The following is a 49,413-nucleotide window of genomic DNA, read 5'->3' as shown; positions in this document are numbered from 1 at the left end:
CGTCGACGGGGATTCCCTTTTGTTGATCGCTTTTTCTTCGCCTTTGGGGGGGGGGGGCTTCCTCGGGGGACAGAGGGGGGGGGGGGGGGGGGCCCCCCCCCCCCCCCCCCCCTCCCCCCCCCCCCCCCACCGCCCCGCTCGCGCGGCCCCTGACTACGCTCGCGAGCCCGGCAAGATCCGAAAGACAGGCCCCAGACGGGAGAACAGTGACGGCTGTGCCGACGACCACGGCGCCGGACCTGCTGCCGGGCGCCGGAGCGCGCGGCGGTCCCGAGGACGACACCGGTTCCCCGATCGCCGATTCCCGGTGCGCCGGTACCCCGCACACGGTGTGCCCGAACGCCGCGTCCCCGAACGCCGCGTCCCCGAACGCCGGTTCCGGGGGCGCCGATACCCCGGACGCCGGGTCCCCGCGCGCCGCCCTCCCGCCCGGCGGCTCCCCGCGCCGCCCCGGCCCCCGGCCCGGCCGTCCCGGCCCCCGCACCGGCCCGCGCACCGGCCCGCGGGGCCGTTTCCGGTACAGGCCGCGACGCCGTACCCGCCTCCTCCTCGCGGCCCTCTCCGCCGTACTCGCCGTCCCGTTGGTGACCGCAGCCCGCCAGTCCCGGGACTTCCCCTTCGACGACCGCCTCACCGTGCACACCACCGCGGCGCCAGGACCCACCGCACAGGAGCCGGACCTGCGCACGGCGGGCCCCCGCGTCGAGGCGCGCGACCCGGGCTCGGGCACGCTCCGCTGGGTCCATGAGCGCACCGGCAGCCGCCCGCTCGCCCTCGCCGCGGGGCCCGGCCACGCCTTCGCCCTCTGGAGCGACGGCCTGGTCACCGACACCGAGCGCGTCACCGGCTCCGCCGTCCGCTGGCATCGCGCCCTGCCCGGTCTCGCCGACTGGCTGGCCGCGGGGCCCGGCCGCGCGGCGGGGGTCCTCCAGCCCCTCGCACCCGGCTCGCGCATGCTCGCCGTCGTCACCCCGCAGCGCATCGTCGCCTTCCGCGCCGGCGACGGCGATCTGCGCTGGGTGCTGCCCGCCGCCCGCGGCTGCGCCTTCGATCCGGGGCGGTACGTCCGTACGGCCGGGATCCTGCTGGTCGCCCAGCCCTGTCCCGGGCACACCGACTGGACCGCCGAGCTGATGGCGGTCGACGACCTCGGCCGGATCGTGCCGGGCCGCACCCCGCTCCGCAACGACCTCCGCGACGACCCCCGGCACGATCTCCGGGGCGCTCCCCGGAACGAGCCCCCGAGCGGTGTCCCGGAAGAGTTCCCGGACCATCGTCCGGGAGACCGGCCAGAGAAAGCAGTTGCGCGACCCCGTTAGACTGACCCGTATGGCATTTCTCCTTGTGCATTAGCCGGCGTCGAAGAATCTCCTCCGCCTGCCCTCTTCCGCCGTCCATACCGCCCTGGAGTCTTTCCGTGATCACCGCAACCGGCGTAGAGCTGCGCGCCGGCGCCCGTGTCCTCATCGAGTCCGCCTCATTCCGTATCGCCAAGGGCGACCGCATCGGTCTGGTCGGCCGCAACGGAGCCGGCAAGACGACGCTCACCAAGTGCCTCGCGGGCGAGGGCGTCCCCGCCGCCGGCACCATCACCCGCTCGGGCGAGGTGGGCTATCTGCCGCAGGACCCGCGCACCGGCGACCTCGGCGTTCTCGCCCGGGACCGCATCCTCTCCGCGCGCGACCTGGACTCCGTGCTGAAGAAGATGCGGGAGAACGAGGACCGGATGGCGAACGGTCAGGGCGCCACCCGCGAGAAGGCGATGAAGAAGTACGAGCGCCTGGAGACGGAGTTCCTCACCAAGGGCGGGTACGCCGCCGAGGCCGAGGCCGCCACCATCGCCGCCGCGCTCGGGCTGCCCGACCGGGTGCTCGGCCAGCCCCTCCATACGCTCTCCGGTGGTCAGCGCCGCCGCGTCGAGCTGGCGCGCATCCTCTTCTCGGACGCCGACACCCTGCTGCTCGACGAGCCCACGAACCACCTCGACGCGGACTCGATCGTCTGGCTGCGCGAGTACCTCAAGACGTACCGCGGCGGCTTCATCGTCATCTCCCACGATGTCGAACTGGTCGAGACCGTCGTCAACAAGGTCTTCTACCTGGACGCCAACCGCTCGCAGATCGACGTCTACAACATGGGCTGGAAGCTCTACCAGCAGCAGCGCGAGGCCGACGAGAAGCGCCGCAAGCGCGAGCGCGCCAACGCGGAGAAGAAGGCCTCGGCCCTGAACTCGCAGGCCGACAAGATGCGCGCCAAGGCCACCAAGACCGTCGCCGCGCAGAACATGGCCCGTCGCGCCGAGCGGCTGCTGTCCGGTCTTGAGGAGGTGCGCCAGTCCGACAAGGTCGCCAAGCTGCGCTTCCCCGAGCCCGCGCCCTGTGGCAAGACCCCGCTGACGGCCGAGGGGCTGTCGAAGTCGTACGGCTCCCTGGAGATCTTCACCGATGTCGATCTCGCCATCGACAAGGGCTCCCGGGTCGTCATCCTCGGCCTCAACGGCGCGGGCAAGACCACGCTCCTGCGGCTGCTGGCCGGGGTCGAGAAACCGGACACCGGGCAGGTGACCCCCGGGCACGGTCTCAAGCTCGGCTACTACGCGCAGGAGCACGAGACCCTCGACCCGGACCGCTCCGTCCTGGAGAACATGCGGTCCTCCGCCCCCGACCTCGATCTGGTCCAGGTCCGCAAGACCCTCGGCTCCTTCCTCTTCTCCGGGGACGATGTCGACAAGCCGGCCGGGGTGCTCTCCGGTGGTGAGAAGACCCGGCTGGCGCTGGCCACCCTGGTCGTCTCCTCCGCGAACGTGCTGCTGCTCGACGAGCCGACGAACAACCTGGACCCGGCCAGCCGCGAGGAGATCCTCGGCGCGCTCCGCACGTACAAGGGAGCGGTCATCCTCGTCACCCACGACGAGGGCGCGGTCCACGCGCTGGAACCGGAGCGGATCATTCTGCTGCCCGACGGGGTCGAGGACCTCTGGGGAGCGGACTACGCGGATCTGGTCGCGCTCGCCTGAGCACCCCCGCCCCGAGTCTCCGAGCACCCCGTCGCCGGCCCGAGCACATGATCCACGCGCGTGATCGACTCCATATGGATCATTTCGGCTCAACAGTGATCCCTCATCTGTGTGAGTGCGTCTCGTATCACGGCGTGGTGCGTGACGGATCGGGACGGCCGCACCATGATCCGCGCCGGCTCCGGCGCGCAGGCCCTGACCTGGCACTTCGCCCGGAGCTTTGGGCAAAGGTGCCGGTGATCATGTAGGGAATACGCGATTCCGGTCGTGCTCGAAGCCTGGAGCCGGGCAAAGCTTGTCGTGCGGACCTTGCCGAATGGGTGGCCAGGAAGCCCGCGAGGGGTGATCATGAGAAGTCCAGAGCGCACTTCCCATGAGGAGGCACGGGTGGCCGAGACTCTGAAGAAGGGCAGCCGGGTAACCGGCGCCGCGCGCGACAAGCTCGCGGCAGACCTGAAGAAGAAATACGACAGCGGTGCGAGCATCCGGGCGCTGGCCGAGGAAACCGGCCGCTCCTACGGATTCGTCCACCGCATGCTCAGCGAGTCCGGAGTCACGCTGCGGGGACGCGGCGGAGCGACGCGAGGCAAGAAGGCCGCATCGGCCTGACGACCGAGCGCGACTCCTCCTGGCCACCGGTTCGGATGGTGGCCACCCGAGGCGATCGGACGATCGCCCAGGTGGTTACTGTGCAGTCACTTAGCTTGGTTTCCCTGACTGCCCGAACCGGAGGCGCCCCATGACTTCGCTCGAATCAGTACTCGACAAGGACGGCGTACGGCTCACCATCGAGGACGCGGTTGCCACGGTCACACTGACCAACCCGGCGAAGCGCAACGCCCAGTCTCCCGCTCTGTGGCGGGCGTTGACGGAAGCCGGAAGGTCACTGCCGGGCAGCGTGCGGGTCGTCGTACTGCGGGGCGAGGGCAAGTCCTTCTCCGCGGGACTCGACCGGCAGGCGTTCACCCCCGAGGGGTTCGACGGCGAGCCGTCCTTCCTGGATCTCGCGCGGGAATCCGACGAGGACCTCGACGCGGCCATCGCCGGGTATCAGGACGGGTTCGTCTGGCTGCGCCGTCCCGACATCGTGTCGATCGCGGCCGTTCAGGGGCATGCGATCGGGGCCGGCTTCCAATTGGCCCTCGCCTGTGACCTGCGAGTCGTCGCGTCCGACGTACAGTTCGCCATGCGCGAGACGAGCCTCGGCCTGGTCCCCGACCTCACCGGCACCCACCCCCTGGCCGGACTGGTCGGCTACGCCCGCGCGTTGGAGATCTGCGCCACGGGCCGCTTCGTACAGGCCGAGGAGGCGGAGCGCACGGGGCTCGCCAACCTGGTGGTGCCCGCCGACGAACTCGACGCGGCGGCAAGCGATCTGGCGGGCGCGCTGCTGGCCGCGCCACGGGACGCGCTGATCGAGACGAAGGCGCTCCTCCAGGGCGCGTCCGGCCGTACCTTCGAGGCCCAGCGTGCCGCCGAGCGCGCCGCACAGAGCCGCCGGCTGCGGGACCTGGCGGGCCTCGCCGACTGACGGGCCCGGCATACGGGCCCTGTCCGTGCGGAGACTCATGGGTCCGTCCGCGCGGACCGCCGGCCCTGCCCGCGCGCCCTCGCGGGGTCTCGCCGCGCCGCTGTCTCATCCTTCCGGCCCACCGCCGTGATCAGTACGGCCACCGAGGGCGCGCCAGGCAGCGCCGCCGCGAGCCGCGCCCGAACCGCCCGCGCCACCTCCAGCGGGCGGTGCCCGGCAGCCGTCGCCATCTCCACCCGTACATGCCCCCCGGTGGCGGCCGCCGCGCCGCCCAGCGTCCTGGTCGGATACGCGACGCCCGGGACCGCCGACGCCAGCGACTCCGGCTCACCCTCCGGGGCGGCGGCCCGTACCGCGGCCGGCCGTCCCCCGTCCGGCCCAGCGCCCGCCGCGATCCCGGCCGGTGGTCCCTCCGCGGCCTCCCCGGAGGGACCGAGCAGGGCCGTCACGCGCAGATCGACTTCCGCGACCCGTAGCCCCAGCCGCTCCGTCGCACAGGCGAACAGCACCTCGCGCAGCCGCTCCGCCACGGCGGGCAGCGGCTCGGCGGGACCCGCGGCGAACTCCCCGTCGATACGCAGCGGACCGGGCGGCAGCGCGCTGGGCGGGGGCGGCACGGCGGGCCGGCCGGCTCCTTCCGGATCGGCCAGGGAGAGCCGCAGCCGCCCCAGCACGGCACCCGTCACCTCCGCGGCGGCCAGCCGCAGTTCGTCCGCCGCCGCGCGCTCCGACAGCCACGCGCCGTCCCGCGGCCCGCCCAGCGGCAGCAGCCTGCCCAGGCCGAGTTGTTGTCGTACCGCGGCCGTCCATCCGTCGGTGCCGAGCCCATCGGAGCTGTGCGCAGTCGTCATTCCTCCAGCCTGCCGTATCCACGCGGCGGGATGCGGCAAGCGCACCTAATGTGGGCAGCGGAGTCCACCACCGCCCGGGAAGGAACGAATGGCGATGTCAGACACCGCACCCCGTAACCAGTCCGCGCCGTCAGGCAGGAAGCCGTCGGCCGACGAGGGGGGAAGCAGCCCCGTCACCAAGCGCGGCGGCGGGCCCCCCGCCTCCCGTGGCCGTACCACCATCGCCGACGGCGTGGTGGAGAAGATCGCCGGGCTCGCGGCGCGCGACGTCCTCGGCGTGCACGCCCTGGGCAGCGGGATGTCCCGCACGTTCGGCGCCGTGCGCGACCGGGTCCCCGGCAGCACCAAGTCCGTCAGCCGCGGCGTCAAGGCCGAGGTCGGAGAGGTACAGACGGCGCTCGACCTGGAGATCGTCGTCGACTACGGAGTCTCGATCACCGAAGTCGCCGCCGTCGTAAGGGAGAACGTCATCGCGGCGGTCGAGCGGATGACGGGACTTGAGGTCGTCGAGGTCAACATCGCGGTCAGTGACGTGAAGCTGCCCGACGAGGAAGATGACGAAGAGTCGGACACCCGGCTCCAGTAACGTCCGTATGTGGCGTGAGGCACCGTACGCGACCGGCAGCGCAGTGGAAGAGGAGCGGCACATGAGCATGGCGGTGGTCGGCCTGTTGGCCGGTATGGCGCTCGGATTCGCCGGATACTTCGGCGGCTTCGGAGCCTTTGTGCTGGTGGCCGCGCTGGGTGTGATCGGGTTCGTGGCCGGGCGCTTCCTGGACGGCGATCTCGAACCCGGCGACCTCTTCCGCAGCCGCGACCGCGACGACCGGCGGCGGTGACGCGCGTGGCCGTTGAACGGGTGGCGGCCGGCGAGCGCGGAGCGACCACGATCGCCGACCGGGTCATCGCGAAGATCGCCGCACAGGCGGCCCGGGAAGCGCTGGACCGCGTACCGGAAGGCGGCGCCGCGCCGCACGCCACCGTCACGGTCCGCCACGACAGCGCGCGGGTGCGGATCGGTGTGGAGCTGGAGTATCCGACCGACATCGGCCGGCAGTGCGGCGCCGTACGTCTCAGCGTCGTCCAGCGGATCAGGGCGTTGGCGGACATGGACGTGCCGGAGGTGGTGGTGCGGGTGGAGCGGCTGTACTCCGACCGGTCGGGACTCGCGGCGCGGGGGAGGCTCCGATGAGCGTGCCCGCGCCCGAGGGGGCCGGCGGCGTACGGGAAAGGGACCCGTCGGACCCCGGCGCGCCGCACGAGCCCAGGCCCACGCTGTCGGACGACGACGGCCGACGGGCCGGACGCTTCTGGTCGACGCGCCGGATCCCCGCGGCGCTGGCCGCGCTGGTCGTTCTCGGCGCGGCGGGGCTGCCGCTCTACGACATCGCGGCGGTACGGGCCGGTCAGCGCGCGATGTACTGGCGCCGCGCACTCGCCGACCAGCTGGCCAGGCAGCCGCTCGACGAGCCCTGGGTGCTGGTCGCCGCCTGCGTCGCGATGGCGCTCGGACTGTGGCTGCTCGTGCTCGCCCTCACCCCCGGCCTGCGCGGACTGCTGCCCATGCGCCGCCACTCCCCGCTGGTACGGGCCGGCATCGACCGCGTCGCCGCCGCGCTGACGCTGCGCGACCGGGCCATGGAGGTCTCGGGCGTGCAGTCCGCGCGGGTACGGGTGAGCCGCTCCAAGGTGAAGGTGCGGGCCCTCTCGCACTTCCGTGAACTCGACGACGTACGGGACGACCTGGACAGGGCGCTCCGCGCCGGCATCCGCGAACTGGGCCTCGACCGGGCGCCCGCGCTGACGATGCGTGTCCGCAGGCCCGTCAAGAAGAGGTGAGGTGACGGCGATGATCCGGGTCGTCAACCGCGTACTGCTGGCCCTGCTCGGTCTGGCGCTGCTCTGCGCCGGGGGCGGCGTGCTGGCGCGCGGGCTGGACTGGGCGGTGCCGTCCTGGTGGCCGTGGAGCGGCCGGCACGATGTGCTGCTGAGCCGTGCCGACCGCGAGCGCTGGCGCGATCAGGGCTGGTGGTGGCCGGTCGTCATCGCGGCCCTGGCGGTGCTGGTCGTGCTGGCCCTGTGGTGGTTCCTCGCCCAGCTGCGCCGGGCCAGGATGGCGGAGGTGCTGGTCGACAGCGGCGACGGCGAGGGCGCGTTGCTGCGCGGGCGGGCGCTGGAGAGCGCTGTCGAGGACGACGCGGAGTTCCTGGACGGTGTGGCCCGCGCCCGCGTACGCCTCACGGGCCGCCGCACCGCCCCGTCCGCCCGCGTACGTCTCCTCATGGAGCCCCACGCGGCACCGGGCGGCACACTGAACCTGCTGACGGCGGAGGCGCTGGAGCGCGCGCGGCGGTCGGCCGGGCTGCGGGAGCTGCCGGCGGAGGTGCGGTTGCGTGCGGTGAGGCATGGGGCGGAGAGGGTGAGCTGACGGCCCGTGCGCCGCGGCGCACGGGCCCGGGACAGGACCGGGACGGGTCCGCCCGAGCCCGTACGTACGCGTCAGAAGCCGTGCCGCGCGCCGCCGTCCACCGGCAGCATCACCCCGGTCAGATACGACGCCGCCGGCGACAGCAGGAACGCCGCCGTCTTCCCGAACTCCTCCGGCCTCCCGTACCGCCGCAGCGGAATCCGGGACGCGTTCGCCGCCCGCGCCGTCTCCGCGTCGCCCGACAGCGCGTCGAGTTCCCGGACCCGGTCCGTGTCGATACGCGCCGGCAGCAGGCCCAGCACCCGGATCCCGCGCGGGCCGACCTCGTTCGCCAGGGACTTCGCGAAGCCGGCCAGGCCCGGCCGCAGGCCGTTGGAGATGGTGAGGCCGGGGACCGGCTCGTAGACGGACGAGGACAGCACGAGTCCGATGACCCCGCCCTCGTCCAGCTCGGCCGCCGCCTCGCGGGCGACGCGTACCGCGCCCAGGAAGACGGACTCGAACGCCGTCCGCCACTGCTCGTCCGTGTTGTCCGCGGCGGACCCCGGCGCCGGGCCGCCGACACTGATCAGGACGCCGTCGAAGCGGCCGAACCGCTCCCTGGCCGTGGCGATCAGCTGTCCCGCGACCGCCGGATCGGCGTTGTCGGCGGCCACCCCGTACGCGCCGGGGCCGATCTCCGCGGCGGCCTCGGCGACACGCTTCTCGTCGCGGCCCGAGATGACGACCTTCGCCCCGTCCGCGGCGAGCGCCTCCGCCGCCGCGCGGCCCAGCCCTCGCGATCCGCCGGTGACAACGTATACGCGGTCTTTCAGTCCAAGATCCATGGTCCTATCCTGCCGTGCCGGCCCCGGCGAGGGTCAACGCGGTCACCACCAGCCCGATATGGCTGAACGCCTGCGGGTAGTTGCCGAGTTGCCGCCGCGCCACCGGGTCGTACTCCTCCGCCAGCAGCCCGACGTCGTTGCGCAGCGCGAGAAGCCGCTCGAACAGCTCCGTCGCCTCCTCCGTACGCCCCGTCATATGGAGCGCGTCGACCAGCCAGAACGAGCAGACCAGAAACGTTCCCTCACCGCCCGGCAGCCCGTCCACCGAGGGCCCCGTCGAGCTGTAGCGGCGCAGCAGGCCGCCGTGCCCCAGCTCGGCCCGTACCGCGTCGACCGTGCCGACGACCCGCGGATCGTCCGGCGGCAGGAAGCCGACCCGGGGGATCAGCAGCGTCGCCGCGTCCAGGTCGGCGGAGCCGTAGGACTGCGTGAAGGTGTTCCGCTCCGCGTCGAAGCCCCGTTCGCACACTTCCCGGTGCACTTCGTCCCGCATCGCGCGCCAGCGCCCGACGTCCCCGCTGAGCGACGGATTGTCCTCCAGCGTCCGTACGGCCCGGTCGGCGGCGACCCACGCCATCACCTTGGAGTGCACGAAGTGCTGGCGCGGCCCGCGCACCTCCCACAGGCCTTCGTCCGGCTCGCGCCACTTCGACTCCAGGAAGCCCAGCAGACTGAGCTGGAGGTTCCAGGCGTGCGGCTGCGCCGGGAGACCCGCCGTGCGCGCCACATTGAGCGAGTCCATCACCTCGCCGTACACATCCAGCTGGAGCTGGTCGACCGCGTTGTTGCCGGTACGGACGGGCGCGGAGTTCGCGTACCCCCGCAGCCACGGCAGTTCGTTCTCCGGCAGCCGCCGCTCGCCGCCGAGTCCGTACATGATCTGGAGATCGGCCGGGTCGCCCGCGACCGCGCGCAGCAGCCAGTCGCGCCAGGCCGCCGCCTCCTCCAGATAGCCGACCGACAGCAGCGCCTCCAGGACCAGCGTGGAATCGCGCAGCCAGCAGTAGCGGTAGTCCCAGTTGCGTACACCGCCCAGCTCCTCCGGCAGGGAGGTGGTGGGGGCGGCGACGATCCCGCCGGTCGGGCCGTACGTGAGCGCCTTGAGCGTGATCAGGGAACGGATGACGGCCGCGCGGTGCGGGCCGTGGTAGCGGCAGCGCCCCGCCCAGCTCTCCCAGTCCTCCAGACTGCGCGCCAGCGCCACATGCGGATCGACGCGCGGCGGGCGCGGTTTGTGCGACGGGTGCCAGGTGAGGACGAACGCCACCTTCTCGCCCGCGCCGACGGTGAACGACGACCGTGTGCTGTAGTGCTGACCCCAGGTCTTGACCGAGGGCTCGCTGCGCAGCCAGACGGAGTCGGGGCCGGCGATCGCCACGTGATGGGCCCCCTCCCGCCGCACCCAGGGCACCACCGAGCCGAAGTCGAAGCGCAGCCGGATCGTGGCACTCATGTCCACCGAGCCGCTGACCCCCTCCACGATCCGCATGATCTCGGGCGCCCTGTCGCGCTGCGGCATGAAATCGGTGACCTTGACCGTGCCGGTACGGGTCTCCCACACGGATTCCAGCACCAGCGAGTCACCCACATAGGCGCGCCGCGTACATGTACGCCCGCCGGTGGGGGCGAGCCGCCAGTGGCCGTTCTCCTCGCCCCCGAGCAGCGCGGAGAAGCAGGCCGCCGAGTCGAAGCGAGGAAGGCACAGCCAGTCGATGGAGCCGTTCCGGCCGACCAGGGCGGCCGTCTGGAGATCGCCGATCAGCGCGTAGTCCTCGATGTGTTGGGTCACGCCAGGGCTGTTCCCGTACCGCGCGGGCGTTAAGCAGCGGTGTCAGACGGCCGCGGGTTCCTGCGCGGATTCCGCGTCGGCGCCGCTCCGCCCGGCCTTCGCCGCCGCGCGGTCGCGGAGCTCACGGCGTACGAGAATGACATAGCCGACGGGGACGGCGGCGACGAACAGCCACCACTGCACCGCGTACGCCATATGAGGCCCGATCGAACCGTCGTCGGGGTTCGGGATCTGCTCCGGGCCGCCGCCGGCCGGTACGGGGGAGATCTGCTCGATGTAGCCGCCGAGGACGGTACGGCCCAGCCCCTCCTGCTGCCGCGCGCTGTCGATCAGCATGACCTGGCGGGGCGGCAGGTCCCGCAGGTCCTTGATACCGCTGCTCGCCGACGTCTCGTCCGCCTTCAGCCGGCCGGTGATGGTGATCTCGCCCTTGGGCGCCGCCGGGATGTCGGGGAAGGCACGCTGGTCGTCGCCGAAGGGGATCCAGCCGCGGTTCACGATGAGCGCGCGGCCGTCCTTCAGGATGAACGGGGTCAGGACGTGGAAGCCGACCTGGTCGTCGATGGAGGTCCTGCGGCGTACGACGACCTCGTGCGCGGGGTCGAACGTGCCGGTGGCGGTGACACGGCGCCAGTAGTCGGAGCGCGGGACGGTGTGCCCGGGGGCCGTCAGCTCCGTGACCGGGACGGGCTTCGCGTCGAGGTTGCCCGAGATCAGCGCGTTCTGGGCGACCTTGTGCTCATGGCGGTGGTACTGCCAGAAACCCAGCTCGATCATCGCGGGGATGAGGGCGAGGGCGAGGAGGGTGAGGATCACCCACTGCCGGGACAACAGGAAGCGGTACACGCCTTCGACGTTACCCGGCGGGTGCCCGGCGGATCCGGCGGGGGGTGGGTGCGCGCCGCCGCGTCCCTGTCACCCGTCCGAGGACGTGGCGGCGCGGACCGAGGTGGACGCGGGGACCGAAGCCGTCCCCGCGGCGGCGGAAGCGGACGACGCGGCGACGGACGGGACGGGGGAGGCGGGGGAGGCGGGCGCCGGGACGGACGCGCCGGGCGCCGGGACCACGTCACGCAGCAGCTGGGTGAACGCGGCTTCGTCGATGACCGGCGTGCCGTACGACGCGGCCTTGACCGTCTTGGACGTCGACGCCCCCGGGTCGTTCGTCACCAGCAGACTGGTCAGCCGGGACACGCTCGTCGCGACATGCAGCCCCGCCTCCACGGCCCGGTCCTCCAGCAGCTCGCGGTCGACCGAGGTGTCACCGGAGAACGCCACCCGCATCCCCTGCGCCAGCCGCTCGCCCGGTACGTACCGGCCCGGGTTCGGATACGGGCACGGGGGCCGCTTGCGCGAGGGCCGCCAGCTCGTCTGCCGGTACGAGGACTGATAGCCGACCCGGGGCAGCGCCGGGGTGTCCGACCACTCCGTGAGCGGCCGGCACTCCAGCAGCGGGAGCCGTACGCCGCCCCTGGCCGCCGCGTGCAGACTCGGGCGGAACGCCTCGGCCAGCACCCGCGCGTCGTCCAGCGCGTGGTGCGCGCGCTGCTGCACGACACCGAAGTGCGCGGCGAGCGACTCCAGCTTGTGGTTCGGCAGCGGGAGCCCCAGCTCCTTGGAGAGCGCGATGGTGCACAGCCGCTGCCGGGTGGGCGCGGTCCGCTCCGCGCGCGCGTACTCCCGGGCGATCATCGACCAGTCGAAGATCGCGTTGTGCGCCACGAGCACCCGCCCGTCGAGCCGCGCGGCCAGTTCACCGGCGATCTCGGGAAAGAGCGGGGCGCTCTCCAGGACGTCGCTCGTCAGTCCATGGATCCACACGGGCCCCGGGTCCCGCTCCGGATTGACCAGCGTGTACCAGTGGTCCTCGACATCGCCCCGGGCGTCCAGGCGATAGACGGCTGCGGACACTATCCGGTCGTCGCGGGCGAGTCCGGTGGTCTCGACGTCGACGACCGCGTACCCCTCGGGGTAGGCGGTCGGCCATGTCGCTGCGGTCGTATGGTCGTCGAGCATGGTCACAGAGAATACGGGCCGCGACTGACAGTCCCACAGCCCGGTCGGCGAGGACCGGCCACGGCCGGGGGCCGGGCCGTCGTTCCGTCAAGAGCCTTACAGGGGCAGGGGTCTACTCCCAGACGATCCGGCCGGGGGCGAAAGCTTCCTCGCCGCGTACCGGGGTGTCGTCGGTCACCGTGATGACCAGGTCCTCCCGGCCGGCCAGCGGGGACAGGTCGATGGTGCCCTCGCTGTGCGTGCAGACCGTCAGCTGGAGACGCCTCAGCTCGGGGAGTTCTGCCAGCGAATCGAGTCCCCCGGCCAAGGCGCATCCCGTGATGGCGACATCGGTGAGCGAATCCCAGCCGCCGATCCAGTCGAGAGCAAGGGCGTTCACCCACCACAGGCTGAGCGACCGCAAGGGGAGAGGGTGCGGCAGGTCGGCCAGTTCATGGATCTGACGTTCGCCGGAGACAGTCAGTTTCCGGAGCCCCGGCAAGCCGTCGATCCCTTCCATCGCCAGGTGATTGGCCCTCTGGAACAGCATCAGGTTGTCCAGTCGAGGACCGAGGGAAAGCTCCCCGACGCTCCTCGCCGGGACGGCGTAGTCGAGCATCAGACCTGTGATCCGGTCCATCCGCCGCAGCTGGTCGAGACCGACCTCGGTGCGCTCACCACGCAGGAGGAGCACCTGCATGGCCGACTCCACCAGCGGGGACAGATCCCGCAGCGCCGTACAGTCGTTCAGCAGCAGGCCGAAGAGCGAGGGGATGTCCGTCAGCGTGGAGAGGTCCGTCAGCGCCGGATTGTCCGTGAGCGACAGCGTGCTGAGGTCGTCCAGCACACGCAAGGGCGACAGATCGGCGAAGGGGCCGATGAGATCGACGAGACGGACTCCGGGAAGCAGCCGCAGAGCCCGCAGCTGTTCCTCCGTGCGCACGCGGAGATACGAGTCCGACCAGTCCCTCGCGGCCAGCACCGACCGCGCGTAGCGCTCGGTGTCGAACGCTCCCCACGCGAACGACACCTGAGAGCCGACCTCGTCCCTGACGTCCTCCTGGAACCGCGAGATCACCTCCGGCGCGGCATCGCCTCCCACCAGCGCGGCGACGCGTACCACCGCGGCCGCACTCCCCTCGTCCAGCCCCTCCGGCCCCGGCAGCAGCTCCAGCACCAGTTCACCGGCCTTCGCCAGCTCCTCCGCCTCCTCGATCCCCCGTGGCGGAACCAGCTCGCCCGTCCGCTCCTCGATCTCCGTCCTGATCGCCGGATCCAGCTCCGGCGCGTGCTCCAGACAGGCCGCCGCCAGCAGCACCAGCCTGTTCCTGTGGCGCCGCACCTTGTCGGCCCGCCGCAGCAACTGCCGTAGCAGCCGCACCCGTTCGTCCGCCCGCGCGTGCCCGACCGCCATCCGGACCACGTCGTCCCACTGGTCGTCGTGCGCGTGGCGCACCAGCACGCCGAAGTCGCGCGCCTCGACCGCCGCCTTCGCGCCCAAGTAGTCCTGGAAGGTGCGGTGGACGAAGCTGACCGCCCCCGGCACCGGTTCGCGCAGCAGACCGCTGCGGATCAGCAGATGCGCGAACACCTGCTCCGCGTCACCCGCCACCTGGGGCATGGCGGCCAGCCATTCGCCGACCATCTCCACGGCCTCGTCGCGGCCCGCCTCCACCTGGCCGTTGCGGATCAGCCAGTACGCCAGCCGCTGGAGCAGCGCCGTCTGCTCATCGCGCGTCAGGTCGACACCCTCGACGCCCACCACCTCGCGCTCGGTGTCCCGGCGTACGAGCAGCAGGTCCAGGGCGGCGTCGTACAACTCCTTGCGCGCTCGCGGCAGTCGCATCCTGCGGTCGCGGTTCAGTGCGCACAGCAGCGCGCACATCAGCGGATTGGTCGCCAGCCTGCCCAGGTCCCGCCGTCCCGTGACGGCCTGCACGAGAGACCGTTCGTACGTGTCGAGGAGCGCGGCGTCGGGCGGGCATTCCTGGCGTGCCGCGTCGTGCCAGTGGGCGACGAACGCGCGGATGTCGTCCCGTTCCATCGGCAGCAGCGAGTGCGCCGTGAAACCGTGGCCCGTCAGCCAGTCCTCCGGGACCGCCGAGGGGCGTGTCGTCACCACGTACCGCGCCTCGGGGAACGCCGCGATGAGCGAGCGGAGCCAGGTCTCCGTACGGCTGCGCAGCCGCGTCGGGACCTCGTCCACGCCGTCCACCAGCACCAGCGCCCGGCCTCCGGTCAGCAGCCGTTCCGCCCATCCCGCCGGTGCGGAACCGTGCAGCGGCACGCCCGAGGCGCGCAGGAAGTCCTCCGGCAGGGGGAGTTCGTCGGCCGTCGTGAACGCGCGCAGGCGCAGGACGAACGGTACGCACACATTCCAGTCGGCCAGCTCGGGCGGGAAGCCGCGCCGGGCCGCGTTCAGCGCCAGCCACTGCACCAGCGTGCTCTTCCCCGAGCCCGCCGGGCCGCGCAGCACCACCCGGCGGGCTCCGGTCAGGGCCTGCTCCGCCTTGACCGGCCCCCGGCCGGGGGCCGTCGGCAGGCCGAGGTCCTCCCGGTACGGCTGGGGGTCGCCGCCGCTGACGGCGAGGCTGATGTACGCGGTGTCGAGGGGCCACTCGTTGGCGGTCCGGCCCAGCGTCAGTCCGAAGAGCTCCAGCCGCCCCTGGGTCGCCGTCACGAAGTCCGCGTACCGCTGTTCGAAGCCCAGCTCCGCCGCCTCCGGGCGCGGCCCGACCCGGTCCCGTACGTCCTCCACCAGCTCGCGCGTCCGGCCCGCGGCCCGTGTCTGCTCCACCGCGGCCCGCGCCGCGAACGAGGGGTGTGCCGTCAGCTGCTCCACCACATGCGCGCAGCAGAGGCCGAGCAGCTCCAGGTAGAGGTCCTCGCCGGGGCCGGGATGGGCTGTCCGCAGCTCCTCGCGCAGCCGCGCCGGGTCCAGTTCCAGGGCGAAGAGCCGGTCCGGGCCGAGCTCGCCCGCCGCCGCGAAGGCGGACCGTACCGCCTCGACCGCCGCCAGCCGCTCGTTCTCGGGCAGCCGCGCGTGGGCGTCCTTGAGCCGGCGGGCCAGCACCTTCGCCAGCCGGTCGGGCGACGCGGGTTTCGGCAGGGGGCGTACGGGGGCGGCCACGAGGCCCGCGCCCGGCTTCGGGGTCAGCAGCGACTTGGTGATCGCGCCCATGACCGTACCCGCGAGACGTGCCACCACAACTTCCGTGCTCACTGAGCCCGTTCCTCCCCCGTGCGCCGGCCGTGCACAGGATCGTACGGCGCCGCACGGCCTTCCCGTCGGCCCTTACGGACGCGGGCCGCCCCGGAGGACGGCCCGCGCTTCGTACGGCGTTACGGCGTTACGGCGCTCGGTGCTCAGGGCACCCAGCGGCACCAGTGGTTACTTGAGCACCGCCGCCAGGGCGTCGACAAGACCCGCCCCGTAGAAGCCGTTGTAGCGCTTGCCGCCCTCGCAGACGGCGTCGACCTCTCCGTCGCCGTCGATGTCGTACGGCGTCGGGCAGGCGGTGTCGTCGGCCTGGAGCGACAGGAGCGCCTTGATCACCAGCGGCGAGGCGTACGGGTGGGTCGACTTCAGCAGCGCCGCGACGCCCGCGACGTGCGGGGAGGCCATCGACGTACCGCTCATGTAGCCGTACCGGCCGCCGGGCAGCGGGCCGAGGATCGAGCCGCTGACCGCGGGCGGGGCCGGGGTCTGGTACCTCGTGGAGTCGCCGCCCGGGGCCGCGATGTCGACGACACCGAGACCGTAGTTGGAGAACGAGGACTTCAGACCTTTGGCGCCGGTGGCCGCGACGGTCACCACACCCGGCAGCTGGGTGGGGATGTCGAGGCACTCGGACGGGTCGATGACGCGGTCGCCCGGAGTGGTGTCGTTCGGGCTGGACGGGTCGGTGATCGAGTCGGACGCGAGATCGTAGTTCTCGTTGCCCGCCGCGGCGACGTTGACCGCGCCCTTCTTCTCGGCGTACCGGGTGGCCCGGGAGATCGCCTCGACCAGGGCCTTCTGGTCCGGGTCCTTCTTGCAGTTGAAGTACCACGGGTCGGTGTAGTAGCTGTTGTTCGTCACGTCGACGCCGTGCTCGGCGGCCCAGACGAAGCCGCAGACGACGGCCTCGGTGTAGAAGAACCCGGCCGGTGTGGACACCTTGATGCCGGAGACCTTCACACCCGGCGCGACACCGGTGACACCGACGCCGTTCTTGGCGGCGGCTATCTCGCCGGCGACATGCGTGCCGTGCGGGCTCTCGCCCGTGCCCGGCCGCCAGGCGCCCTCGGTCGTGTCCGGCTTGCCGCCGACGCAGTTGACCGAGGCCGCGCGGTCGAAGTTCGGCGCGATGTCCGGGTGGGTGTCATCGACACCCGTGTCGATGACCGCGACAGTGACGTTTCTGCTGCCGAGCGACTTCTCGTGTGCCTTGTCCGCCTTGATGGCGGGCAGGTCCCACTGCAACGGCTCCAGCGGGTCCTGGTCGGCGGCCTTGTTCGCCGCGGCCTTCGCCGTGGCGGCGGCGACCTCCTCGTCGGACAGCACCGTCGGGGCGCCCACGTCCGTCGTGGACTGCGCGGCCATCGGCGCGGTGCGGGTGGCACCGGCCGATTCGACGCCCCTGGCCTTGCGGACGGTCCTCGCGAACTCGGGGTTCTGCGAGGTGACGACTATGACGCCTATCTGGTCATAGGAGGTCACTATCGCGCCGCCCGCCGCGACGATCGCCTTCTTGACCGACGAGACGGTGGAACGTCCGCCGCTGGTGTTGACGACGTAGGACAGCTTCGGGCCGTCCGTCGCGACCGCGGCGGCGGGGACACCGTCCGCCGCCGTCGCGGCCGTGGCCGTACCGGTCGGCAGGAAGCCGAGCGAGACGGTGAGCGCCAGACCTGCGGGCAGAGCGAGCATGCGCCGCCGTCTGGATCCCAGATGAGTCATGGGTTCTCCACATCATCCGTGAAAGAACCGTCCGCGCGCAGGCGTGCGCGTGGACGGGGACATGACCAGTGAAGCTATCGCTGATGATCCCCGGCCATCAATCACTTCCCGAATCATTTTTGGAAGAAACTGGAAGAAAAAGCCCGGTGTTGAACCGCGTCGCCATGCTCTCCGTGCCGTTGTCAGGGGGACCAGCACATCCGCACCCCCTGTGAGGTTGTCCCTGATGCCCCACCCCACCGCACCCGCGTCACGAGGAGATTCCGTGGCTTCCGATGCACCGCCGCCCGTGGGCGGCAAGGTCACCAGCCCAGCCCAGTCAACGCCGGACCGGTCCACGACGCCGCAGCCCACGACGGCCCAGTTCGTCGAGGTGCAGGAGAGCGCGGAATTCGGCGAACTGCGCCGTACGTACCGCTCCTTCGCCTTCCCGCTGACCGTCGCCTTCATCGCCTGGTACCTGCTGTACGTCCTGCTGTCCAACTACGCGGGCGGCTTCATGGGCACCAAGGTCTTCGGCAACATCAACGTGGCCCTGATCCTCGGCCTCGCGCAGTTCGTCACCACCTTCCTCATCGCCTGGTTCTACGCGCGGCACGCGTCGCGCAAGCTCGACCCGAAGGCGGACGTCATCAAGTCGCGCATGGAGGCCGACGCATGAGCCAGTCGCTCCCCCTCATGAGTCACCCGGTCCAGCAGCAGCTCGCCGCCGCCGCGGACGCCAGCGAGCACCGGCCGCTGATCATCACGCTCTTCGGCCTCTTCGTCGTGGCGACGCTCGTCATCACCGTCTGGGCCGGCCGCCAGACCAAGAGCGCCTCCGACTTCTACGCGGGCGGCCGCCAGTTCAGCGGCTTCCAGAACGGTCTGGCGGTCTCCGGCGACTACATGTCCGCCGCGTCCTTCCTCGGGATCGCCGGCGCCATCGCGCTCTTCGGCTACGACGGCTTCCTGTACTCCATCGGCTTCCTGGTCGCCTGGCTGGTCGCGCTGCTGCTCGTCGCCGAGCCGCTGCGCAACTCCGGCCGGTACACGATGGGCGACGTCCTCGCGTACCGCATGCGCCAGCGGCCCGTCCGTACCGCCGCGGGCACCTCCACCATCGTGGTCTCGATCTTCTACCTGCTGGCGCAGATGGCCGGCGCGGGCGTGCTGGTCTCCCTGCTGCTCGGGATCACCAGCGACGCAGGGAAGATCGCCATCGTGGCGCTGGTCGGCCTGCTGATGATCGTGTACGTCACGATCGGCGGGATGAAGGGCACCACCTGGGTCCAGATGGTCAAGGCCGTGCTGCTCATCGCGGGCACCCTGCTGATCACCTTCCTGATCCTGTGGAAGTTCAGCTTCAACCTCTCCGACCTGCTGGGCACGGCGGCGAGCAACAGCGGCAAGGGCGCGGCCTTCCTGGAGCCCGGTCTCAAGTACGGCGCCACCGAGACGTCCAAGCTGGACTTCATCTCGCTGGGCATCGCGCTCGTCCTCGGCACGGCGGGGCTGCCGCACATCCTGATCCGCTTCTACACGGTGCCGACCGCCAGGGCCGCCCGCAAGTCGGTCATCTGGGCCATCGGCATCATCGGCGCCTTCTACCTGATGACCATCGTGCTCGGCTTCGGCGCGGCCGCCCTGCTCAAGCCCGGCGACATCATCGCCTCCAACAAGGCGGGCAATACGGCGGCGCCGCTGGCCGCCCTGGAGATCGGCGGCGGCGCCGACTCCACCGGGGGCGCGATCCTGCTCGCGGTGATCTCCGCGGTCGCCTTCGCCACCATCCTCGCGGTCGTCGCGGGACTGACCCTGGCGTCCTCGTCGTCGTTCGCGCACGACATCTACGCCAATGTCATCCGCAAGGGACAGGCGACCGAGAAGGAGGAGGTCCGCGCGGCCCGCTGGGCGACCGTCGCCATCGGCATCGTCTCCATCGCGCTCGGCGCCCTCGCCCGCGATCTGAACGTGGCCGGACTGGTCGCGCTCGCCTTCGCCGTCGCCGCCTCGGCCAATCTGCCGACGATCCTCTACAGCCTGTTCTGGAAGCGGTTCACCACCCAGGGCGCCCTGTGGTCGATCTACGGCGGTCTGGCCTCGTCCGTACTGCTGGTGCTGTTCTCACCGGTCGTCTCCGGCAAGCCCACCTCGATGTTCCCGGGTGTGGACTTCCACTTCTTCCCGCTGGAGAACCCGGGGCTGATCTCGATCCCGCTGGGCTTCCTGCTGGGCTGGCTGGGCACCGTGCTGTCGAAGGAGGAGCCGGACAAGGGCAAGTACGCCGAGCTGGAGGTCAAATCCCTGACCGGCACGGCGGCGCACTGACCCCCGGCGGCGCGCTGCCTCCCGAGAGCGCACCGCCTCGCCGGAGGGCCGCCCGCTGAAGCACAGCGGATTCTGTAGACGGTATACAGAATCAAGGCCGCATCGTAGAGTCCTACGATGCGGCCTTGCCGCTCCTCGTGACATACGGGCCCTGGCGATGTCATTCGTCTGACGTAGGCTCAACGTGTCGGATCCGATCAGGGAGGTGACCCGGAATGCTTGTCGACACCTTTGGTCGCATCGCCACCGACCTGCGCGTCTCGCTCACGGATCGATGCAATCTCAGGTGCACGTACTGCATGCCGGAAGAGGGCCTTCAGTGGCTCACCAAATCGGATCTGCTCAGCGACGACGAGATCGTCCGGCTGATCCGTATCGCCGTGACGCTGCTGGGCATCACGGAAGTCCGCTTCACCGGCGGTGAACCGCTGCTCAGGCCCGGTCTCGTCGGGATCGTGGAGCGCTGCGCGGCGCTGGAGCCGCGCCCTCGGATGTCGCTGACCACCAACGGCATCGGGCTCAAGCGGACGGCCGCCGCGCTGCGGACGGCCGGTCTCGACCGGGTCAATGTCTCGCTCGACACGCTGCGCCCCGACGTCTTCAAGGCCCTCACCCGCCGTGACCGGCACCAGGACGTGCTGGACGGACTGCGCGCGGCCCACGAGGCAGGGCTGACCCCGGTCAAGGTCAACACCGTCCTGATGCCGGGACTGAACGGCGACGAGGCCCCCGATCTGCTCGCCTGGGCCGTGGAGCACGACTACGAGCTGCGCTTCATCGAGCAGATGCCGCTCGACGCCCAGCACGGCTGGAAGCGCGACGGCATGATAACGGCCGGTGATGTCCTCGACTCGCTGCGCACGCGCTTCGCGCTCGCCGAGGAGGAGGACTCCGTACGGGGCTCGGCGCCCGCCGAGCGCTGGGTCGTGGACGGCGGCCCGCACCGCGTGGGCGTGATCGCGTCCGTCACCCGCCCGTTCTGCCAGTCCTGCGACCGTACGCGGCTGACCGCCGACGGACAGATCCGTACCTGCCTGTTCGCCCAGGAGGAGACGGACCTGCGGGGCGCGCTGCGCTCCGACGCGCCCGACGAGGAGATCGCCGCGCTCTGGAAGACGGCGATGTGGGGCAAGAAGGCCGGCTCCGGGCTGGACGATCCGGAGGCGTTCCTCCAGCCGGAGCGGCCGATGTCAGCGATCGGTGGCTGAGTTCCGCTCCCACTCGGTCAGTTCCACGACGTCCTTCAGGAAACCGCGCATCCCCAGGAACGAGGAGAGGTGCTCGCGGTGTTCGTCGCAGGCCAGCCAGGTCTTGCGGCGCTCGGGCGTGTGCAGCTTGGGGTTGTTCCAGGCGAGGACCCACACGGCGGGCGCGCGGCACCCCTTGGCGGAACAGACCGGGGCCTGGTCGCCGGCGGCGTCCTCCGGAGCGCCGGGAGAACCGGGGAGACCGGGAAAGCCGGGCAGGCCGGGAGAGCCGGGGGCATCGGGGGAGCCGGGGAAGTTCACCTGACCACCCTAAGACACATTCCGTCACCGGAAATGGCGACGCCGGGCAGCCACGGGGGGAGCTGCCCGGCGTCGGTCCGTCGCTCCGACGGGGGATGCGGAGCGCCTTTAAAGTATGTCACGGGCAACGGGGTGCCGTGCACCGGAACTTCACGATTGATCTGAGCTTTTCTTGAGCTTCGCGGAGTGTTACGGACCGCTTGGCCGGTCCCCTTCGGCGGCCGTGGGGCCGGTGTCCGCCACGGCAGGTTCCACAGGGGGCGCGATCATTCTACGGGCCGGTGGCGCGATATGGGTCGAGGGCAGCGAAGTGACGTTCTCCCGGCCCGCGTTGGCGATCACCACGGCCACGTACGGCAGCAGCACCCCCAGCACGAGCGTCACGATCGCGACCGGCCGTTCCACGTTCCACAGCGCCACGGTCGCGATCACCGCGAGCGTCCGTACGGACATCGAGATCACATACCGGCGCTGCCGGCCGCGCACATCCTCGGCGAGTCCCTGCCGGGCTCCCGTGATCCGGAAGACCTCCGTGCCGCCACGCTTCCGCACCACGTTCCCACCACCCGATTCTGTGCCGGACGCTCGCCGGAAGTCTCCCCGGACCGGACGTGGACAACGGTACGCCGGGGCCGCGGCGGCCACGAGAGCGGGGGCGGTCCCATCCTGTCCGCCACGTCGGCGTCCCGCCACGTACGGCGGTGTCCGACATGCGCCATATGGCGGAGCGCCCCAGACTGGCGGTCACGCGCACTTCGCGCCGCGTGAGGAGGCGACCATGAGCTGGTTGTGGGTCATCATCGTGGGTCTGGTGCTCGGCCTGCTCGCCCGGGCCATCATCCCGGGCAGGCAGCACATTCCGCTGTGGCTGACGATCCTGTGCGGCATCCTGGGCAGCTTCCTCGGCAACGCGGTCGCGGGCTGGATCGGTGTCGCGGACACCAAGGGCGTCGACTGGACCCGTCATGTGCTCCAGCTGATCGGGGCCATCGTCGTCGTCTTCTTCGGCAACATGCTCTGGACCTCGATCCGCGGCAACAAGCGGGGCAGCCGGCAGAGAGCCTGAACGGGGCGACGTCCCGGACGGCCCCGGCGCCTACCGGGCGGGACGGATACGACCGGGCACGCGTGCGCGTGCCCGGCCGTATCCGTACGGATCCCGGGTCAGCCCGCGGTGACCTCCACCGCGGCCAGGTTCCTCTTGCCCCTGCGCAGCACCAGCCAGCGGCCGTGCAGCAGCTCCGTACGGTCCGGTACCGCGTCGGCGTCGGAGACCTTGACGTTGTTCACGTAGGCTCCGCCCTCCTTGACCGTACGGCGGGCCGCCGACTTGCTCGGTGCCAGCCCCGTCTCGGCGAACAGGTCGGTCACCGACGCCGGCTCGGCGACCTCGGCGCGCGGCAGCTCGGAGAGCGCCGCGCTCAGCGTCGCCTCGTCGAGCTCATCCAGCTCACCCTGCCCGAACAGCGCCCGGGACGCCGCGACGACCGCCGCGCACTGACCGGCGCCGTGGACGAGTGTCGTCAGCTCCTCCGCCAGCGCCCGCTGGGCCGCGCGGGCCTGCGGACGCTCCGCGGTCGCCCGCTCCAGCTCCTCCAGCTCCGCCTGGCTCCTGAAGCTGAGGATGCGGCTGTACGCGGAGATGTCACGGTCGTCCACGTTCAGCCAGAACTGGTAGAACGCGTACGGCGTGGTCATCTCCGGGTCCAGCCAGACCGCCCCGCCCTCGGTCTTGCCGAATTTGGTGCCGTCCGCCTTCGTCATCAGCGGCGTCGCCAGCGCGTGCACGGTGGCGCCCGGCTCCAGGCGGTGGATCAGATCGAGACCGGCGGTCAGATTGCCCCACTGGTCGCTGCCGCCCTGCTGGAGGACACAGCCGTAGCGGCGGTACAGCTCCAGGAAGTCCATGCTCTGGAGCAGCTGGTAGCTGAACTCGGTGTAGCTGATGCCCTCGTCGGACTCCAGCCGGCGGGCGATGGAGTCCTTCGTGAGCATCTTGTTCACCCGGAAGTGCTTGCCGATGTCCCGCAGGAACTCGATCGCGGACAGCGACGCGGTCCAGTCCAGGTTGTTGACCATGGTCGCCGCGTTCGGACCCTCGAAGTCCAGGAACGGCTCGATCTGGGACCGCAGCCGCCGCACCCAGCCGGCGACCGTCTCCGGGTCGTTCAGCGTCCGCTCGGCGGTCGGCCGGGGGTCACCGATCTGCCCGGTGGCCCCGCCCACCAGCGCCAGCGGCCGGTGCCCCGCCCGCTGGAGCCTGCGTACGGTCAGCACCTGCACGAGGTGTCCGACATGCAGGCTCGGCGCCGTGGGATCGAAGCCGCAATAGAACGTGACGGGACCGTCCGCGAGCGCCTTGCGCAAAGCGTCCTCGTCAGTGGACTGGGCGAACAGCCCGCGCCACTTCAGCTCGTCGACGATGTCCGTCACGGTCGTCTCTCTCCTCGAACGGTTCACTGATATGTACTACCGGCCAGTGTATGGGGGTCATACACCCCGGCTGACCGAGCTCATATTGAAATCGGGGATACGCAGGGCGGGCGTCGCGGCCCGGGTGAACCAGTCGCTCCACTCGCGCGGCAGCGTCTTCTCCGTGCGTCCGGCCTCCGAGGCCCGCGACAGCAGATCGACCGGCGACTCGTTGAACCGGAAGTTGTTCACCTCGCCGACGACCTCGCCGTTCTCGACGAGATAGACGCCGTCCCTGGTCAGCCCGGTGAGCAGCAGCGTCGCCGGATCCACCTCGCGGATGTACCAGAGGCAGGTCAGCAGCAGCCCGCGCCCGGTGTCCGCGACCATCTCCTCCAGCGAACGCTCGCCCCCGCCCTCCAGCACCAGATTGCCGATGCCGGGCGCGACCGGCAGCCCGGTCAGCCCGGCGCTGTGCCGGGTGGTGATCAGATGCGCCAGCTCGCCGTCCCGCACCCAGTCCGTCGCCGCCAGCGGCAGACCGTTGTCGAAGACGGACGCGTCGTCCCCGGAGGAGTGCGCGATCACGAACGGCGCGGACTCCAGGCCCGGCTCGTGCGGATCGCTGCGCAGGGTCAGCGGCAGCTCGGAGAGCTTCTCGCCGACGCGGGTGCCGCCGCCGGGGCGGGAGAAGACCGTACGGCCCTCCGCCGCGTCACGGGCGGACGACGACCACAGCTGGTAGATCACCAGATCGGCCACGGCGGTCGGCGGCAGCAGCGTCTCGTACCGGCCCGCGGGCAGCTCGATCTTCCGCTCCGCCCAGACCAGCCGCTGTGCCAGCTCGGCATCGAGGGAGGCCGGGTCCACGTCCTTGAAGTCGCGGGTGGACCGGCCGGCCCAGGCCGACCGGGTGCGGTCGGGCGACTTGGCGTTCAGCTCCAGCGTCCCGCTGGGCTGGTCGTGGCGCAGCCGTACGCCCGTGGACGTACCGAGATAGGTCGAGGTCAGCTCGTGGTTGGCGAACCCGTACAGCTCACGGCCGCCGGCGCGGGCACGGGCGAACGACTCACCGAGCGCGGGCGCGAAGTCCGCGAAGACGGCGGAGGTGGTCTCGGCGGGCGCGTCGGTGAAGTCCCCGGACACCTGCCCGCCACCGACCAGGGGCCGCGCGTCCTCGGCGGGCCCGGCCGCGCGCGCGGCGGCCTCGGCGGCCCGTACGAGCGGCTCCAGATCAGCGGCGGTGACGGCGGAGCGCGACACCACACCGGACGCGGTGCCCTGCGAGCCGTCGACGGTCGCGATGACGGTGAGCGTCCGGCCCCGGGTGACCCCGTTGGTGGTCAGCGCGTTGCCCGCCCAGCGCAGATTGGCCGAGGACTGCTCATCGGCGATGACCACGCAGCCGTCGGCGGTGGACAGTTCGAGGGCGCGCTCGACGATCTCGTGCGGCTTGCTGACAGAGCTGGTGGTCATCGTCCGGCCTCCTGCGTGGTGTTCAGACTGTGCTGTCCCGGGGGCCGCCCCCCGGACCCCCGGCCGATAGCGGTCGTCCCGCTCATCGTCCCGCCTCCTGCGTGGTGTTCAGAATGTTGACGCCGCGGAACAGGGCGGAGGGGCAGCCGTGCGAGACCGCCGCCACCTGTCCCGGCTGGGCCTTGCCGCAGTTGAAGGCGCCGCCCAGCACATATGTCTGCGGTCCGCCGACCGCCTCCATCGAGCCCCAGAAGTCCGTGGTCGTCGCCTGGTACGCGACATCGCGCAGCTGGCCCGCCAGCTTGCCGTTCTCGATACGGAAGAAGCGCTGCGCCGTGAACTGGAAGTTGTAGCGCTGCATGTCGATCGACCACGACCGGTCGCCGACCACATAGATCCCGCGCTCCACCCCGCCGATCAGATCGTCCGTGCTCAGCCCGCCCGGATCCGGCCGCAGCGACACGTTCGCCATGCGCTGGACGGGCACATGGCCCGGCGAGTCCGCGTACGCGCAGCCGTTGGAGCGGCCGAGGCCGGTGAGCTTCGCGATCCTGCGGTCCAGCTGGTAGCCGACGAGCGTGCCGTCCTTGACCAGGTCCCACGACTGCGCCTCGACGCCCTCGTCGTCGTACCCGATGGTGGCGAGACCGTGCTCCGCGGTCCTGTCTCCCGTCACGTTCATCACCGAGGAGCCGTACGCCAACTTCCCCAGCTGGTCGAACGTGGCGAACGAGGTCCCGGCGTACGCCGCCTCGTACCCCAGCGCCCGGTCCAGCTCGGTGGCGTGGCCGATCGACTCGTGAATCGTCAGCCACAGGTTGGACGGGTCGACGACCAGGTCGTACGTGCCCGCCTCGACGCTCGGCGCGCGCATCTTCTCGGCGAGCAGCCCGGGGATGCGCTCCAGCTCGGCGTCCCAGTCCCAGCCGGTCCCGGTGAGGTACTCCCAGCCCCGGCCGACGGGCGGGGCGATCGTGCGCATCGAGTCGAACTCGCCGCTCTCGCCGTCCACCGCCACGGCGGTGAGCTGCGGATGCAGCCTGACGCGCTGCTGGGTGGTGACCGTGCCCGCGGTGTCCGCGTAGAACTTGTTCTCATGGACGGTGAGCAGCGAGGCGTCCACATGCGCGACGCCCCCGGCCCGCAGCAGCCGCCCGCTCCACTCCGCCAGGAGCCCGGTCTTCTCCTCGTCGGGCACCTCGAACGGGTCGATCTCGTACGCCGACACCCATGTCTTCTCGGCGTGCACCGGCTCCTCGGCCAGCTCGACCCGCTCGTCCGAGCCGGCGGCGGCGATCACCTTCGCGGACAGCCTGGCCATCGCCACGGCCTGTCCCGCGACCCGCGCCGCCGCGTCCATGGAGAGATCGACCCCGGACGCGAAGCCCCAGGCACCTCCGTGCACCACCCGGACCGCGTAACCGAGATCCGTGGTGTCCGACGAGCCTGCGGGCTTGCCGTCCCGCAGCCGCAGGGCCGCGCCGCGCACCCGCTCGAAGCGGAAGTCGGCATGATCGGCGCCGAGCGCCCGCGCCCTGGCGAGCGCGGCGTCGGCGAGCGCCCGCAGCGGCAGCGCCGTGAAGGCTTCGTCGATGGAATGAGGCACTGATGTCTCCTGTCGTCGAGACTGGTCGACCTGATCATGTCGCGTCGGCGGGCCCTTGCCCACCACTTTCTGTAGGGATCCAACAGGGTCGTCACCGAGGCGCTGTCAGAGGTCGATTCTCCGCGAGAGGCACGGTACCGATAGGTTTTCGACGTACCAGACAGCTGGAAGACCGCTAGGGAAAGGCCCATCCGTTGAGCCGCTCGGTTCTCGTTACCGGAGGAAACCGGGGCATCGGCCTCGCCATCGCCCGCGCCTTCGCCGAAAACGGTGACAAGGTCGCCATCACATACCGGTCCGGCGAGCCGCCGCGGGCCCTGACGGAGCTGGGCTGCCTGGCGGTCCGTTGCGACATCACGGACAGCGAACAGGTGGAGCAGGCCTACAAGGAGATCGAGGAGAAGCACGGTCCCGTGGAGGTGCTGGTGGCCAACGCCGGTATCACCAAAGACCAGTTGCTGATGCGGATGTCCGAGGAGGACTTCGCCTCGGTGCTCGACACCAACCTCACCGGCACCTTCCGGGTCGTCAAGCGCGCCAACCGCGCCATGCTGCGCGCCAAGAAGGGCCGGGTCGTCCTGATCTCCTCGGTGGTCGGGCTGCTCGGCTCGGCGGGGCAGGCCAACTACGCGGCCTCCAAGGCCGGTCTGGTCGGTTTCGCCCGCTCCCTCGCCCGCGAACTGGGCTCGCGGAACATCACCTTCAATGTCGTCGCGCCCGGCTTCGTCGACACCGACATGACGAAGGTGCTCACCGACGAGCAGCGCGCGGGCATCGTCTCGCAGGTACCGCTCGGCCGCTACGCGCAGCCGGAGGAGATCGCCGCCACGGTGCGGTTCCTCGCCTCCGACGACGCCTCGTACATCACTGGAGCCGTCATTCCCGTTGACGGCGGATTGGGCATGGGTCACTGATCACATGAGTGGAATCCTCGCCGGCAAGCGCATTCTGGTCACGGGTGTTCTCACCGAGTCCTCCATCGCCTTCCACGCCGCCAAGGTGGCGCAGGAGGAGGGCGCGGAGGTCATCCTCACCGGCTTCGGCCGGCTCACGCTCGTCGAGCGCATCGCGAAGCGGCTGCCCAAGCCCGCCCCGGTCATCGAGCTGGACGTCACCAACCAGGAGCACCTGGACGGGCTGGCCGACCGGGTCCGGGAGATCCAGGGCGAGAGCGGCGCCGGGCTCGACGGCATCGTGCACTCGATCGCCTTCGGCCCGCAGGGCGCCTTCAACTTCCTTGAGGGCACCTGGGAGGACGTCGGCACCGCGGTGCAGGTCTCCGCGTACTCGCTGAAGTCGCTGACGATGGCCTGTCTGCCGCTGATGGGGCGCGGCGGCTCGGTCGTCGGGCTGACCTTCGACGCGCAGGTGGCCTGGCCCAAGTACGACTGGATGGGTGTCGCCAAGGCGGCGCTCGAATCCACCAACCGCTATCTCGCCCGTGACCTCGGGGCGCGGAACGTCCGCTGCAACCTGATCTCGGCCGGTCCCATCAAGTCGATGGCCGCGAAGTCCATCCCGGGCTTCGAGGAGCTGGCGGACGTGTGGAACCACCGGGCCCCGATCGGCTGGGACCTGTCGGACCCGGAGCCGGCCGGGCGCGGCGTCGTCGGTCTGCTGTCGGACTTCTTCCCGAAGACCACGGGCGAGATCGTCCATGTCGACGGTGGCGTGCACATGATGGGCGCCTGACGCCCGTACCGTTCGCGTACCCCGGAAGCCGCGTGACCGTCCAGGAGGCGGCGCGCGGCTTCCGTGCGTGACGTGCGTGACCTGCGGGACGTGCGGGACGTGCGGGACGTGCGGGCCGCGTCCGCCCGAGTCGAAAAGAGCGGCGACGCACCGCACACTGAGCGAACCGGGATCACCCGGTCACCGTGGGGGAGGGGGCGAGGAGGTGTGTGCGCATGCGCCCGCAGCGTCGCCGTACGACCGTGCTCACCACAGCGTTCACGACAGCCGCTCTGCTCACGACGGGACTCGCGGTCGCCCTGACCGGCGTGCCGAGCGCCGGAGCCGTCGCGAAGCGCGGCGACCCCGACCGCTTCCACGCCTCCTGCCGTACGACGACAGAGGGCTCGCGGGCCACCGCGTACTGCCACAACCCGTATCCCGAGACCGACCGGATCCGGCTGCACGTGGAGTGCGCGCGCTGGTGGGACATCGACGCCGACAGCGCGCCCGTGGATGTCGGACCGGCCGGATACGCCGAGCTGACGGACCGGTGCTGGAAGGAGATACGCGAGGTATGGGTCACCCATGAGCGGCCCTGAGGAGCCCTGAGGAGCCCTGAGGCGCCTCGCGCGTACCAGGCGCGGGCGGTTGCGGCTCAGACCCGTTCCCCCAGGCAGCCGAGGCCATGGCTCGCGGCCTCCGCCCCCGCCGTCTCCACGTCGCCCGCCCGGATCGCCGCCACCAGCCGCGCGTGGTCCATATGGTTCTCCGGCCGCAGCTCCCGCCCCACGTTGTCGCGGAGCTGGTCGCGCAGCAGATGGCCCAGGTCCGCGTAGACCGCGGTCAGCACATCGTTGTGCGAGGCCGCGACGACCGCCATGTGCAGGCTCGCGTCGGCCATGACGAACACCTCCGCGTCGCCCGAGGCCCAGGCCTCCTCGCGCCGGGCGAGCAGCGTGTCCAGCTGGCGCAGATCCCGTTCCGTGCGCCGCCGCGCCGCCATCCGCGCGGCGGACGACTCCAGCGTGGAGCGCAGCTCGACGACATGCCTCGGATCGGCGGTCGCGAACCTGCGGTGCATCACCCCCGCCAGCTCGCTGGTCGCGACGACATACGTCCCCGAGCCCTGCCGGATGTCCAGCAGCCCGTTGTGGGCGAGGGCGCGCACCGCCTCGCGGACGGTGTTACGGGCCACACCGAGCAGCTCGACCAGTTCCGGTTCGGTGGGGATACGTGAGCCCACCGGCCATTCGCCCGAGGTGATCTGATTCCGCAGCTCGGTGATCACTTGATCGGAGAGCGCGGAGCGGCGGGGGGAGTTCAGCGGCATGGTGCTCCTCGTCCGTGGACAACCAATCATCCCATGATTCTATGATGGCTCCATGTCCGACGAGCCGCAGACACAGATACAGCGGATACAGCCGCCACCGCCACCACAGGCCCCCGGGTCGCCGGCGCTCACGAAATCCCCGAGCCGGACCCCGTCCACGCGCCCGTCCCCGAACGCTTCCCTGGCCGCGTCCGCCGACTTCCCAGGCCCACGGACCGGGGTCTGGTTCACGCGGCTTCTCGTCGTCGGGCTCGTCCTCGCCGCCCTCAATCTCCGCCCCGCCATCACCAGCCTCGGCGCGCTGCTCGAAGAGGTACGGGACGGACTGCACATGAGCGGCAGCGTCGCGGGTGTCCTCACCTCCGTACCACCGTTCTGTTTCGCGGTCTTCGGCTTCGCCGCGCCCCGGCTGGCCCGGCGTTTCGGCCCCGGCGCGGTCGTCTGCGCGGGCATGGTGGCGATCACGGCGGGGCTGCTGATCCGTCCCTTCACCGGCGGCACGGCCGGCTTCCTCGCGGCGAGCGCGGTCGCGCTCATGGGGATCGCCGTCAGCAATGTGCTGATGCCGGTGATCGTCAAGCGGTACTTCCCCGACCGTGTCGGCACGATGACCGGGCTGTACTCGATGGCGCTCGCGCTCGGCACGGCGCTCGCGGCCGCCGTGACCGTCCCCATGACCGAGGCGCTGGGCGGCAGTTGGCGGACGGGGCTCGGCGCGTGGGCCGTACTCGCCGCTCTGGCGGTACTGCCCTGGCTCGGTCTCGTACGCGAGCGCGGCACCTCCGCGTCGCTCTCGCCGTCGTCTTCCGCGTCGCACGGGGCCGCTGTCCCGGCCCGAGCCCCGGCGTCGGCGTTGAGACTCGGCCGCAGCCGTACCGCCTGGGCGCTCGCCTGTTTCTTCGGCCTCCAGGCCACCGGCGCCTACATCACCATGGGCTGGATGCCGCAGATCTTCCGCGACGCGGGGATCTCGGCGGGCACGGCCGGGCTGCTGCTCGCCGTGATCATGGTGATGGGGGTGCCACTGGCCTTCGTGATCCCACGGACGGCCGCGCGCATGAAGAACCAGGGCCCGATCGTCATCGCCCTGGGGCTGTGCGGACTGAGCGCCTACGCGGGCCTGTACTTCGCCCCGGCCGAGGGCGCCTGGGTCTGGGCCGTACTGCTGGGCGTCTCGAACTGCTCCTTCCCGCTCGCCCTCACCATGATCGGCATGCGCTCCAGGACCGGCGCGGGCGTCGTACGGCTCTCCGCCTTCGCCCAGAGCACCGGCTACCTGATCTCGATCCCGGGCCCGCTGCTGGTGGGAGTGCTGTACCAGCACACCGGCGGCCCCGGGCTGCCGATCGCGCTGATGGCGGCGTTCCTGCTGCCGCAGATGGTGGCGGGCATCCTGGCGGGCAGGGACCGGACGATAGAGGACGAGGCGCGGATGCGAGACTGACCGTATGCCAGTACTTGACCCGAACCCCCAGAACGGCCAGCGGAAGCTGCTTCTCGTCTTCGGCGCGATCATCGGCATCATGGTGATCATCGGAATCATCGCTTCCATCGCCAGCCCGTGACGGGTGCGCCTGACGCCCGGGTGCGGTCTTTCCGGAGGCGAACCGAGCCCTTGGACGATGGTGGGGCTAGCACCACCATCCCCTAGGGGGCCAGGGTCAGGGTCGAGTGGGTGGCTCACCGGATGGGACCCGGGGGCCAAGATCCGTAGGTTTGAGGTACCTCGACAACCGCAGACCTACGGAGGCGGCCATGCCGGCCCGAACCCGCTCCCGGTCCCACTCACGCGCCTCCTCCGACAGCGTCGAGATCCGGCTGCCGTGGTGGTCCATGGCGCTGCCGGTCGCCGCCTTCGTCGCGCTGTTCCTGCTGATGACGGGGCCCGGCCAGGCACATGCCGCGACCGACGGCCCCACGATGAGCCGGATTCTGGAGCACATCCATCTGACCTTGGGCCGGTAGTACGGGACCGTCGCCCGGCGCGTTCACCCGTGCTGGGGCCGTGCGTCAACACCCTGCGCCCTATGGCGCGTTTCGTGCGAAGCTGGGATGCATGAGCGTCGATACAGCCCGCAGGATCGTCCTACTCAGGCACGCGAAGGCCGACTGGCCGGATGTGGCCGACCATGAACGACCGCTTGCCGAGCGTGGCCGCGCGGATGCCGCTGTGGCCGGCCGCCGACTGGCGGAGACCGGTATCGCCATCGACCTGGCTCTCTGTTCGACCTCGCTCAGGACCCGCGAGACCTGGAAGCTGGCCGTGCAGGAGCTGCCGCAGCGCCCCAGGACCAGTTATGAGGAGCGGCTCTACGACGCCACCCTCGGTGATCTTCTCGCGCTGCTGAACGAGACGCCCGACGAGGTGAACGATCTGCTACTCGTCGGTCACAACCCGGGTATGCACGCCCTGGGTGACGCGCTCTCGGGCGCGGGGGAGGGTGACACCATCGCCCGGATGACCAGGACCGGCTTCGCGACCTCGGCCTTCGCCGTGATCGTCTTCAATGGCAGCTGGAAGTCGGTGGAGCACGGCGTGGGCAAGCTCGTCGATTTCTGGAGCCCGCACGACTGACCCGGCCAGGCCGTACAACTGTCCGTTCACGTTCATGGAGTCACGTACGCGGAAAGGCCCCGGTCACGTCTGCCGAGTGCGTGACGTGACCGGGGCCTTCCCGCGTGCGGGCCGCCGTAGTCGGTGCGGGTGACCGTGGGCTGTGGGGGCGGCCGTGGTCAGTCGTCCTCGCCGTCCGCCGCCTCGACCTCTTCCCTGGTGATGCCCAGCAGATAGAGCACGGTGTCCAGGAACGGCACGTTCACCGCCGTGTGGGCGGCCTCGCGGACGACGGGCTTCGCGTTGAAGGCGACGCCGAGCCCCGCCGCGTTCAGCATGTCGAGATCGTTCGCGCCGTCGCCGATCGCGACGGTCTGCGCCAGCGGCACCCCCGCCTCGGCGGCGAACCGGCGCAGCAGCCGGGCCTTGCCCGCGCGGTCCACTATCTCGCCGACCACACGTCCGGTGAGCTTTCCGTCCACGATCTCCAGCGTGTTGGCGGCGGCGAAGTCCAGCCCGAGCTGTTCCCGGAGGGCGTCGGTGACCTGGGTGAATCCACCGGAGACGACCCCGACTTGGTAGCCGAGCCGCTTGAGCGTACGGATCAGGGTGCGGGCGCCGGGGGTGAGTCTGACCTCGGCTCGTACCTTCTCCACGACCGACGCGTCCAGCCCGGCCAGCAGCGCCACCCTGGCGTGCAGGGACTGCTCGAAGTCCAGCTCCCCCAGCATCGCCCTGGAGGTGACCTCGGCGACCTCGGCCTCGCAGCCGGCGTGGGCCGCGAAGAGTTCGATGACCTCGTCCTGGATCAGGGTCGAGTCGACATCCATCACCACCAGCCGCTGGGCCCGGCGGTGCAGTCCGGCCGAGACGACGGCGACATCGACGCCGATCTCGGATCCGGTGGTGGCCAGCGCGGTGCGCAGCGGTTCCGTCTCCACCCCGGACACCGCGAACTCCACGGCGGTGACCGGATATTTCGCCAGCCGGAAGATCCGGTCGATATTGCCGCCGGTCCCGGTGATGCTGGCCGCTATGACCGCCGTCGACTCCGCGGTCAGGGGGTTGCCGAGCACGGTGACATGGGAACGGCCGCTGCCGCGCGGCCGGTTGTCACCGGTGCCCGAGATGATCTCGGCCTGGAGCTTGAGCGATTCCGTCCAGCTGTGCACGGTCGCGCGCAGTGCGCCCTCGCTGGTGCCGCCCGCGGTCGGCGCGGTGATCAGCGCGCACAGCACGATCCGGCCACGGGTGACGACCTGCTCGATGTCGATCACATCGACGGAGTAGGCGGCGAGGGTGTCGAAGAGCCCGGCGGTGATCCCGGGGCGGTCCTTCCCGAAGATCTTGACGAGAAGGGTGGGGACGTCTGCGGTCCGAGGGGGCTGCGATGCGCTCATGGTGCTTCCACCGTATCGGCCCCGCCGCCGATGCGCGCTGTCTGTCCCGCGTACCGGACAGTGCGCGGAACGGGGTCGCCCGAGGGTCTGTGACGGTGGCGTGAAGTCGGCGTACGGCCGGTGGCCACGGGGCGTACGCGGGCTGAAGGCGGCCATGTCACCCCCTCGCGCGCTGTTACGAGCTTGTGCCGGTATCGACAAGGCCCGGTTTTCAAACCTGGCTGCGCGCCTGAAATAGTTCCCCCCGATGTTCGCCATCCCTAGACTCCCTGCGACGGGGGAAAACGGGGGACAACAAGTGGGGCATGGAGTGCCGGAACTCGTACTGGAATTGAACGGAAGGACCTGGACGCTCGACCCGTCCAGGACATACACCCTCGGCCGTGATCCCCAGGGTGACCTGGTGGTCGACGACGCCAGGGTCTCGTGGCGGCATGCCACCATCAGGTGGGGGGACCGCGGTTGGGGCATCGAGGACCACGGCAGCACCAACGGCACGTATGTGCAGGGCCAGCGCATCCAGCAGACCGAGATCGGTCCCGGCTCCGCCGTCCATCTCGGCAACGCGACCGACGGGCCCCGGCTGAACCTCACCGGCGCGGCGGCGCGGCAGCAGGTCCCGGCTCAGCAGCAGGTCCCGGCGCCGCAGGCGCCGCAGCAGCAGGGGTGGCAGCAACAGGACTGGCCGCAGGCCCCGTACCAGGGACAGCAGCCCCAGCAGCACCAAGCCCACGTACACCACCAGGGTCAGCGGCAGGAGCAGCAGCCGGGACACCACAACGCGCAGCAGCAGCAGCAGCAGCAACAGCAGCAACAGCATCAGGCGCAGGCGCCGCGGCAGGAGCACATACCTGCCCAGCAGCACGGTCACGTACCGCACCAGCGGGGCGCGGGGGCCCCGTCGGCGCACGGCGACCGCAGCCCGACCACCTTCCACCAGTTCTCCCTCGGCCGGGTCATGCGCATCGGCCGTGCGCTGGAGAACGAGTTGGTCGTCTCCGACCTCCAGGTCTCGCGTCTGCACGCCGAGTTCACGGCGACGCCCGACGGCCGCTTCGAGATCCGTGACCTCGGGTCCCACAACGGCACCTACGTCAACGGCCAGCCGATCGCCAAGTCAGGCACCGTACTGCTCGGCCCGAACGACATCGTCGGTGTCGGCCACTCCACCTTCCGCCTCGTCGGGGACCGCCTCGAAGAGTTCGTCGACACCGGTGAGGTCTCCTTCTCCGCCCGTCATCTCACGGTGACGGTCGACGGCGGCAAGCAGATCCTCAAGGACGTCTCCTTCGGCGTCCCGGAGAAGTCGCTGATCGCGGTCATCGGCCCCTCGGGCTCCGGCAAGTCCACCCTGCTCAAGGCGCTCACCGGCTACCGCCCCGCCGACCAGGGCGAAGTCCTCTACGACAACCGGAATCTGTACAAGCAGTTCGCCGAGCTGCGCCAGCGCATCGGTCTGGTCCCGCAGGACGACATCCTGCACAAGGAACTGACCGTGAAGAAGGCGCTCAAGTACGCCGCCAAGCTCCGCTTCCCCGGTGACACCGCCGAGGCCGAGCGCGAGGCCAGGATCGGTGAGGTCCTCGGCGAGCTGAAGCTCGACATCCACAAGGACAAGAAGATCACCTCGCTCTCCGGCGGCCAGCGCAAGCGCGTCTCCGTCGCCCTGGAGCTGCTCACCAAGCCGTCGCTGATCTTCCTGGACGAGCCGACCTCCGGCCTCGACCCGGGCATGGACCGCGATGTCATGCAGCTGCTGCGCGGTCTCGCCGACGACGGCCGTACGGTCCTGGTCGTCACCCACTCCGTCGCCGAGCTGGCGAGCTGCGACAAACTGCTCGTGATGGCGCCGGGCGGCTCGGTGGCGTACTTCGGGCCGCCCGAGGAAGCGCTCAACTTCTTCGGCTACGGCACCTGGGCCGATGTGTTCTCCGCGTTCGAGAACTACCGCGACTATGACTGGGCGGGCCGCTGGCGCGGCTCGCAGCACTACCAGATGTACGCCGCCGACATCGACGCCGTCGCCGCGCAGTCCGTGGCCCTGCCCACGGCGCAGCAGATGCGCCCGCCGAAGCCGCAGAGCTGGGGATCGCAGCTGTGGACGCTGATCCGCCGCTATGTCTCGGTGATCGCGTCCGACAAGGGCTTCATGGGGCTGATGGTGGTCCTGCCCGCCGTGCTCGGTGTGGTCAGCGTCGTCATCCCGGCGAAGTTCGGCCTCGGCCCGCCCGAGGCACCCGCCCGGTTCAACGGCGCCGCGGGCACGATCCTGCTGGTCCTCACGGTCGGCATGTGCTTCTCGGGCGCGGCCAACTCCGTACGTGAGCTGATCAAGGAGCGGGTGATCTACGAACGGGAACGGGCCACCGGCCTCTCCCGCTCCGCCTATCTGATGTCCAAGGTCATCACCCTCGGGGTGATCACCGCCGTCCAGGGCGTGATCATCTGCGGTATCGGATTCACGCCCCGAGTGCTGCCCGCCGAGGGCCTGATCCTGCCGCCCGCGGTCGAGATGTGCCTCGTGGTGATCGCCCTCGGCATCACCTCGATGATGTTCGGCCTGGTCATCTCCTCGCTGGTGAAGACCGCCGAGAAGACGATGCCGCTGCTGGTCATGTTCGCGATCGTCCAGATCGTCTTCACCGGCATCCTCTTCCAGGTCTACGACTCACCGGGCCTGGAGCAGTTCGCCTGGCTGATGCCGTCGCGCTGGGCCATCGCGGCCGCGGGCACCACGCTCGACCTCTCCACGCTGATGGCGCCCTGGGACACGGACGACCCCACCAACGTGGACCCGCTGTGGGAGCACGCGGCGAGCCAGTGGGCCATCGACATCTCGGCCCTGCTGTTCATCGGCGTCGTCTGCGGTGTCGCGGTGTCGCGTCTGCTGCGCCGCCACGAGCCGGAGGTCATGCGCAAGTAGTCGCCCGTAGTCGCCGCACGGTCACAGCGGACCGGGTACGCGCACGCCGAAGGGCGGCACCCCTGTGCGGGGTGCCGCCCTCCGGCGTTCTCCGGTGGTGGTGCGCCTCGGCGCGCCGGGCCCGGACGGGCTCAGTAGGCGCTGTTGACGTTGTCCATCGAGCCGTACCGGTCCGCGGCGTAGTTGGCCGCGGCCACGATGTTGGCGACCGGGTCGTAGATGTCGAACGGGGTGCCCTTGACGTGGTACGTCTTGAACGTCGGCGGGATGACCTGGAGCAGGCCCTTCGACGGGATGCCGTTCCGGGCGTTGATGTCCCAGAGGTTGATCGCCTTGGGGTTACCGCTCGACTCACGGATGATGTTGCGGTGCAGACCCTCGTACGAGCCGGGGATCTTGTGCTTCTTCATGATGGCCAGCGACTCCTTGATCCAGCCGTCCAGGTTGTTCTTGTAGACGGGCTTACGGACGGTGGAGCGGTTGGCGGCTTCCTTGCCGCGCTTTTCCGCGTCGGCCTTGGCCTTCGCCTTCGCGGCGGCCTTCTTCTTCGCGGCCTCTTCGGCCTTCGTCTTCTCCGACGCCGTCTTCTGGACCACGGACTGGACCTTGGCCGCGGTGTCGGGGCTGCTGAACTGCTTGGCGATGATCGCGTTCACGGCTGAGGTCTGGATGCTGTCCGTCGCCGACGTCGTCACCTCGGAGGTGGCGGGGGACTGGGCAGGAGCCTGGGACTCGGCGGCGACAGCCGTGCCGGGAACCAGCGAGAACGTGACCGCGGCGACTCCGGCGGCGGCGACGCCGGCCATGGAAGCCTTCTGGGTCTTGTTCAGGCGACTGAGACCAGGGGTGCGTGACGAGAACATAGAGACGTACCTCTTCGAGTAGCGGAAGTCGCGGAGGCCGGATGGCCAGCCTGCTCGGCGGCGACGTCGGCAATTCTTAGCGGCCGCAAAATGCTCTGGCAAAGGTGTGACGTACGACCTCGCATAGTGGAGCGGGGCGCCGGAAAGGCGCCCTGCGTCCGGTTTATGCCAAGCTCACACGCCCCTTTTTGGTCGACTAGTGACGTTCGTAAGTGATGTGCGTCCTATGCCGGGGCTCACATCGGGTACCCCGCGATGTGACCGATTGTTGCTTCAGCAATGCGAACTGTGAACGGTCTCCGCCGGGAGGATGAGATGGACGTCCCCGAACTCGTGCCAGAGGTAGAGCCCGCGCAGCGCCTCCTCGTATCCCCTGGTCAGAGCCGCCCGCCCGGCGATCGCCGCCAGCATCAGCAGATGGGAGGCCTCCGGTTCGTGCAGCCCGGTCAGCAGCCCGTCGACCGCCCGCACCCCGCGCCGGGGCGTGATCACCAGATCCGTCCAGCCGGAAGCCGCCCGCACCACCCCGTCCGGTCCCGTCGCGGACTCCAGGGCCCGCACGGCCGTCGTCCCGACCGCGATGACCCGGCCCCCTCCCGCCGCCACCGCGTTCACCAGCAGCGCCGTGCTCCGCGGCACCTCGAAGCGCTCCGGGTACGGCGGCTCGTGCGCCTCCGCCGACGCCACCCCCGTATGCAGCGTGAGCGGCGCGAACCGCACACCCCGGCTCCTCAGCTCCGCCACCAGGCGCGCCGTGAAGGGCCGCCCCGCGCTCGGCATCTCCGCGGAGCCGGCGCCGTCGGGCGAGGGGCGCGCGAAGACCGTCTGGTACGCGGAGAGCGGCTGGTCCCGCTCCGTGTACCCGTACCGGATCGGCCGGCCGTGGCGCCGCAGCAGCCCCGGCACGTCCGCGTGCGAGACCCGCGCCCACCACAGCCGGGACCCGCCGGGGGCCAGCGGTTCGTCCAGGACGAGATGGACCCCGCCCGGCAGCCGGACCACCGCCCCCGCCGGGCCCCCGCCGCGCGGCAGCGTGGTCCCCGCGCCGTCGTCCCGCCGTGGCGTGCGCAGCTCGACCGCCCACCTGCCGTCGTCACCCCGCGTCGAGAAGTGCGCGACGACCCGTTCGCCCCCCGGATCGGGTCCCAGCCGCCCGCTGACGGCCGCCGGCAGCGTCGCCGACGTATTGACCACGAGCACGTCCCCGGCCCGCAGCTGCCCCGGCAGCTCCCGGAAGGCGTGGTGCGTGACGCTCGTCCCCCGGGAGACCAGCAGCCGTACGTCGTCCCTGCCCGACCCGCGCTGCTCCGCCGGGACCCGCGCCGACAGCTCCTCGGGCACCCGCAGCGCCGGCAGGACGCTCACTTCGACTCCAGCAGCGCGGGGGCCGCGTACCGGCCGCTGACCGGGCGCCGCTCCAGCAGCCGCAGGAAGCCGGGCACCACAGAGGCCGGCTCGGGGCGCGGGTCCCGGTCGTCCGGCACGGCCGCCGTGTACAGATCCGTCCCCATGTCGCCCGGGTCCACCGTCCACACCCGCAGCTCCGGTTCCTCGGCCGCGAGCACGGCGGCGAGCTGGTCCAGCGCCGCCTTGGACGCGCCGTAGCCGCCCCAGGTCTCGTACGCCTCGGCCGCCGCGTCGGAACTCACCGTGATCACCGCGCCCGCCGCACTCGCCCGCAGCAGCGGCAGCGCCTCCTGGACGAGCCCCAGCGCCGCCACCACATTGGTCTCCAGCGCCCTCCGCAGCCCGTCGAGCGGCAGGGCGTCCAGCCGTACCAGCGGCTCGGCACCCAGCGCGCTGGCGTTGCTCACCACCAGATCGAGCGCCCCCAGCTCCGCCGCCGCGGCCACCAGATCCTCGCGGTGCCCGGCGTCCGTGACATCCCCGGCGAACGCCGCCACCCGCGTCCCGTGCGCCCTGACCTCGGTGGCCGTCTCGTCCAGTACCCCCGCGGTCCTGGCGTCCAGCACCAGATCCCAGCCGCGCCGGGCCAGCGCGTCGGCCAGCGCGCGCCCCAGCCCCTTGGAAGCCCCTGTGATGATCGCTACCGGCATGATGTCCGCTCCTTCTCCCTCACACGCCCGCTCCCGCCTGACGCGCCCACCGTAGGAAGGGGACGGCCCCCGACGCCTCGTGCGCCGGAACCGTCCCGCCAGGGCACTTCGTCCTACTCCCGGCGCCGCGAGACCTAGGCCATCAGCCCTGGTCGGGGCAGATCCCGAGGCCGATACGGTCCGCCCCGCCCGCCGGTACGGTGAAGCCATGAGCCACCGACCCCGCTCCGGCCTCGCCGCCGTGAGCACCGCGCTCCTCGCGATGAGCAGGCATCTGGAGGTCCGCGACGTCCTGAAGACGATCGTCGCCTCGGCACGCGAACTGCTCGACGCCGAGTACGCGGCGCTCGGCGTGCCGGACGATCACGGCGGCTTCGCCCAGTTCGTCGTGGACGGCGTCAGCGACGAGCAGTGGAAGGCGATCGGCCCGCTGCCGCGCCAGCACGGGATCCTCGCCGCGATGCTCCACGAGGAGAAGACCGAGCGGCTCGCCGACGTACGCGAGGATCCGCGCTTCGAGGGCTGGCCCTCCGCCCACCCCGGCCTGTCGGACTTCCTGGGGCTGCCGGTCAAGGACGGCGACGAGACCATCGCCGCGCTCTTCCTCGCCAACAAGCGCTGCCCCAGACAGGGCGGCGGCTGCGGATTCACCGAGGAGGACGAGGAACTCCTCTCGATCCTCGCCCAGCACGCCGCGATCGCCCTCACCAACGCCCGGCTGTACGAGCGCAGCCGTGAACTCACCATCGCCGAGGAGCGCTCGCGCCTCGCGCACGAGCTTCACGACGCCGTCAGCCAGAAACTCTTCTCGCTGCGGCTGACGGCCCAGGCGGCGACGGCCCTGGTGGACCGCGATCCGGACCGGGCCAAGGGCGAGCTCCAGCAGGTCGCCGCGCTCGCCGCCGAGGCCGCGGACGAACTGCGCGCCGCGGTCGTCGAACTGCGCCCCGCCGCCCTCGACGAGGACGGCCTGGTCCATACGCTCCGTACCCAGATCCAGGTCCTCGACCGGGCCCACTCCGCGCGGGTCAGCTTCGACACCCGCGGGATACGGGCGCTGCCCGCCGCCCAGGAGGAGGCGCTGCTGCGGGTGGCCCAGGAGGCGCTGCACAACGCGCTGCGCCACTCCGGCGGCGACCGCGTCGAGGTCACCCTCGCCCGCCGCGGACAGGGCGCGGTCCTCGGCATCACCGACAACGGCACGGGCTTCGAACCCCGCGCGGTGCGCCGGGCCGGCCGCCATCTGGGGCTGGTCTCGATGCGCGACCGGGCGAGCGGTGTCGGCGGCAGACTCAGAGTGATATCGGCGCCCGGCCAGGGCACCACGATCGAGATGGAGGTGCCCGGTGGCTGAAACGGAAAAGGGCGGCGCGGAGCGCTTCGCGGGCAGGGCGGCGGCGGGTGACGGGCGGGCCATCCGCGTGCTGCTCGTGGACGATCACCAGGTGGTCAGGCGCGGACTGCGGACGTTCCTGGAGATCCAGGACGACATCGAGGTCGTGGGCGAGGCGTCCGACGGCGCCGAAGGGATCGCCCGCGCCGAGGAACTCCGCCCCGATGTCGTGCTGATGGACATCAAGATGCCGGGCACCGACGGCATCGAGGCGCTGCGCAAGCTCCGTGATCTCGACAATCCGGCCAGGGTCCTGATCGTCACCAGCTTCACCGAACAGCGCACGGTGGTCCCCGCGCTGCGCGCCGGTGCCTCCGGTTACGTATACAAGGACGTCGATCCCGAGGCGCTGGCCGGCGCGATCCGTTCCGTACACGCCGGGCACGTGCTGCTCCAGCCGGAGGTCGCCGGCGCGCTGCTGGCCCAGGACGAGCCGGGCAGCGGCCAGGGCAGGGGGACGTCTCTCACCGAGCGCGAACGCGAGGTGCTCGGGCTGATCGCCGACGGGCGCTCCAACCGCGAGATCGCCCGTGCGCTGGTGCTCTCCGAGAAGACTGTCAAGACACATGTCTCGAACATCCTGATGAAGCTGGACCTCTCGGACCGTACGCAGGCGGCCCTCTGGGCCGTACGACACGGGGTCACGGGCTGAGCACACACGCGGCCCGATGAATCGGACGATCGTACTCCGGTCTGAGTATTCATACCGTCGGGTGTATGTCACCCACACGGCGCATCCTGATCGTCTTTCGCGCGTTCTTCATGGCGTGCGGCGGCTACCGCCGCTGTTGTTGATCACACGATTAAGGAACATCCCATGAAGGTTGCCAAGAAGGCCGCCCTGGTCATCGTCACCGCCGGTCTCGCCGCGGGTGCCTCCGCCGGAGCCGCGTCCGCCACCGAGGGCGGCGCCCACGCCACCGGCGTGGCGCAGCACTCCCCGGGTGTCGGCTCCGGCAACGCGGTCCAGGTCCCGGTGCACGTCCCGGTGAACCTCACCGGCAACACGGTGAACGTGATCGGCCTGCTGAACCCGGCGCTCGGCAACGCCTCGGTCAACCACTGACGCGTCGCGTCACGCGCCGCCGAGGCCCGGTGACCCCCTGGCGGGTGGGTTCCGGGGCCTCGGCGGCCTTTTCCGTACGGGACCCCGGGACTCAGGAAACGGGCGGCATACCCCGCTCCCGCTCCTCCACATACGCGTTGTAGGACGCCACCAGCGCCCGCCGCGCGCACCGCTCCACCGGCCGCAGCGCCTCACCCCGCGCCGCCATCTCCGACGCGCTCACCGCGCCGCCGTGCCCGTGCTCGTACGCCAGCGAGACCAGCAGCCCGATCCGCTGCGCCAGTTCGAGCACCCGCACCGCCCGCGGCGGATAGCCGGGAGCCAGCACCTCGCGTCCCCGCTCCGACCGTGCCCGGTACGCGTCGAGCGCCGCCTCCGCCACCGGCCCCGAAGCCGCCACATCCAGCCGCGAGAGCACCTCGGTCGCCTCCCGCAGCGCCTCCGCCAGCTCCCGTTCCGCCTCGCCCAGCGACGGCACGTCCGCCGGCGGCGCCTCCCGTACCGGCAGACAGTGCCAGAGGACCTCGACATGCTGGTCCCCGTCCGGGCCCGCCGCGGAGACCTCGGGAATCAGTCCGTACGGCGCCCCGGCCGCGATCACCGCCTCCTCGGCCTCCAGCGCGCGGGCGTTGAACTCCGGCGGGCCGCTGAGCCCCAGCGGATGGCCGGGCGCCGGAAGCGCGATCCGGAACCCCGTCACCCCGAGCGCCCGCAGCCGGCCCAGCGCCAGCGTGAGCCCGACAGGACCGGCCTCACCGGGCAGCCCTTCCACCCGGTGTACGGCGTCGTCGCCGACCACGGCGAGCACAGCGTCGTCCGGCGATACAAACCCGGCCAGAAGGGCATTTCCCCAAGCGGCCAGCAGTCCTGAGCGTGGTTGCGAAAGCATGGCACCAGCGTAGGGAACGGACCTCACGGCCGGACCCCCCGACGGGTGGCGTAGGTTTTCCTTGGGGGCCGCGCCTACAGGCGCAACCGAAACCTCAAGACGATTGCATGGGGAGACAACGCGCTCATGAGCGATGTACTGGAGCTGGTGGACGTATCCGTGGTCCGCGACGGACGCGCTCTGGTGGACGATGTCTCCTGGTCGGTCAAGGAGGGGGAGCGCTGGGTGATCCTCGGCCCCAACGGCGCCGGCAAGACCACCCTGCTCAATCTCGCCTCCAGCTATCTCTTCCCGACCTCGGGCAAGGTACGGATCCTCGGCGAGCGGCTCGGCAAGGTCGACGTCTTCGACCTCCGCCCCCGTATCGGCATGGCCGGCATCGCCATGGCCGAGAAGCTGCCCAAGCGCCAGACGGTCCTGGAGACCGTCCTCACCGCCGCGTACGGCATGACCGCGACCTGGCACGAGGACTACGACGAGGTCGACGAGCAGCGCGCCCGCGCCTTCCTCGACCGCCTCGGCATGACCGAGTACCTGGACCGCAAGTTCGGCACGCTCTCCGAGGGCGAGCGTAAGCGCACCCTGATCGCCCGCGCGATGATGACCGACCCCGAACTGCTGCTCCTGGACGAGCCCGCGGCCGGACTGGACCTCGGCGGCCGCGAGGACCTGGTGCGCAGACTCGGCCGCCTCGCGCGCGATCCGTACGCCCCCTCCATGATCATGGTCACCCACCATGTCGAGGAGATCGCGCCGGGCTTCACCCATGTCCTCATGATCCGTCAGGGCAAGGTGCTCGCCGCCGGCCCCGTGGAGACCGAACTCACCTCGCGCAACCTCTCGCTCTGCTTCGGCCTCCCGCTCGTCGTCGAGCGCAACGGCGACCGCTGGACCGCCCAGGGCCTCCCCCTCGGCTGACGCCCGGCCGGTCAACTGCTCTCAGCTGACCGGATATCACCCCTGTCGGGACAGGGACCCCCGCCCCTACCATGACCATGTGGAAATCGACGCGTGGGTGTGGTGGCTGATCGGTGCCGTCGGACTGGGCATTCCGCTCGTCATAACGGCGATGCCCGAATTCGGCATGTTCGCGGCCGGAGCGGTCGCCGGAGCCGTCACGGCGGCGCTCGGCGGCGGAATCGTGGCCCAAGTCCTCGTATTCGTCGTGGTGTCCGTCGCGCTCGTCGCCGTCGTACGGCCCTACGCGGCCCGGCAGCGTGGCGCGAGCCCCGGCTCGGCCACCGGCATCGACGCGCTGAGAGGCCGTCAGGCCGAAGTACTGGAACGGGTCGACGGCAGAGGTGGCCGGATCAAGCTGGCCGGTGAGGTCTGGTCGGCGCGCGCCTACGACGAGCGAGCCGCGTTCGAACCCGGTCAACAGGTCGATGTGGTCGAGATCGACGGAGCCACAGCCGTGGTGATGTGAGCCAACCCGGCCGAACGGTAAGCAAGTACGCCCGCGGTCTGAGAAACTCGATCATCAGAACATCCGGCAGCGAAGGGCCCGAGGAACGCGATGCCATCAATCATCATCGTCCTGGTCATCCTGGTGGTGCTTGTATTCATCGCCCTGATCAAGACGATCCAGGTCATCCCGCAGGCAAGCGCCGCCATCGTGGAGCGGTTCGGCCGCTACACCCGAACTCTCAACGCGGGCCTGAACATCGTCGTCCCGTTCATCGACTCGATCCGTAACCGGATCGACCTCCGTGAACAGGTCGTCCCCTTCCCGCCCCAACCGGTGATCACCCAGGACAACCTGGTCGTCAATATCGACACCGTCATCTACTACCAGGTGACCGACGCCCGCGCCGCGACGTACGAAGTCGCCAGCTACATCCAGGCGATCGAGCAGCTCACCGTCACCACCCTGCGCAACATCATCGGTGGCATGGACCTGGAGCGGACCCTCACCTCCCGCGAAGAGATCAACGCGGCGCTGCGCGGCGTCCTCGACGAGGCCACCGGCAAGTGGGGCATCCGCGTCAACCGCGTCGAGCTGAAGGCGATCGAACCGCCCACCTCCATCCAGGACTCGATGGAGAAGCAGATGCGCGCCGACCGTGACAAGCGCGCCGCGATCCTCACCGCCGAGGGCATCCGCCAGTCGCAGATCCTCACCGCCGAGGGCGAGAAGCAGTCCGCGATCCTGCGCGCCGAAGGTGAGGCCAAGGCCGCCGCCCTGCGCGCCGAGGGCGAGGCCCAGGCGATCCGTACGGTCTTCGAGTCGATCCACGCGGGCGACCCCGACCAGAAGCTGCTCTCGTACCAGTACCTCCAGATGCTCCCCAAGATCGCCGAGGGCGACGCCAACAAGCTCTGGATCGTGCCCAGCGAGATCGGCGACGCCCTCAAGGGACTCAGCGGCGCCTTCGGCAACCTGGGCGGGGGCATGCCGGGCTTCGACACCGGCAAGGAGCGCAGGCAGGACCCCCCGCTGGACTGACCGCCCGACCCCTTCGTGCATGATCGGTGCATCCAGCACCGATCGCCGGAGGGCAGCGCGCCATGACCACCTGGGAGATGCTCGCCGTATTCGTCGCGGGCGTCAGCGCCGGAACCATCAACACCATTGTCGGTTCCGGCACACTGATCACCTTCCCCGTCCTGCTCGCGACGGGCCTCCCACCGGTCACCGCCACCGTCTCCAACGCCCTCGGCCTGATACCCGGCTGCATCAGCGGAGCCATCGGCTACCGCGCCGAACTCACCGGCCAGCGGCGCCGCATACTGCGCCTGAGCGCCGCGGCACTCGTCGGCGGGCTGGCAGGGGCCACACTGCTGCTGGCGCTGCCCTCGACGGCCTTCGAGACGATCGTGCCCGTCCTGGTCACCCTCGCGCTCGTCCTGATCATCCTCCAGCCCCGGCTGGCCCGGTCCGTCCAGGCCCGCCGTGCCAGGAAGGGCACCAGCGCGAGCCCCGACGGCGGCCCGCTCCTGTACGCAGGAATACTGCTCGCCAGCGTCTACGGCGGCTACTTCACAGCGGCCCAGGGCATCATCTATCTCTCCCTGATGGGCATGCTGCTCGACGACACCATGCAGCGGCTGAACGCGGCGAAGAACATCCTCGCCGCCGTCGTCAACACCGTCGCCGCGCTCTTCTTCCTCTTCGTCGCCGAGTTCGACTGGACAGCGGTCGTCCTCATCGCCGTCGGCTCGGCCATCGGCGGCCAGCTCGGCGCCAAGGTCGGCCGCAGACTGCCCCCGGCGGCGCTGCGCGGGCTGGTCGTCGCGGTCGGGGTGGTCGCCATCGTCCAGCTGCTGGTCCGCCGGTACGGGTGACGGCCGCCACGGAAAGCCGGAAGCCCGCCCCCGGAAGGGGAACGGGCTTCGTCCTGCATGGGTACCTGTACGTGCACTCGTACGACGTCCGACGCGTCACGCGTCACGCGTTCACGCGGCGGACTGGACCGCGGCCAGCCAGTGCGGCAGCTCCGAGCGCTCTCCGGCCCGCAGGGACAGCAGCATCGCGTCCGCCGGCGACGGGACGAACGGCTGGTACAGCAACGGCATCCCCGCCTGCTCCGGCGTACGGTCGGCCTTGCGGTGGTTGTCCTCGGCGCAGGAAGCGACCGTATTCAGCCAGCTGTCCGAACCACCCCGGGACCGCGGCACCACATGGTCCACCGTCGTCGCGCGCCTGCCGCAGTACGCGCAACGATGCTGGTCCCGGACCAGCACCCCCCGCCTCGACCACGGAGCCTGTCTTCGGAACGGCACCCGTACGTACCGGCAGAGCCTGATCACCCGGGGGACCGGCAGCTCCACGGCGGCGGCACGCACACGGAGATCGGGATGAGCGTGTTCGACAACGGCCTTGTCCTGCAGCACCAGCACCACCGCACGGTTGAGCGTCACCGTCGACAGCGGCTCGAAGCTCGCATTCAGTACCAGCGTGTCCCGCATCCCGCCCACCTCCCGTGTGCCGACCCGAGCCCCATCGGGAGGCGTCGGGCCTGGATCAACTCTGGCCGGGCACGCCGAGAGGGACAACACAATAAAAAATGCCCTGCCCTGATCTCTCCAAGACCAGGGCAGGGTAAACAAAAGGAAAACGGTCAAAGGGCGGCAGGAGCGGCGTATTCGCCGATGAGCTGCGCACGAGCCAGCGTATGGAACCGCAAATTGAAGCCGACGACCGCGGGCGACGCGTCGGCGTCGGGCCCCAGCCGCTCACTGTCCACCGCGTACACCGTGAACACGTAGCGGTGCGCCGGATCCCCGGGCGGCGGCGCCGCGCCGCCGAAGTCCCGCGACCCGTAGTCGTTGCGCGCCTGCACCGCGCCCTGGGGAAGCCCCTCGAACGCCCCGGTGCCCGCACCCACGGGAAGCTCCGTGACCGACGCGGGGATGTCGAAGACCACCCAGTGCCAGAACCCGCTGCCCGTCGGCGCGTCCGGATCGAAGCACGTCACGGCGAAGCTCCGGGTCTCCGCCGGGAAGCCCTCCCACCGCAGCTGCGGCGAGGTGTTCCCGGCGGCATGGACCTGAGCGTCCTTGAGTGTCGCCCCGGGCGCGATGTCATCGCTCACCACGGTGAACGACGGCACCCGCGGATGGAAGTCATGAGGGAGCGGAGCCCTCTTGCCCTCGGTCACGTCTGAACCTCCGAATTCGCTGTCCTGCCTGGCTGCTCAGCGACTCGGCCGCCTGACTGCTCGGCAGCTCGGCCGCCCTGCGGGTCCGAGCCTAGGGCCTGCGCTCAGAACCAGTTGCGACGGCCACCGACCTCGGAGAGCCACTGGTTGAGATAGGCGGACCAGTCGGTGCCCTGGAAGCCGTCGAGCCCCACCTGGAAGGCCCGGAACGAGTCGCTGCCCTCGGTGAACAGCCCCGGCTTCTTGTCCATCTCCAGGATGACGTCCATCTCGCGGTCGTCCGCGACGAAGGACAGCTCGACCTGGTTCAGCCCGCGGTACTGCTCCGGCGCGAAGAACTCGATCTCCTGGTAGAACGGCAGCCGCTGGCGCGTCCCGCGGATGTGGCCGCGCTCCATGTCCGCGGCCTTGAAACGGAAGCCCAGCCGGATGAAGGCGTCCAGGATCGCCTGCTGTGCCGGCAGCGGGTGGACGTTGATCGGGTCCAGATCGCCGGAGTCCAGGGCCCGCGCGATCTCCAGCTCCGTGGTCACACCGATGTTCATGCCGCGCAGCGACTGACCGTCGATCGTCGTGATCGGGGTCTCCCAGGGGATCTCCAGACCGAACGGCACCACATGGACGGCCCCGGCCTGCACCTCGAAGGCGCCGCCGATGTTCTGCTTGGTGAACTCGATGTCCTGCTTGGTCTCCTGGTCGCCGCCCTCGACCTCGACACGCGCCTGGAGCCCGACGTTGAGCCCCTCGATCCGCTGGTTCACGGACCCGCCCTGGAGCCGCACCTCGCCCTGGACGACCCCGCCGGGGACGACGTTCAGCTCGGTCAGCTCCGTCTCGACCGACGCGCCACCGGCGCCCATGCTCGCGAGCAGCTTCTTGAAGCCCATGTTCACTCCTTCTAGATCCTGACCTCTACATACGCGCCTCGACCGTAATCGGTTCCCCGGTACGCTGATACGCCATGACCGAGAGCCCCGACCGCAGGCCGCTGCCCCGCGACTTCTTCGACCGGCCGGTCCTTGAGGTCGCGCCCGACCTCCTGGGCCGGACGCTGATACGGGACACGGATGACGGTCCCATCGAACTCCGGCTGACAGAAGTCGAGGCGTACGCGGGCGCGATCGACCCGGGCTCACACGCCTTCCGCGGCCGCACGGCCCGCAACGCGGTGATGTTCGGCCCGCCCGGTCACGCGTATGTCTACTTCACCTACGGGATGTGGCACTGCCTCAACCTGGTGTGCGGCCCGGAGGGCATGGCGAGCGGGGTCCTGCTGCGGGCAGGCGAGATCGGTGTGGGCGTCGAACTGGCCCGCAAACGTCGACTCTCGGCCCGTCATGACAGAGAACTGGCCAAAGGCCCGGCCCGCCTGGCCACCGCCCTCGACGTCGACCGCGCCCTGAACGGAACGGACGTCTGCGCCGGCCCCGACGCGCCACTGTCGATACTCGCCGGTACCCCGGTCCCCCCTGACCAGGTCCGCAGCGGTCCACGCACCGGAGTGGGCGGCGACGGCGCGGTTCACCCCTGGCGCTTCTGGATCGGCGACGACCCTTCGGTGAGCCCCTATCGCGCCCACGCGCCGCGTAAACGTCGAACTTGACTCGTTCCGTTCATCCGCCTAACGTAGCCCGAGCCGCTTTCAACGGGTGCTGCTGCTCAGCAGTCCCCGAGGTGGCCACCCACTACTTTCGACCACACCCTGACGGGTAGGGATTTCGGCATGCCGAAATCTGGGCTCAATGGCTCGATTATGAGCCGGGCGGGGATTCGGTTAAAGTAGTGAACAGCCGAAAGGCAAAAGGCCAATCCAAAGGCCATCGGAATTCTGAAGGCGGAACACGCCGAATGAATCTGATAGAGTCGGAAACGCAAGACCGAAGGGAAAAGCCCGGAGGGACCGGAAACGGGACCAAAGGAAGCGTCCGTTCCTTGAGAACTCAACAGCGTGCCAAAAGTCAACGCCAGATAT

Annotated in this window: 51 protein-coding genes; 29 read left to right on the top strand and 22 right to left on the bottom strand. The window is 70.6% G+C overall.

What is annotated here, in order from left to right; genetic code table 11:
* Positions 1-215 precede the first annotated feature (215 nt).
* The 4 genes from ACZ7LS_RS32655 (at position 216) to ACZ7LS_RS32640 (ending at position 4,547) form a co-directional block, all read left to right on the top strand.
* Entirely contained in the window at positions 216-1,319 is a 1,104-nt protein-coding gene (locus ACZ7LS_RS32655) for a hypothetical protein (RefSeq protein WP_385135398.1), read from the top strand.
* Positions 1,320-1,417: 98 nt separating this feature from the next.
* The gene (locus tag ACZ7LS_RS32650) at positions 1,418-3,016 is read left to right on the top strand and encodes an ABC-F family ATP-binding cassette domain-containing protein (RefSeq protein ID WP_382674388.1); all 1,599 of its coding nucleotides are present in this window, start codon (positions 1,418-1,420) and stop codon (positions 3,014-3,016) included.
* A 387-nt stretch (positions 3,017-3,403) separates the two neighbouring features.
* Positions 3,404-3,625, top strand: a complete 222-nt coding sequence (locus ACZ7LS_RS32645; RefSeq protein ID WP_006123601.1) for a helix-turn-helix domain-containing protein — start codon at positions 3,404-3,406, stop codon at positions 3,623-3,625.
* Positions 3,626-3,755: 130 nt separating this feature from the next.
* Positions 3,756-4,547: an enoyl-CoA hydratase/isomerase family protein gene (locus ACZ7LS_RS32640; RefSeq protein WP_382529093.1), complete on the top strand. Its 792-nt coding sequence runs from the start codon at positions 3,756-3,758 to the stop codon at positions 4,545-4,547.
* A 35-nt stretch (positions 4,548-4,582) separates the two neighbouring features.
* On the opposite strand, the gene ACZ7LS_RS32635 is transcribed toward ACZ7LS_RS32640, so the two are convergent.
* Positions 4,583-5,398, bottom strand: a complete 816-nt coding sequence (locus tag ACZ7LS_RS32635) for a hypothetical protein (protein ID WP_385135396.1) — start codon at positions 5,396-5,398, stop codon at positions 4,583-4,585.
* A 94-nt stretch (positions 5,399-5,492) separates the two neighbouring features.
* Between ACZ7LS_RS32635 and ACZ7LS_RS32630 the strand changes: the two genes are divergently transcribed.
* The 5 genes from ACZ7LS_RS32630 (at position 5,493) to amaP (ending at position 7,826) form a co-directional block, all read left to right on the top strand.
* Entirely contained in the window at positions 5,493-5,984 is a 492-nt protein-coding gene (locus tag ACZ7LS_RS32630) for an Asp23/Gls24 family envelope stress response protein (protein ID WP_382529088.1), read from the top strand.
* Between the two features lie 61 nt (positions 5,985-6,045).
* Positions 6,046-6,237 (top strand): hypothetical protein, encoded by a 192-nt coding sequence (locus ACZ7LS_RS32625; RefSeq protein ID WP_030353762.1) that lies wholly within the window; start codon positions 6,046-6,048, stop codon positions 6,235-6,237.
* Positions 6,234-6,590, top strand: coding sequence for an Asp23/Gls24 family envelope stress response protein (locus ACZ7LS_RS32620; RefSeq protein WP_382529085.1), 357 nt, complete (start codon positions 6,234-6,236; stop codon positions 6,588-6,590). Before ACZ7LS_RS32625 ends, ACZ7LS_RS32620 begins: the two co-directional genes overlap by 4 nt.
* A complete protein-coding gene (locus tag ACZ7LS_RS32615) occupies positions 6,587-7,237 on the top strand; it encodes a DUF6286 domain-containing protein (protein WP_382529083.1) in 651 nt (216 codons plus the stop codon). Before ACZ7LS_RS32620 ends, ACZ7LS_RS32615 begins: the two co-directional genes overlap by 4 nt.
* Positions 7,238-7,247: 10 nt before the next feature.
* Entirely contained in the window at positions 7,248-7,826 is a 579-nt protein-coding gene (amaP, locus tag ACZ7LS_RS32610) for an alkaline shock response membrane anchor protein AmaP (RefSeq protein WP_382529176.1), read from the top strand.
* Positions 7,827-7,897: 71 nt separating this feature from the next.
* Here amaP and ACZ7LS_RS32605 read toward each other — a convergent pair whose 3' ends face one another.
* The 6 genes from ACZ7LS_RS32605 to ACZ7LS_RS32580 form a co-directional block, all read right to left on the bottom strand.
* Positions 7,898-8,653 (bottom strand): SDR family oxidoreductase, encoded by a 756-nt coding sequence (locus ACZ7LS_RS32605; RefSeq protein ID WP_385135395.1) that lies wholly within the window; start codon positions 8,651-8,653, stop codon positions 7,898-7,900.
* 4 nt (positions 8,654-8,657) lie between these two features.
* Complete coding sequence (locus ACZ7LS_RS32600; RefSeq protein WP_382529077.1) at positions 8,658-10,442, bottom strand: glycoside hydrolase family 15 protein; 1,785 nt, start codon at positions 10,440-10,442, stop codon at positions 8,658-8,660.
* A 42-nt stretch (positions 10,443-10,484) separates the two neighbouring features.
* Positions 10,485-11,288 (bottom strand): SURF1 family cytochrome oxidase biogenesis protein, encoded by an 804-nt coding sequence (locus ACZ7LS_RS32595; RefSeq protein ID WP_382674380.1) that lies wholly within the window; start codon positions 11,286-11,288, stop codon positions 10,485-10,487.
* Between the two features lie 69 nt (positions 11,289-11,357).
* The gene (locus tag ACZ7LS_RS32590; RefSeq protein ID WP_382674377.1) at positions 11,358-12,464 is read right to left on the bottom strand and encodes a DEDDh family exonuclease; all 1,107 of its coding nucleotides are present in this window, start codon (positions 12,462-12,464) and stop codon (positions 11,358-11,360) included.
* Positions 12,465-12,570: 106 nt separating this feature from the next.
* Positions 12,571-15,660, bottom strand: a complete 3,090-nt coding sequence (locus ACZ7LS_RS32585) for an NACHT domain-containing protein (protein ID WP_385135392.1) — start codon at positions 15,658-15,660, stop codon at positions 12,571-12,573.
* A gap of 168 nt (positions 15,661-15,828) precedes the next feature.
* Positions 15,829-17,379 carry a S8 family serine peptidase gene (locus ACZ7LS_RS32580; protein ID WP_385135391.1) on the bottom strand — a complete coding sequence of 517 codons (1,551 nt, stop codon included), beginning with the start codon at positions 17,377-17,379 and terminating at the stop codon, positions 15,829-15,831.
* Between the two features lie 265 nt (positions 17,380-17,644).
* Here ACZ7LS_RS32580 and ACZ7LS_RS32575 point away from each other — a divergent pair, with 265 nt between their 5' ends.
* The 3 genes from ACZ7LS_RS32575 to moaA all read left to right on the top strand — a co-directional run bounded on the left by ACZ7LS_RS32575 (position 17,645) and on the right by moaA (position 20,897).
* Positions 17,645-18,040, top strand: a complete 396-nt coding sequence (locus tag ACZ7LS_RS32575) for a DUF485 domain-containing protein (protein ID WP_382529063.1) — start codon at positions 17,645-17,647, stop codon at positions 18,038-18,040.
* A gap of 17 nt (positions 18,041-18,057) precedes the next feature.
* Positions 18,058-19,689, top strand: a complete 1,632-nt coding sequence (locus ACZ7LS_RS32570) for a solute symporter family protein (RefSeq protein ID WP_382529173.1) — start codon at positions 18,058-18,060, stop codon at positions 19,687-19,689.
* A gap of 215 nt (positions 19,690-19,904) precedes the next feature.
* Entirely contained in the window at positions 19,905-20,897 is a 993-nt protein-coding gene (moaA, locus tag ACZ7LS_RS32565) for a GTP 3',8-cyclase MoaA (protein WP_382674368.1), read from the top strand.
* Here moaA and ACZ7LS_RS32560 read toward each other — a convergent pair.
* Together ACZ7LS_RS32560 and ACZ7LS_RS32555 are read right to left on the bottom strand one after the other, a co-directional pair.
* Positions 20,880-21,155, bottom strand: coding sequence for a hypothetical protein (locus tag ACZ7LS_RS32560; protein ID WP_382529170.1), 276 nt, complete (start codon positions 21,153-21,155; stop codon positions 20,880-20,882). The genes moaA and ACZ7LS_RS32560 overlap by 18 nt on opposite strands.
* 231 nt (positions 21,156-21,386) lie before the next feature.
* A complete protein-coding gene (locus ACZ7LS_RS32555) occupies positions 21,387-21,749 on the bottom strand; it encodes a DUF3099 domain-containing protein (protein WP_382529167.1) in 363 nt (120 codons plus the stop codon).
* Positions 21,750-21,975: 226 nt separating this feature from the next.
* On the opposite strand from ACZ7LS_RS32555, the gene ACZ7LS_RS32550 reads away from it, so the two are divergent.
* Positions 21,976-22,263 (top strand): GlsB/YeaQ/YmgE family stress response membrane protein, encoded by a 288-nt coding sequence (locus tag ACZ7LS_RS32550; protein ID WP_382674365.1) that lies wholly within the window; start codon positions 21,976-21,978, stop codon positions 22,261-22,263.
* 98 nt (positions 22,264-22,361) lie between these two features.
* Here the strand turns inward: ACZ7LS_RS32550 and tyrS are convergent, their stop codons facing one another.
* From tyrS to ACZ7LS_RS32535, 3 genes are all read right to left on the bottom strand, one after another.
* On the bottom strand, positions 22,362-23,630 hold the full coding sequence (tyrS, locus tag ACZ7LS_RS32545) for a tyrosine--tRNA ligase (protein WP_382529055.1): 1,269 nt from the start codon (positions 23,628-23,630) through the stop codon (positions 22,362-22,364).
* A 57-nt stretch (positions 23,631-23,687) separates the two neighbouring features.
* Positions 23,688-25,085, bottom strand: a complete 1,398-nt coding sequence (locus tag ACZ7LS_RS32540) for a metallopeptidase TldD-related protein (RefSeq protein ID WP_385135388.1) — start codon at positions 25,083-25,085, stop codon at positions 23,688-23,690.
* A gap of 82 nt (positions 25,086-25,167) precedes the next feature.
* Positions 25,168-26,691, bottom strand: coding sequence for a TldD/PmbA family protein (locus ACZ7LS_RS32535; RefSeq protein WP_382529049.1), 1,524 nt, complete (start codon positions 26,689-26,691; stop codon positions 25,168-25,170).
* A 194-nt stretch (positions 26,692-26,885) separates the two neighbouring features.
* Here ACZ7LS_RS32535 and fabG point away from each other — a divergent pair, with 194 nt between their 5' ends.
* From fabG to ACZ7LS_RS32520, 3 genes are all read left to right on the top strand, one after another.
* Positions 26,886-27,605, top strand: coding sequence for a 3-oxoacyl-[acyl-carrier-protein] reductase (fabG, locus tag ACZ7LS_RS32530; protein WP_030353794.1), 720 nt, complete (start codon positions 26,886-26,888; stop codon positions 27,603-27,605).
* A 4-nt stretch (positions 27,606-27,609) separates the two neighbouring features.
* Positions 27,610-28,383 (top strand): enoyl-ACP reductase FabI, encoded by a 774-nt coding sequence (fabI, locus tag ACZ7LS_RS32525; RefSeq protein ID WP_382529046.1) that lies wholly within the window; start codon positions 27,610-27,612, stop codon positions 28,381-28,383.
* 215 nt (positions 28,384-28,598) lie between these two features.
* Positions 28,599-28,964: a hypothetical protein gene (locus ACZ7LS_RS32520; RefSeq protein WP_385135386.1), complete on the top strand. Its 366-nt coding sequence runs from the start codon at positions 28,599-28,601 to the stop codon at positions 28,962-28,964.
* Between the two features lie 56 nt (positions 28,965-29,020).
* Here the strand turns inward: ACZ7LS_RS32520 and ACZ7LS_RS32515 are convergent, their stop codons facing one another.
* The gene (locus tag ACZ7LS_RS32515; RefSeq protein WP_382529040.1) at positions 29,021-29,695 is read right to left on the bottom strand and encodes a FadR/GntR family transcriptional regulator; all 675 of its coding nucleotides are present in this window, start codon (positions 29,693-29,695) and stop codon (positions 29,021-29,023) included.
* A 52-nt stretch (positions 29,696-29,747) separates the two neighbouring features.
* On the opposite strand from ACZ7LS_RS32515, the gene ACZ7LS_RS32510 reads away from it, so the two are divergent.
* The 4 genes from ACZ7LS_RS32510 (at position 29,748) to ACZ7LS_RS32495 (ending at position 32,270) form a co-directional block, all read left to right on the top strand.
* A complete protein-coding gene (locus ACZ7LS_RS32510) occupies positions 29,748-31,139 on the top strand; it encodes a CynX/NimT family MFS transporter (RefSeq protein ID WP_385135385.1) in 1,392 nt (463 codons plus the stop codon).
* Positions 31,140-31,143: 4 nt separating this feature from the next.
* Positions 31,144-31,260 carry an SGM_5486 family transporter-associated protein gene (locus ACZ7LS_RS32505; protein ID WP_129769705.1) on the top strand — a complete coding sequence of 39 codons (117 nt, stop codon included), beginning with the start codon at positions 31,144-31,146 and terminating at the stop codon, positions 31,258-31,260.
* Positions 31,261-31,450: 190 nt separating this feature from the next.
* Positions 31,451-31,660: a hypothetical protein gene (locus tag ACZ7LS_RS32500; RefSeq protein ID WP_382529034.1), complete on the top strand. Its 210-nt coding sequence runs from the start codon at positions 31,451-31,453 to the stop codon at positions 31,658-31,660.
* 91 nt (positions 31,661-31,751) lie between these two features.
* Positions 31,752-32,270 (top strand): SixA phosphatase family protein, encoded by a 519-nt coding sequence (locus ACZ7LS_RS32495; RefSeq protein ID WP_382529031.1) that lies wholly within the window; start codon positions 31,752-31,754, stop codon positions 32,268-32,270.
* Between the two features lie 158 nt (positions 32,271-32,428).
* Here ACZ7LS_RS32495 and serB read toward each other — a convergent pair whose 3' ends face one another.
* Positions 32,429-33,649, bottom strand: a complete 1,221-nt coding sequence (serB, locus tag ACZ7LS_RS32490; protein ID WP_385135383.1) for a phosphoserine phosphatase SerB — start codon at positions 33,647-33,649, stop codon at positions 32,429-32,431.
* A gap of 298 nt (positions 33,650-33,947) precedes the next feature.
* Between serB and ACZ7LS_RS32485 the strand changes: the two genes are divergently transcribed.
* Positions 33,948-36,572, top strand: coding sequence for an ABC transporter ATP-binding protein/permease (locus tag ACZ7LS_RS32485; RefSeq protein ID WP_385135381.1), 2,625 nt, complete (start codon positions 33,948-33,950; stop codon positions 36,570-36,572).
* A 131-nt stretch (positions 36,573-36,703) separates the two neighbouring features.
* Here the strand turns inward: ACZ7LS_RS32485 and ACZ7LS_RS32480 are convergent, their stop codons facing one another.
* From ACZ7LS_RS32480 to ACZ7LS_RS32470, 3 genes are all read right to left on the bottom strand, one after another.
* A complete protein-coding gene (locus tag ACZ7LS_RS32480) occupies positions 36,704-37,378 on the bottom strand; it encodes a transglycosylase SLT domain-containing protein (RefSeq protein WP_469450257.1) in 675 nt (224 codons plus the stop codon).
* Between the two features lie 330 nt (positions 37,379-37,708).
* The gene (locus tag ACZ7LS_RS32475; protein ID WP_382529019.1) at positions 37,709-38,800 is read right to left on the bottom strand and encodes an S-adenosylmethionine:tRNA ribosyltransferase-isomerase; all 1,092 of its coding nucleotides are present in this window, start codon (positions 38,798-38,800) and stop codon (positions 37,709-37,711) included.
* The gene (locus ACZ7LS_RS32470) at positions 38,797-39,492 is read right to left on the bottom strand and encodes an SDR family NAD(P)-dependent oxidoreductase (RefSeq protein WP_382674334.1); all 696 of its coding nucleotides are present in this window, start codon (positions 39,490-39,492) and stop codon (positions 38,797-38,799) included. The genes ACZ7LS_RS32475 and ACZ7LS_RS32470 overlap by 4 nt, the downstream gene beginning before the upstream one ends.
* Before the next feature lie 208 nt (positions 39,493-39,700).
* Here ACZ7LS_RS32470 and ACZ7LS_RS32465 point away from each other — a divergent pair, with 208 nt between their 5' ends.
* The 3 genes from ACZ7LS_RS32465 to ACZ7LS_RS32455 all read left to right on the top strand — a co-directional run bounded on the left by ACZ7LS_RS32465 (position 39,701) and on the right by ACZ7LS_RS32455 (position 41,951).
* On the top strand, positions 39,701-40,846 hold the full coding sequence (locus tag ACZ7LS_RS32465) for a GAF domain-containing sensor histidine kinase (protein WP_382871663.1): 1,146 nt from the start codon (positions 39,701-39,703) through the stop codon (positions 40,844-40,846).
* A gap of 61 nt (positions 40,847-40,907) precedes the next feature.
* Positions 40,908-41,537, top strand: a complete 630-nt coding sequence (locus tag ACZ7LS_RS32460; protein ID WP_382529164.1) for a response regulator — start codon at positions 40,908-40,910, stop codon at positions 41,535-41,537.
* A 165-nt stretch (positions 41,538-41,702) separates the two neighbouring features.
* Complete coding sequence (locus ACZ7LS_RS32455; RefSeq protein WP_129769714.1) at positions 41,703-41,951, top strand: chaplin; 249 nt, start codon at positions 41,703-41,705, stop codon at positions 41,949-41,951.
* Positions 41,952-42,042: 91 nt separating this feature from the next.
* Here ACZ7LS_RS32455 and ACZ7LS_RS32450 read toward each other — a convergent pair whose 3' ends face one another.
* Entirely contained in the window at positions 42,043-42,840 is a 798-nt protein-coding gene (locus tag ACZ7LS_RS32450) for a hypothetical protein (RefSeq protein ID WP_382529012.1), read from the bottom strand.
* A gap of 126 nt (positions 42,841-42,966) precedes the next feature.
* Between ACZ7LS_RS32450 and ACZ7LS_RS32445 the strand changes: the two genes are divergently transcribed.
* The 4 genes from ACZ7LS_RS32445 (at position 42,967) to ACZ7LS_RS32430 (ending at position 46,125) form a co-directional block, all read left to right on the top strand.
* The gene (locus ACZ7LS_RS32445) at positions 42,967-43,758 is read left to right on the top strand and encodes an ABC transporter ATP-binding protein (RefSeq protein ID WP_382529009.1); all 792 of its coding nucleotides are present in this window, start codon (positions 42,967-42,969) and stop codon (positions 43,756-43,758) included.
* Between the two features lie 79 nt (positions 43,759-43,837).
* Positions 43,838-44,266: an NfeD family protein gene (locus ACZ7LS_RS32440; RefSeq protein ID WP_382529006.1), complete on the top strand. Its 429-nt coding sequence runs from the start codon at positions 43,838-43,840 to the stop codon at positions 44,264-44,266.
* Between the two features lie 90 nt (positions 44,267-44,356).
* Positions 44,357-45,286: an SPFH domain-containing protein gene (locus tag ACZ7LS_RS32435; RefSeq protein ID WP_129769718.1), complete on the top strand. Its 930-nt coding sequence runs from the start codon at positions 44,357-44,359 to the stop codon at positions 45,284-45,286.
* Between the two features lie 62 nt (positions 45,287-45,348).
* Positions 45,349-46,125 (top strand): sulfite exporter TauE/SafE family protein, encoded by a 777-nt coding sequence (locus tag ACZ7LS_RS32430; protein WP_385135377.1) that lies wholly within the window; start codon positions 45,349-45,351, stop codon positions 46,123-46,125.
* A 111-nt stretch (positions 46,126-46,236) separates the two neighbouring features.
* Here ACZ7LS_RS32430 and ACZ7LS_RS32425 read toward each other — a convergent pair whose 3' ends face one another.
* The 3 genes from ACZ7LS_RS32425 to ACZ7LS_RS32415 form a co-directional block, all read right to left on the bottom strand.
* Positions 46,237-46,749, bottom strand: coding sequence for an HNH endonuclease (locus tag ACZ7LS_RS32425; protein WP_129769720.1), 513 nt, complete (start codon positions 46,747-46,749; stop codon positions 46,237-46,239).
* Between the two features lie 152 nt (positions 46,750-46,901).
* The gene (locus tag ACZ7LS_RS32420) at positions 46,902-47,441 is read right to left on the bottom strand and encodes a YbhB/YbcL family Raf kinase inhibitor-like protein (protein ID WP_382674321.1); all 540 of its coding nucleotides are present in this window, start codon (positions 47,439-47,441) and stop codon (positions 46,902-46,904) included.
* Between the two features lie 104 nt (positions 47,442-47,545).
* Positions 47,546-48,328, bottom strand: coding sequence for a sporulation protein (locus tag ACZ7LS_RS32415; protein ID WP_382528996.1), 783 nt, complete (start codon positions 48,326-48,328; stop codon positions 47,546-47,548).
* A gap of 74 nt (positions 48,329-48,402) precedes the next feature.
* Here ACZ7LS_RS32415 and ACZ7LS_RS32410 point away from each other — a divergent pair, with 74 nt between their 5' ends.
* Positions 48,403-49,044 carry a DNA-3-methyladenine glycosylase gene (locus tag ACZ7LS_RS32410; RefSeq protein WP_382882330.1) on the top strand — a complete coding sequence of 214 codons (642 nt, stop codon included), beginning with the start codon at positions 48,403-48,405 and terminating at the stop codon, positions 49,042-49,044.
* 56 nt (positions 49,045-49,100) lie between these two features.
* Here ACZ7LS_RS32410 and ACZ7LS_RS32405 read toward each other — a convergent pair.
* The coding region (locus ACZ7LS_RS32405; RefSeq protein WP_469450265.1) for a hypothetical protein at positions 49,101-49,413 on the bottom strand (313 nt) is incomplete at its 5' end.

Source organism: Streptomyces sp. NPDC039430, from assembly GCF_055639435.1.
Note: the sequence above shows the minus strand (reverse complement) of the source record. Positions and strands in the feature narration are given on the sequence as shown.

Excerpts from the sequence above, each read along its gene's own strand:
- ACZ7LS_RS32640 (WP_382529093.1), top strand. The coding sequence starts at position 3,756 with ATGACTTCGCTCGAATCAGTACTCGACAAGGACGGCGTACGGCTCACC.
- ACZ7LS_RS32635 (WP_385135396.1), bottom strand. The coding sequence starts at position 5,398 with ATGACGACTGCGCACAGCTCCGATGGGCTCGGCACCGACGGATGGACG.
- ACZ7LS_RS32630 (WP_382529088.1), top strand. The coding sequence starts at position 5,493 with ATGTCAGACACCGCACCCCGTAACCAGTCCGCGCCGTCAGGCAGGAAG.
- ACZ7LS_RS32625 (WP_030353762.1), top strand. The coding sequence starts at position 6,046 with ATGAGCATGGCGGTGGTCGGCCTGTTGGCCGGTATGGCGCTCGGATTC.
- ACZ7LS_RS32615 (WP_382529083.1), top strand. The coding sequence starts at position 6,587 with ATGAGCGTGCCCGCGCCCGAGGGGGCCGGCGGCGTACGGGAAAGGGAC.
- amaP (WP_382529176.1), top strand. The coding sequence starts at position 7,248 with ATGATCCGGGTCGTCAACCGCGTACTGCTGGCCCTGCTCGGTCTGGCG.
- ACZ7LS_RS32605 (WP_385135395.1), bottom strand. The coding sequence starts at position 8,653 with ATGGATCTTGGACTGAAAGACCGCGTATACGTTGTCACCGGCGGATCG.
- ACZ7LS_RS32580 (WP_385135391.1), bottom strand. The coding sequence starts at position 17,379 with ATGACTCATCTGGGATCCAGACGGCGGCGCATGCTCGCTCTGCCCGCA.
- ACZ7LS_RS32570 (WP_382529173.1), top strand. The coding sequence starts at position 18,058 with ATGAGTCACCCGGTCCAGCAGCAGCTCGCCGCCGCCGCGGACGCCAGC.
- moaA (WP_382674368.1), top strand. The coding sequence starts at position 19,905 with ATGCTTGTCGACACCTTTGGTCGCATCGCCACCGACCTGCGCGTCTCG.
- ACZ7LS_RS32550 (WP_382674365.1), top strand. The coding sequence starts at position 21,976 with ATGAGCTGGTTGTGGGTCATCATCGTGGGTCTGGTGCTCGGCCTGCTC.
- ACZ7LS_RS32540 (WP_385135388.1), bottom strand. The coding sequence starts at position 25,085 with ATGACCACCAGCTCTGTCAGCAAGCCGCACGAGATCGTCGAGCGCGCC.
- fabI (WP_382529046.1), top strand. The coding sequence starts at position 27,610 with ATGAGTGGAATCCTCGCCGGCAAGCGCATTCTGGTCACGGGTGTTCTC.
- ACZ7LS_RS32520 (WP_385135386.1), top strand. The coding sequence starts at position 28,599 with ATGCGCCCGCAGCGTCGCCGTACGACCGTGCTCACCACAGCGTTCACG.
- ACZ7LS_RS32515 (WP_382529040.1), bottom strand. The coding sequence starts at position 29,695 with ATGCCGCTGAACTCCCCCCGCCGCTCCGCGCTCTCCGATCAAGTGATC.
- ACZ7LS_RS32510 (WP_385135385.1), top strand. The coding sequence starts at position 29,748 with ATGTCCGACGAGCCGCAGACACAGATACAGCGGATACAGCCGCCACCG.
- ACZ7LS_RS32505 (WP_129769705.1), top strand. The coding sequence starts at position 31,144 with ATGCCAGTACTTGACCCGAACCCCCAGAACGGCCAGCGGAAGCTGCTT.
- ACZ7LS_RS32500 (WP_382529034.1), top strand. The coding sequence starts at position 31,451 with ATGCCGGCCCGAACCCGCTCCCGGTCCCACTCACGCGCCTCCTCCGAC.
- ACZ7LS_RS32495 (WP_382529031.1), top strand. The coding sequence starts at position 31,752 with ATGAGCGTCGATACAGCCCGCAGGATCGTCCTACTCAGGCACGCGAAG.
- serB (WP_385135383.1), bottom strand. The coding sequence starts at position 33,649 with ATGAGCGCATCGCAGCCCCCTCGGACCGCAGACGTCCCCACCCTTCTC.
- ACZ7LS_RS32480 (WP_469450257.1), bottom strand. The coding sequence starts at position 37,378 with ATGGCCGGCGTCGCCGCCGCCGGAGTCGCCGCGGTCACGTTCTCGCTG.
- ACZ7LS_RS32470 (WP_382674334.1), bottom strand. The coding sequence starts at position 39,492 with ATGCCGGTAGCGATCATCACAGGGGCTTCCAAGGGGCTGGGGCGCGCG.
- ACZ7LS_RS32465 (WP_382871663.1), top strand. The coding sequence starts at position 39,701 with ATGAGCCACCGACCCCGCTCCGGCCTCGCCGCCGTGAGCACCGCGCTC.
- ACZ7LS_RS32455 (WP_129769714.1), top strand. The coding sequence starts at position 41,703 with ATGAAGGTTGCCAAGAAGGCCGCCCTGGTCATCGTCACCGCCGGTCTC.
- ACZ7LS_RS32450 (WP_382529012.1), bottom strand. The coding sequence starts at position 42,840 with ATGCTTTCGCAACCACGCTCAGGACTGCTGGCCGCTTGGGGAAATGCC.
- ACZ7LS_RS32445 (WP_382529009.1), top strand. The coding sequence starts at position 42,967 with ATGAGCGATGTACTGGAGCTGGTGGACGTATCCGTGGTCCGCGACGGA.
- ACZ7LS_RS32435 (WP_129769718.1), top strand. The coding sequence starts at position 44,357 with ATGCCATCAATCATCATCGTCCTGGTCATCCTGGTGGTGCTTGTATTC.
- ACZ7LS_RS32430 (WP_385135377.1), top strand. The coding sequence starts at position 45,349 with ATGACCACCTGGGAGATGCTCGCCGTATTCGTCGCGGGCGTCAGCGCC.
- ACZ7LS_RS32425 (WP_129769720.1), bottom strand. The coding sequence starts at position 46,749 with ATGCGGGACACGCTGGTACTGAATGCGAGCTTCGAGCCGCTGTCGACG.
- ACZ7LS_RS32415 (WP_382528996.1), bottom strand. The coding sequence starts at position 48,328 with ATGGGCTTCAAGAAGCTGCTCGCGAGCATGGGCGCCGGTGGCGCGTCG.
- ACZ7LS_RS32410 (WP_382882330.1), top strand. The coding sequence starts at position 48,403 with ATGACCGAGAGCCCCGACCGCAGGCCGCTGCCCCGCGACTTCTTCGAC.